The 57,131-nt window shown below is 68.4% G+C and carries 56 protein-coding genes and 1 pseudogene (2 of these 57 cut by a window edge); 40 read left to right on the top strand and 17 right to left on the bottom strand.

Annotated features, from left to right (window positions below; all coding sequences use genetic code 11):
- On the bottom strand, positions 1–206 hold the 5' end (the start) of the coding sequence (locus IC40_RS0119910; RefSeq protein WP_030136442.1) for a bifunctional adenosylcobinamide kinase/adenosylcobinamide-phosphate guanylyltransferase. The gene continues 310 nt to the left of window position 1, outside the view; 206 of the gene's 516 nt are visible here — the first part of the coding sequence; it begins with the start codon at positions 204–206; its stop codon lies beyond the left edge, outside the window.
- A gap of 36 nt (positions 207–242) precedes the next feature.
- On the bottom strand, positions 243–920 hold the full coding sequence (locus tag IC40_RS0119905) for a DUF3043 domain-containing protein (RefSeq protein WP_030136441.1): 678 nt from the start codon (positions 918–920) through the stop codon (positions 243–245).
- 72 nt (positions 921–992) lie between these two features.
- On the opposite strand from IC40_RS0119905, the gene IC40_RS0119900 reads away from it, so the two are divergent.
- Positions 993–2,072: a glycerate kinase family protein gene (locus tag IC40_RS0119900; RefSeq protein ID WP_030136440.1), complete on the top strand. Its 1,080-nt coding sequence runs from the start codon at positions 993–995 to the stop codon at positions 2,070–2,072.
- Positions 2,073–2,111: 39 nt separating this feature from the next.
- Complete coding sequence (locus IC40_RS0119895) at positions 2,112–2,468, top strand: HesB/IscA family protein (RefSeq protein WP_019512416.1); 357 nt, start codon at positions 2,112–2,114, stop codon at positions 2,466–2,468.
- Between the two features lie 101 nt (positions 2,469–2,569).
- Here IC40_RS0119895 and IC40_RS0119890 read toward each other — a convergent pair whose 3' ends face one another.
- Entirely contained in the window at positions 2,570–3,178 is a 609-nt protein-coding gene (locus IC40_RS0119890; RefSeq protein WP_030136439.1) for an Rv0361 family membrane protein, read from the bottom strand.
- A gap of 148 nt (positions 3,179–3,326) precedes the next feature.
- Here IC40_RS0119890 and IC40_RS0119885 point away from each other — a divergent pair, with 148 nt between their 5' ends.
- A complete protein-coding gene (locus IC40_RS0119885) occupies positions 3,327–4,307 on the top strand; it encodes a carbohydrate kinase family protein (protein WP_030136438.1) in 981 nt (326 codons plus the stop codon).
- Here IC40_RS0119885 and asnB read toward each other — a convergent pair.
- Positions 4,304–6,235 (bottom strand): asparagine synthase (glutamine-hydrolyzing), encoded by a 1,932-nt coding sequence (gene asnB, locus IC40_RS0119880; RefSeq protein ID WP_030136437.1) that lies wholly within the window; start codon positions 6,233–6,235, stop codon positions 4,304–4,306. The genes IC40_RS0119885 and asnB overlap by 4 nt on opposite strands.
- A gap of 126 nt (positions 6,236–6,361) precedes the next feature.
- On the opposite strand from asnB, the gene ctaC reads away from it, so the two are divergent.
- The 4 genes from ctaC to IC40_RS0119860 all read left to right on the top strand — a co-directional run bounded on the left by ctaC (position 6,362) and on the right by IC40_RS0119860 (position 9,453).
- Positions 6,362–7,402, top strand: coding sequence for an aa3-type cytochrome oxidase subunit II (ctaC, locus tag IC40_RS0119875; RefSeq protein ID WP_030136436.1), 1,041 nt, complete (start codon positions 6,362–6,364; stop codon positions 7,400–7,402).
- Between the two features lie 12 nt (positions 7,403–7,414).
- A complete protein-coding gene (locus IC40_RS0119870) occupies positions 7,415–7,834 on the top strand; it encodes a cytochrome c oxidase subunit 4 (protein WP_030136435.1) in 420 nt (139 codons plus the stop codon).
- Positions 7,835–7,966: 132 nt separating this feature from the next.
- On the top strand, positions 7,967–8,788 hold the full coding sequence (locus tag IC40_RS0119865; RefSeq protein WP_030136434.1) for an MmpS family transport accessory protein: 822 nt from the start codon (positions 7,967–7,969) through the stop codon (positions 8,786–8,788).
- Positions 8,788–9,453 carry a DUF2561 family protein gene (locus IC40_RS0119860; RefSeq protein WP_030136433.1) on the top strand — a complete coding sequence of 222 codons (666 nt, stop codon included), beginning with the start codon at positions 8,788–8,790 and terminating at the stop codon, positions 9,451–9,453. The genes IC40_RS0119865 and IC40_RS0119860 overlap by 1 nt, the downstream gene beginning before the upstream one ends.
- A 104-nt stretch (positions 9,454–9,557) precedes the next feature.
- Here the strand turns inward: IC40_RS0119860 and IC40_RS26630 are convergent.
- From IC40_RS26630 to ctaE, 5 genes and pseudogenes are all read right to left on the bottom strand, one after another.
- Positions 9,558–10,136 (bottom strand): annotated as a pseudogene (locus IC40_RS26630) (mycothiol transferase).
- A gap of 88 nt (positions 10,137–10,224) precedes the next feature.
- Entirely contained in the window at positions 10,225–11,901 is a 1,677-nt protein-coding gene (gene qcrB / locus IC40_RS0119850) for a cytochrome bc1 complex cytochrome b subunit (RefSeq protein ID WP_030136432.1), read from the bottom strand.
- The gene (gene qcrA, locus IC40_RS0119845) at positions 11,898–13,094 is read right to left on the bottom strand and encodes a cytochrome bc1 complex Rieske iron-sulfur subunit (RefSeq protein ID WP_030136431.1); all 1,197 of its coding nucleotides are present in this window, start codon (positions 13,092–13,094) and stop codon (positions 11,898–11,900) included. The genes qcrB and qcrA overlap by 4 nt, the downstream gene beginning before the upstream one ends.
- Positions 13,091–13,921: a cytochrome bc1 complex diheme cytochrome c subunit gene (gene qcrC / locus IC40_RS0119840; protein WP_081843498.1), complete on the bottom strand. Its 831-nt coding sequence runs from the start codon at positions 13,919–13,921 to the stop codon at positions 13,091–13,093. The genes qcrA and qcrC overlap by 4 nt, the downstream gene beginning before the upstream one ends.
- A gap of 32 nt (positions 13,922–13,953) precedes the next feature.
- Positions 13,954–14,565, bottom strand: a complete 612-nt coding sequence (ctaE, locus tag IC40_RS0119835; RefSeq protein ID WP_081843494.1) for an aa3-type cytochrome oxidase subunit III — start codon at positions 14,563–14,565, stop codon at positions 13,954–13,956.
- A 126-nt stretch (positions 14,566–14,691) separates the two neighbouring features.
- Here ctaE and trpD point away from each other — a divergent pair, with 126 nt between their 5' ends.
- Entirely contained in the window at positions 14,692–15,777 is a 1,086-nt protein-coding gene (gene trpD, locus IC40_RS27625; RefSeq protein WP_030136428.1) for an anthranilate phosphoribosyltransferase, read from the top strand.
- Here trpD and IC40_RS27620 read toward each other — a convergent pair.
- Positions 15,755–17,566 carry a DEDD exonuclease domain-containing protein gene (locus IC40_RS27620; RefSeq protein WP_234411614.1) on the bottom strand — a complete coding sequence of 604 codons (1,812 nt, stop codon included), beginning with the start codon at positions 17,564–17,566 and terminating at the stop codon, positions 15,755–15,757. The genes trpD and IC40_RS27620 overlap by 23 nt on opposite strands.
- A gap of 139 nt (positions 17,567–17,705) precedes the next feature.
- Here IC40_RS27620 and IC40_RS0119820 point away from each other — a divergent pair, with 139 nt between their 5' ends.
- The 4 genes from IC40_RS0119820 to IC40_RS0119805 all read left to right on the top strand — a co-directional run bounded on the left by IC40_RS0119820 (position 17,706) and on the right by IC40_RS0119805 (position 21,245).
- The gene (locus IC40_RS0119820; RefSeq protein WP_036470400.1) at positions 17,706–17,981 is read left to right on the top strand and encodes a hypothetical protein; all 276 of its coding nucleotides are present in this window, start codon (positions 17,706–17,708) and stop codon (positions 17,979–17,981) included.
- 154 nt (positions 17,982–18,135) lie between these two features.
- A complete protein-coding gene (gene ripC / locus IC40_RS0119815; RefSeq protein WP_030136425.1) occupies positions 18,136–19,269 on the top strand; it encodes a peptidoglycan hydrolase RipC in 1,134 nt (377 codons plus the stop codon).
- A gap of 55 nt (positions 19,270–19,324) precedes the next feature.
- Entirely contained in the window at positions 19,325–20,095 is a 771-nt protein-coding gene (locus IC40_RS0119810; protein WP_110783366.1) for a peptidase, read from the top strand.
- Positions 20,096–20,105: 10 nt separating this feature from the next.
- Entirely contained in the window at positions 20,106–21,245 is a 1,140-nt protein-coding gene (locus IC40_RS0119805) for a glycosyltransferase family 4 protein (protein WP_030136423.1), read from the top strand.
- Between the two features lie 6 nt (positions 21,246–21,251).
- Here IC40_RS0119805 and IC40_RS0119800 read toward each other — a convergent pair whose 3' ends face one another.
- Positions 21,252–23,051: an AMP-dependent synthetase/ligase gene (locus IC40_RS0119800; RefSeq protein ID WP_030136422.1), complete on the bottom strand. Its 1,800-nt coding sequence runs from the start codon at positions 23,049–23,051 to the stop codon at positions 21,252–21,254.
- A gap of 100 nt (positions 23,052–23,151) precedes the next feature.
- Here IC40_RS0119800 and IC40_RS0119795 point away from each other — a divergent pair, with 100 nt between their 5' ends.
- The 5 genes from IC40_RS0119795 (at position 23,152) to IC40_RS0119775 (ending at position 26,468) form a co-directional block, all read left to right on the top strand.
- Positions 23,152–23,559: a hypothetical protein gene (locus IC40_RS0119795; protein WP_030136421.1), complete on the top strand. Its 408-nt coding sequence runs from the start codon at positions 23,152–23,154 to the stop codon at positions 23,557–23,559.
- Positions 23,560–23,583: 24 nt separating this feature from the next.
- Entirely contained in the window at positions 23,584–24,027 is a 444-nt protein-coding gene (locus IC40_RS0119790; RefSeq protein WP_030136420.1) for an SRPBCC family protein, read from the top strand.
- Entirely contained in the window at positions 24,024–25,295 is a 1,272-nt protein-coding gene (locus IC40_RS0119785; protein ID WP_030136419.1) for an ArsA family ATPase, read from the top strand. Before IC40_RS0119790 ends, IC40_RS0119785 begins: the two co-directional genes overlap by 4 nt.
- Positions 25,292–25,645 (top strand): hypothetical protein, encoded by a 354-nt coding sequence (locus IC40_RS0119780; protein ID WP_030136418.1) that lies wholly within the window; start codon positions 25,292–25,294, stop codon positions 25,643–25,645. Before IC40_RS0119785 ends, IC40_RS0119780 begins: the two co-directional genes overlap by 4 nt.
- Positions 25,646–25,745: 100 nt before the next feature.
- A complete protein-coding gene (locus tag IC40_RS0119775; protein WP_030136417.1) occupies positions 25,746–26,468 on the top strand; it encodes a lysophospholipid acyltransferase family protein in 723 nt (240 codons plus the stop codon).
- Between the two features lie 6 nt (positions 26,469–26,474).
- Here IC40_RS0119775 and IC40_RS0119770 read toward each other — a convergent pair whose 3' ends face one another.
- On the bottom strand, positions 26,475–27,776 hold the full coding sequence (locus IC40_RS0119770) for a glycosyltransferase 87 family protein (RefSeq protein WP_030136416.1): 1,302 nt from the start codon (positions 27,774–27,776) through the stop codon (positions 26,475–26,477).
- Positions 27,777–27,872: 96 nt separating this feature from the next.
- Here IC40_RS0119770 and IC40_RS0119765 point away from each other — a divergent pair, with 96 nt between their 5' ends.
- The 3 genes from IC40_RS0119765 to IC40_RS0119755 all read left to right on the top strand — a co-directional run bounded on the left by IC40_RS0119765 (position 27,873) and on the right by IC40_RS0119755 (position 30,727).
- Positions 27,873–28,730 (top strand): hypothetical protein, encoded by an 858-nt coding sequence (locus IC40_RS0119765; RefSeq protein WP_030136415.1) that lies wholly within the window; start codon positions 27,873–27,875, stop codon positions 28,728–28,730.
- A gap of 1 nt (position 28,731) precedes the next feature.
- A complete protein-coding gene (locus IC40_RS0119760; RefSeq protein WP_019510966.1) occupies positions 28,732–29,238 on the top strand; it encodes a polyadenylate-specific 3'-exoribonuclease AS in 507 nt (168 codons plus the stop codon).
- A 79-nt stretch (positions 29,239–29,317) separates the two neighbouring features.
- Positions 29,318–30,727, top strand: coding sequence for a class II 3-deoxy-7-phosphoheptulonate synthase (locus tag IC40_RS0119755; protein ID WP_030136414.1), 1,410 nt, complete (start codon positions 29,318–29,320; stop codon positions 30,725–30,727).
- A gap of 4 nt (positions 30,728–30,731) precedes the next feature.
- Here the strand turns inward: IC40_RS0119755 and IC40_RS0119750 are convergent, their stop codons facing one another.
- Positions 30,732–31,988 (bottom strand): protein kinase domain-containing protein, encoded by a 1,257-nt coding sequence (locus IC40_RS0119750; RefSeq protein ID WP_030136413.1) that lies wholly within the window; start codon positions 31,986–31,988, stop codon positions 30,732–30,734.
- Between the two features lie 67 nt (positions 31,989–32,055).
- On the opposite strand from IC40_RS0119750, the gene IC40_RS0119745 reads away from it, so the two are divergent.
- On the top strand, positions 32,056–32,457 hold the full coding sequence (locus tag IC40_RS0119745; protein ID WP_030136412.1) for an Rv2175c family DNA-binding protein: 402 nt from the start codon (positions 32,056–32,058) through the stop codon (positions 32,455–32,457).
- Positions 32,458–32,500: 43 nt separating this feature from the next.
- Here the strand turns inward: IC40_RS0119745 and IC40_RS0119740 are convergent, their stop codons facing one another.
- From IC40_RS0119740 to IC40_RS0119725, 4 genes are all read right to left on the bottom strand, one after another.
- Positions 32,501–34,000, bottom strand: coding sequence for an alpha-(1->6)-mannopyranosyltransferase A (locus IC40_RS0119740; protein ID WP_030136411.1), 1,500 nt, complete (start codon positions 33,998–34,000; stop codon positions 32,501–32,503).
- A 4-nt stretch (positions 34,001–34,004) separates the two neighbouring features.
- On the bottom strand, positions 34,005–35,096 hold the full coding sequence (gene idsA2 / locus IC40_RS0119735; RefSeq protein ID WP_030136410.1) for a bifunctional (2E,6E)-farnesyl/geranyl diphosphate synthase: 1,092 nt from the start codon (positions 35,094–35,096) through the stop codon (positions 34,005–34,007).
- 168 nt (positions 35,097–35,264) lie between these two features.
- The gene (locus IC40_RS0119730; RefSeq protein WP_030136409.1) at positions 35,265–35,957 is read right to left on the bottom strand and encodes an LppM family (lipo)protein; all 693 of its coding nucleotides are present in this window, start codon (positions 35,955–35,957) and stop codon (positions 35,265–35,267) included.
- A 26-nt stretch (positions 35,958–35,983) separates the two neighbouring features.
- The gene (locus IC40_RS0119725) at positions 35,984–36,598 is read right to left on the bottom strand and encodes a GNAT family N-acetyltransferase (protein ID WP_030136408.1); all 615 of its coding nucleotides are present in this window, start codon (positions 36,596–36,598) and stop codon (positions 35,984–35,986) included.
- 250 nt (positions 36,599–36,848) lie between these two features.
- On the opposite strand from IC40_RS0119725, the gene IC40_RS0119720 reads away from it, so the two are divergent.
- The 19 genes from IC40_RS0119720 to IC40_RS26625 form a co-directional block, all read left to right on the top strand.
- On the top strand, positions 36,849–37,259 hold the full coding sequence (locus IC40_RS0119720; protein ID WP_030136407.1) for an SCO2097 family morphological protein: 411 nt from the start codon (positions 36,849–36,851) through the stop codon (positions 37,257–37,259).
- A gap of 419 nt (positions 37,260–37,678) precedes the next feature.
- The gene (gene mraZ, locus IC40_RS0119715; protein WP_019512748.1) at positions 37,679–38,110 is read left to right on the top strand and encodes a division/cell wall cluster transcriptional repressor MraZ; all 432 of its coding nucleotides are present in this window, start codon (positions 37,679–37,681) and stop codon (positions 38,108–38,110) included.
- Entirely contained in the window at positions 38,085–39,260 is a 1,176-nt protein-coding gene (gene rsmH, locus IC40_RS0119710) for a 16S rRNA (cytosine(1402)-N(4))-methyltransferase RsmH (RefSeq protein WP_036470395.1), read from the top strand. Before mraZ ends, rsmH begins: the two co-directional genes overlap by 26 nt.
- A complete protein-coding gene (gene ftsL / locus IC40_RS0119705) occupies positions 39,257–40,369 on the top strand; it encodes a cell division protein FtsL (RefSeq protein WP_036470393.1) in 1,113 nt (370 codons plus the stop codon). The genes rsmH and ftsL overlap by 4 nt, the downstream gene beginning before the upstream one ends.
- Positions 40,366–42,255, top strand: coding sequence for a peptidoglycan D,D-transpeptidase FtsI family protein (locus IC40_RS0119700; protein WP_030136404.1), 1,890 nt, complete (start codon positions 40,366–40,368; stop codon positions 42,253–42,255). The genes ftsL and IC40_RS0119700 overlap by 4 nt, the downstream gene beginning before the upstream one ends.
- Positions 42,256–42,286: 31 nt before the next feature.
- On the top strand, positions 42,287–43,801 hold the full coding sequence (locus tag IC40_RS0119695) for a UDP-N-acetylmuramoyl-L-alanyl-D-glutamate--2,6-diaminopimelate ligase (protein WP_030136403.1): 1,515 nt from the start codon (positions 42,287–42,289) through the stop codon (positions 43,799–43,801).
- A complete protein-coding gene (locus tag IC40_RS0119690) occupies positions 43,798–45,297 on the top strand; it encodes a UDP-N-acetylmuramoyl-tripeptide--D-alanyl-D-alanine ligase (protein ID WP_030136402.1) in 1,500 nt (499 codons plus the stop codon). The genes IC40_RS0119695 and IC40_RS0119690 overlap by 4 nt, the downstream gene beginning before the upstream one ends.
- On the top strand, positions 45,294–46,373 hold the full coding sequence (gene mraY / locus IC40_RS0119685) for a phospho-N-acetylmuramoyl-pentapeptide-transferase (protein WP_030136401.1): 1,080 nt from the start codon (positions 45,294–45,296) through the stop codon (positions 46,371–46,373). Before IC40_RS0119690 ends, mraY begins: the two co-directional genes overlap by 4 nt.
- Positions 46,374–46,609: 236 nt before the next feature.
- Positions 46,610–48,238, top strand: coding sequence for a putative lipid II flippase FtsW (gene ftsW, locus IC40_RS0119680; RefSeq protein ID WP_030136400.1), 1,629 nt, complete (start codon positions 46,610–46,612; stop codon positions 48,236–48,238).
- Positions 48,239–48,294: 56 nt separating this feature from the next.
- Positions 48,295–49,359 (top strand): undecaprenyldiphospho-muramoylpentapeptide beta-N-acetylglucosaminyltransferase, encoded by a 1,065-nt coding sequence (murG, locus tag IC40_RS0119675; protein ID WP_234411631.1) that lies wholly within the window; start codon positions 48,295–48,297, stop codon positions 49,357–49,359.
- Positions 49,360–49,391: 32 nt separating this feature from the next.
- Positions 49,392–50,786, top strand: a complete 1,395-nt coding sequence (murC, locus tag IC40_RS0119670) for a UDP-N-acetylmuramate--L-alanine ligase (RefSeq protein ID WP_042509845.1) — start codon at positions 49,392–49,394, stop codon at positions 50,784–50,786.
- Positions 50,783–51,733: a cell division protein FtsQ/DivIB gene (locus IC40_RS0119665; protein WP_030136397.1), complete on the top strand. Its 951-nt coding sequence runs from the start codon at positions 50,783–50,785 to the stop codon at positions 51,731–51,733. The genes murC and IC40_RS0119665 overlap by 4 nt, the downstream gene beginning before the upstream one ends.
- Positions 51,734–51,927: 194 nt before the next feature.
- Entirely contained in the window at positions 51,928–53,079 is a 1,152-nt protein-coding gene (gene ftsZ, locus IC40_RS0119660) for a cell division protein FtsZ (protein ID WP_023985968.1), read from the top strand.
- A complete protein-coding gene (pgeF, locus tag IC40_RS0119655; RefSeq protein ID WP_051644393.1) occupies positions 53,042–53,794 on the top strand; it encodes a peptidoglycan editing factor PgeF in 753 nt (250 codons plus the stop codon). Before ftsZ ends, pgeF begins: the two co-directional genes overlap by 38 nt.
- The gene (locus IC40_RS0119650) at positions 53,791–54,531 is read left to right on the top strand and encodes a YggS family pyridoxal phosphate-dependent enzyme (RefSeq protein ID WP_030136395.1); all 741 of its coding nucleotides are present in this window, start codon (positions 53,791–53,793) and stop codon (positions 54,529–54,531) included. The genes pgeF and IC40_RS0119650 overlap by 4 nt, the downstream gene beginning before the upstream one ends.
- 64 nt (positions 54,532–54,595) lie before the next feature.
- Positions 54,596–55,267, top strand: coding sequence for a cell division protein SepF (locus tag IC40_RS0119645; RefSeq protein WP_030136394.1), 672 nt, complete (start codon positions 54,596–54,598; stop codon positions 55,265–55,267).
- A gap of 142 nt (positions 55,268–55,409) precedes the next feature.
- On the top strand, positions 55,410–55,709 hold the full coding sequence (locus IC40_RS0119640; RefSeq protein WP_023985967.1) for a YggT family protein: 300 nt from the start codon (positions 55,410–55,412) through the stop codon (positions 55,707–55,709).
- Between the two features lie 167 nt (positions 55,710–55,876).
- Positions 55,877–56,698 (top strand): DivIVA-like cell division protein Wag31, encoded by an 822-nt coding sequence (gene wag31 / locus IC40_RS0119635; RefSeq protein ID WP_030136393.1) that lies wholly within the window; start codon positions 55,877–55,879, stop codon positions 56,696–56,698.
- 28 nt (positions 56,699–56,726) lie between these two features.
- A protein-coding gene (locus IC40_RS26625) for a hypothetical protein (protein WP_042509766.1) crosses the window boundary here: on the top strand, positions 56,727–57,131 show its 5' portion. The gene runs 39 nt beyond the window's last position; 405 of the gene's 444 nt are visible here — the first part of the coding sequence; its start codon is at positions 56,727–56,729; its stop codon lies beyond the right edge, outside the window.

Below are 57,131 nucleotides of genomic sequence, written 5' to 3'. Positions count from 1 at the left end.
AGATGCGTTGCCACATCGGCAGATTCGACGGTGTGCCAATGTGGCGGCCGTCGGTCGCGGTGGGCGGCGACCCGTACCGACCAACTGTCCGCACCGACGGGCGCCGGTCCGGTGGCCAGATAACGAACGGTCGGCGACGCGGCGAGCAGACCCTCGGCGTGACGTGATTTACCCGAACGGATGCCGCCGAGGACGAGCGCACGCACCCCGGAACGGGCCGGGAGAGTGGGCACCGGCCCGGCTCAGACGTCGTCGCCGCGATTGACCTGCGGGCGCGGCGCGCGCATCCGGCGCAGCTGCGAGGCCCGGCTGGCGGCGTAGAAGCCCAGCTTGAACCCGGTCTCGGTGTTGTCGGGGAACTTCTCGTCGACCTTGCGGTTGACGTAGCGACCCACGATCACCCCGTCGATGACCATCACGACAAGCAGCACCGGCATCGCGAACGACAACGGCTGCTGCACGGCGGGAGACGGGACCGACAGGGTCACCAGGATCAGGCCGAGGGCGATCGGCATGAACAACCCGAGCAGATTGCGGCGGGCGTCGACCAGGTCGCGCACATAGCGGCGCACCGGACCCTTGTCGCGCGGCAGCAGGTAGGCGTCCTCGCCGGCCATCATGCGTTCCCGGCGGTCGGCCATATCGGCACGCCGGGTCAGCTTCTGGGCCTTGCGCTCCTCCTTGGACAATTTCGGGCCGGCAACGGCCTTGCGGCGCTTGCGGGCCTCGGCCGTCGTCATGGGCGCCGGCGCCACCGGACCGCGCTTACGGGCCGCCTCGCTGCGTTTGGGGGTCGGTCGGCCCTTGGGTGCGGTCCCCGTGCTCTTGGCCTCGGCAACCTCGGCCGCCGAGCCCGACGCTCCGGCGGATTCCGCGTCCTCCGGTTCGGGATTGTCCTTGTTTCGGCCGAGCAGCTTCACGCCCGCAAGGTTACTTGGCTGGGCCTCGCGGCCCGGCATGCACCTGCCAATGCCACCCTCTACGCTGCTGGCATGACGGGGCTGGCGGTACTGATCGCACCGGACTGCTTCGGCGACACCCTCACCGCGGTGCAGGCCGCACAGGCGATCGCCGCGGGATGGGCCGCGGCCCGCCCGACCGACACCCTGACCCTGGCCCCGCAATCGGACGGCGGCCCGGGTTTCGTCGAGGTGCTGGCCAGCCGGCTCGGCGGGTTACAGGCGGCCACCGTGCACGGGCCGCTGGGTGGTTGGGTGGATGCGCACTGGGTGCGTCACGGTGAGACCGCGTACATCGAATGTGCGCAGGCGTGTGGTCTGACGCTGCTGGGTCGGCGCCCCGACCCGGGCACGGCCGTCGCCGCCGACACCCGCGGGGTCGGGGAACTCGTCGGGGCGGCCGTCGGGGCCGGCGCACGGCGGATCGTCGTCGGTCTCGGGGGCAGCGCGACCACCGACGGCGGACGGGGCCTGGTCGAGGCACTGGGCGGCCTGCCCGCGGCCCGGCAACGGCTGGCCGGAATCGAATTGATCGCGGCCAGTGATGTCGAACACCCCCTGCTGGGACCGATGGGCGCAGCGGCGGTGTTCGGGCCGCAGAAGGGCGCCGACGCCGCGACCGTCGCGCTGTTGGAACAGCGCCTGAGCGACTGGGCGGGCCACCTCGGCCCGGGTATCGCCGAACAGGCAGGGGCCGGTGCGGCAGGTGGGCTCGGCGCTGCGCTGCTGGCCCTCGGTGGGCGCCGTGAACCAGGAGCCGCCGTCATCGCCGAGCACACGCGCCTGGCCGACGATCTGGCCGCCGCCGACCTCATCATCACCGGTGAAGGCCGTTTCGACGACCAGTCGCTGCACGGCAAGGTGGTCAGCGCCCTTGCCGGCGGCGCGCGCGAGCGCGATGTACCGGTGCTGGTGCTGGCAGGCCAGGTCACCCTGGAGCCGGAGACGCTGGCCGACGCGGGGATCGCGGCGGCCCACTCGGTGACCGATTTCGCGGGTTCGGTGCAGCTGGCCATGGACGATGCGCAGGCCCAGCTGACCGGACTGGCCCGGCGCACCGCGGCCGACTGGCCCACACGGCTCGGGAATAGCGACCGAGCAAGGTACCGTTGAAGACATCGCGATTGCACCAGCACTTCTTCAGGAGATGCAATGACTGTTCAGGACGACACCACCACCGAAACCCATGGTGCGGTGCTGACCGACGCCGCGGCGGCCAAGGCCAAGGCGCTGCTCGACCAGGAGGGCCGCGACGACCTGGCGCTGCGCATCGCCGTGCAGCCGGGCGGATGCGCCGGACTGCGCTACAACCTATTCTTCGATGACCGCACCCTCGACGGCGACCTGACCACCGAGTTCGGTGGGGTGGCGCTGACCGTGGACCGGATGAGCGCACCGTATATCCAGGGCGCCACCATCGACTTCGTCGACACCATCGAGAAGCAGGGCTTCACGATCGACAACCCCAACGCCACCGGGTCCTGCGCCTGCGGCGACTCGTTCAACTGATCTGCGGCCGGCGCGCGCCGGCGATCACGCTCATACGGACCGGCTGAGTAATTCGGCCGGTCCGTTGCGTTTTGTCATCGCAGCTTTGTCATCGCACCGGGTCAGCCCGTGCGCTGCACGTATGAACACACCAGGATCTCGTCGTCGAACTGCAATAGCTGGCCGACGGCCTGCATAGCGGTGCCGACCGGCACCGCGCCGCGACCCCGTCCGGACTCGGTGACCCGCATGGTGAACAGCGCCTGGGCCTGATTGGTCGACCACGGCACCAGCTTGTCGATCGAGGTGACCTCGACGCGACCGTACTGCTTCTCGAAACCGTCGGCGTTCAGCTCGGCCAGCGCCAGATCGGACTTGCGGTCGGCGACCTCGTCGTACAACCCGCACAGCGTGTGCCGCGCGATCGCCTCGAGATCCCCGTCGGCCAGGGCGTCCAGGAAACCCTGGATGGCCGGTTGCACGGTCTGGGCCGTCATCGGCTGCTGGCCGGCATCGCTGCCGCGCAGTACCACCGCGGCACCGGCGACGACTGCGACCGCCGCGACGGCAACCGCACCGATGACCAGGTTTCGCCGCCGATCGTTCCTCGGATAGGGCACCGGTGGGGGCAGGGCGCCCGGGTAGCCGAACTGCCCGGGTCCCGGCGGTCCGCTCGGCGGCGGAAACCCTTGTGGGGGAGGAGAATCGGGATAGGGCGCGGGGCCGGACATGTGGTGCTTTCCGCAGTCTGGGGTGGAGATCGGACTCCCAAGCAGGCTAGCGCACCCCGGACCTACGTCCTCGGCGCCGAAGCGCCGGTGTCCATGCGTCTGTAAGGTGCGCCTAGCTAACTTGATGACTTTCGAAGGGCGTTTTTTCGTGACCATTGCGGTGACCGGATCCATTGCGACCGACCATCTGATGAAGTTTCCCGGCAAGTTCTCCGAGCAGCTCCTGCCGGATCACCTGCAGAAGGTGTCGCTGAGTTTCCTGGTCGACGACCTGGTCATGCACCGCGGCGGCGTCGCGGGCAACATGGCCTTCGCGATCGGCGTGCTCGGCGGCGATGTCGCCCTCGTCGGCGCGGCGGGCCAGGATTTCGGTGAGTACCGTCAATGGCTCGACGACCACGGCGTCAACACCGAGAACGTGCTGATCTCCGAGAACGCGTACACCGCGCGGTTCGTCTGCACCACCGACGAGGCGATGGCCCAGATCGCGTCGTTCTACCCGGGTGCGATGTCCGAGGCCCGCAATATCGACCTGGCCAAACTCGTCGAGCGCAGCGGTGCGCCGGAACTGGTGATCGTCGGCGCCAACGATCCGGACGCCATGTTCCGCCATACCGACCAGTGCCGCGAACTGGGCCTGCCGTTCGCCGCCGACCCCTCCCAACAGCTCGCCCGCCTGGACGGTGAGCAGATCCGCCGCCTGATCGACGGTGCGACCTACCTGTTCACCAACGATTACGAGTGGGATCTGCTGCTGCAGAAGTCGGGACTGTCCGAGGCCCAGGTCATGGGCCAGATCAAGATGCGCGTCACGACACTGGGGGAGAAGGGCGTCGACATCGTCGGCAGCGACGGCACGTTCGTGCACGTCGGCATCGTCCCGGAAACTCACCAGGCCGACCCGACCGGCATCGGCGACGCGTTCCGTGCCGGGTTCCTGACCGGTCGTTCCGCCGGGCTGAGCCTGGAACGGTCGGCGCAGCTGGCCTCGCTGGTGGCCACGCTGGTGCTGGAAGCCACCGGCCCGCAGGAGTGGACCTGGGACCGCGATTCCGCGGTGGCGCGCATCACCGAGGCCTTCGGCGCCGAGGCAGGCGCCGAGATCGGTGCCGCGATCGGCGTCTCCTAGAGCTGGACCGGATAGGTCGGTTCGCTGATCTGCGGTGACACCGTGCCCTCGACGAAGATGGCGTGCCACAGCATGAAGATCAGCACCGTCCACAACCGGCGGCTGTGATCCCCGGATCCGGCGCGGTGGTCATCGAGCATGGTGCGCACCGCCGCCAGGTCGACCAGATCGCCTGCCTGCGATGTCTCGATGGTGTGCTGTGCCCAGTCCAGCAGCGGCCCGGCCTTGAGCCAGTGCCGGATCGGCACCGGGAAACCCAGTTTGGGCCGGTTGAGCACATGCGCGGGCACGATCGGCTCCAATGCGCGGCGCAACGCGTACTTGGTGGTGGTGCGGGTGATCTTCTGGTCATAGGGCAGCCGGGAGGCCACCTTGAACACCTCGGGGTCCAGGAACGGCACCCGCAGCTCCAATGAGTTGGCCATGGTCATCTTGTCGGCCTTGACCAGGATGTCCCCGCGTAACCAGGTGAACAGGTCGATGTGCTGCATGCGCGCCACCGGATCCCAGCCCGCCGATTCGGCGTACAGCTGCGCGGTCACGTCGGTATGGGTCCAATCGGGCCGGAACCCGGGCAGGGTGGCGCGCAGCTGCTCGTCGGAGAAGCTGCGGGCGTTGCCGTAGTAGCGCTGCTCCAGCGTCATCGAACCGCGGTGCAGCAGGCTCTTGCCCCGCATGCCCTCCGGCAGCGGCCGGGACGCCTTGCCCAGCGACCGCCGCAAGGGCCGCGGGATGTAGTCGAACGCCTTGAGCGACAACGGCTCCCGATAGATCGTGTAGCCGCCGAAGAGCTCGTCGGCGCCCTCGCCGGAGAGCACCACCTTCACGTGCTTGCGCGCCTCGCGCGCGATGAAGAACAGCGGTATCAGCGCGGGATCGGCCACCGGCTCGTCCAGGTACCAGACGATCTCGGGTAATGCGGCGACGAACTCCTCGGCGCTGACCACCTTCGTCACATGGCGTGCCCCGATGGCCTTCGCCGACTCGACGGCGACGTCGACCTCGGAGAACCCCTCCCGCTCGAAACCGGTGGTGAAGGTGATCAGCCGCGGGTTGTGCCGCATCGCCAGCGCCGCGATGGCCGTCGAATCGATACCGCCGGACAGGAATGCGCCGACCGTCACATCGGCGCGCATGTGCTTGGCGACGGAGTCCTCGAGCACCGCGGTGATCTCGTCGTAGCGGGCCTGCTCGGCACCGTCGACGAAGGGCACCGCGGCGAACCGCGGACGGAAGTAGCGGCTGACCACCGGCGCCCGGCCGGGCCGGATGACGGCGTAGCTACCCGATTCCAGCCGGCGGATCCCGCGATGCAGCGTCTCGGGCTCGGGGACGTACTGCAGCACCGTGTAGTGCTGCACGGCCCGCTCGTCGATATCGAGATCCAGCCCGGCCGTCGGGGCGAGATCGATCAGGCACTTCTTCTCGCTGCCGACGACGGTCCCGCCCGGCCCGGTGGCCATGTAGAGGGGTTTGATGCCGAACGGATCGCGGGCGCACAGCAGCTCGGCGGTCTGGGTGTCCCAGAGCGCGAAGGCGAACATGCCGCGCAGCCGATTCAGGACGTCGGTGCCCCAGTGATGGAAGCCCGCGACGATCGCCTCGCCGTCACCGTCGGTGTGGAAAACCGCACCGAACTCCTCGCGCAGCGCCTCCCGCAACTCGAGGTAGTTGTAGATCTCGCCGTTGAACACCAGCGCGTAGCGGTCCGGGGCCTCGGCCGGTCCCCAGCGCAGCGGCTGATGACTGTGCGCGATATCGATGATCGACAGTCGGTTGAAACCCAACACGACATCCTCGTCGGACCATGTTCCCGGTTCGTCGGGGCCACGGTGACGCATCAGATGCGAGGCCCCAGAAACCGCTTCGACCAGCATCGGAGTGGTCTGAACGGTCGGGTCGGTCAGATACGCCAGCAGTCCGCACACCGCGCCAGTATGCCGAATCGTGCGGTCGCTTCGCTCGACCCGGCGGGCGTGGTCTACGCTGCGTAGTATTCGCCAAGTTTGACCGACCGCACTGCGGTTCACCGACTTCATCTAGGAGGCGCCAACGTGACCGCTCGCGGGGCCCGTTTGGTGGCGTTGTCATTGGTTTTGGGTGGCATGGCCATCCTGCTGAGCGGCTGCAGCTACCAGGAGATCTTCGGACTCGGCTGGCCGCAGGGCATCACCCCGGAGGCGCGGTTGAACCGCGACCTGTGGGTGTGGTCGGTCATCGCCTCGTTCGTCGTCGGCGGCATCGTGTGGGCGCTGATCTTCTGGACCAGCGTCTTCCACCGGAAGAAGGCGACCGATACCGAGCTGCCCCGTCAGTTCGGTTACAACATGCCGCTTGAGCTCGTGCTCACCGTCGTGCCGTTCCTGATCATCTCGGTGCTCTTCTACTTCACCGTGGTGGTGCAGGAGCGGATGCTGCACAAGGATCCCAATCCCGAGGTGGTCGTCGACGTCACCGCCTTCCAGTGGAACTGGAAGTTCGGCTACCAGAAGGTCGATTTCGCCGACGGCACCATGGATTACGACGGCGTCGACAATGCGCGCAAGGAAGCCATGCGCTCGGTGCCCGAGGGTGTCGATGAGCACGGTATCGAGCGTGTCGGTCCGTTGGCCGGCAAGAACAGCGAAGACCGCAGCTACCTGAACTTCAACAAGATCGAGACCATCGGTACCAGCACCGAGATCCCGGTCCTGGTGTTGCCCAAGGGTAAGCGCATCGAGTTCATCATCTCCTCGGCCGACGTGATCCACGGCTTCTGGGTGCCCGAGTTCCTGTTCAAGCGGGACGTGCTGCCCAACCCCAAGGAGAACAACTCCGACAACGTGTTCCAGGTCAGCGAGATTGAGCAGACCGGCGCCTTCGTCGGGCGCTGCACCGAAATGTGCGGCACCTACCACGCGATGATGAACTTCGAGGTTCGTGTCGTCGAACCCAACGACTTCAAGGCCTACCTGGAGTATCGGGAGGCCAATCCGGAGGCCACCAACGCCCAGGCGTTGCAGGCCATCGGTCAGGATCCGCTGGCCACCACCACCTTCCCGTTCGACACCCGCCGCGGTGAGCAGGTCGGTGCACCCGCGCAGGCGAGCAAGTAAGGACGACGACGCATGCATATCGAAGCCCGGCTGTTCGAATTCCTGACCGGATTCTTCGTGTTGGCCTCCGTGGTGTACGCAGTGCTGACCGCGCTGTTCGCCACCGGCGGCATCGAGTGGGCCGGGACCACCGCGCTGGTGCTGTCCACCGGTCTGACACTCATCACGGGAACGTTCTTCCGCTTCGTGGCACGTCGCCTGGACACCCGGCCCGAGGATTACGAGGATGCCGAAATCAGTGACGGCGCAGGCGAGTTGGGCTTCTACAGCCCGCATAGCTGGTGGCCGATCCTGATCGCGCTGTCCTTCTCGACCGCCGCCGTCGGTGCCGCACTGTGGCTGCCCTGGCTGATCGTCGCGGGCATCTGCTTCGTGCTGGCTTCGGCCGCCGGCCTGGTCTTCGAGTACTACACCGGCCCCGAGAAGCACTGACCCACCTTCGGCCAGGTCACAACCGTGCGTCAGTTCGTCGGCGTACCGTGTCGGCCCGGTCCGCACGGCCGCGGTGTTGGGTAATCTTGCCGAGGCAGCAGTCGAGAAGGATAGGCCGAGGTTTAGTTGCAGATGAGCGGGCCGTCAGGACCGGAGTCTTCGGGTGGGGACAGGGATAAGACGTCCCGGTCCGACGAGACCGATATCCATTCGCGGGCGTACTCCGCCCCCGAATCCGAGCAGTTCGTAAGCGCTCCGTACGTGCCGCCGGATCCGGCGCTCTATGACTATGACAACTATGCGCCGCTGGATCCCGAGGATGACCGGCCGCCGCGGTGGCCGTGGGTGGTCGGCGTCGTCGCCATCGTCGCCGCCATCTCCCTCGTCGCATCCGTCGCTCTGTTGGTGACCCGTACCGACAGCGACAACATGGCCAACCCGACGACGTCCACCACGACGGCGCCGCCGGTGCAGGACGCGATCACCACGACCACGCCACCGCCGCCACCCCCGCCGCCGCCGACCACCGAGGCGCCGCCGCCCCCGCCACCGGAGACGGTGACGGTGACCCAGGAGCCGCCGCCCCCGCCCCCTCCGCCGCCGGCCGAAGAACCCGCGCCGCCGCCGGCCACCAGCGAGGCCCCGCCACCGCCGCCACCTCCGACGACGACGCGACCCGCGGGACCGCGGCAGGTCACCTACACGGTGACCGGAACGAAGGCCCCCGGTGACATCATCACCGTCACCTATATCGACGCGTCGGGGCGCAGCCGCACCCAGCGCAACGTCTACATTCCCTGGTCACTGACGGTGACCCCGATATCGCAGTCGGAGGTGGGCTCGGTGCAAGCGTCCAGTCTGTTCCTGGTGAGCCGGCTGAATTGCTCCATCACCACCAGCGACGGGACGGTCCTGTCGTCCAATACCGGCAACGCCGCCCAGACGAGCTGCTGATGCCGGATATCACGACACCAAGGACATCGCGGACACTGTCGGGCCCACCCGATCTGGACCGCATCCTGCTCGGCGTGTGCGCCGCGGTGTGGCTGGCCGCGCTCGGCGTCTCCGTCGCGGCGGTGGTGCGCCTCGTCGACCTCGGCAGTGGGCGCGGCACCGTGCGCGCCGAACTCGCCGAGGCCTCCGGTTCGGAGACACCGTGGGTGCTCTACACCGTCATCGGGGTGTCCGCCGTTGTCATCGCGGTGGCGATCCCGCTGCTGATCCGGGCCCGTAAGCAGAGCAGCGAGCGACCGGTGCGCAGCTTCACCCCCGCCGGGGGTTCGGTGTCCGAGGACATCGCCGCGATCACGCCCCGGCCGGGCCGACGCCGCGCCGCCGAGACGCCGATCGGCGGCGCCGAGACCACCGTGCGTGCCGGCGCGTTGCCCGCGGTCGTGGAACAGGTGTACCTGCGCTGCACGGCGGGCGTGCTCGCCGCGGTGGGCGCCGGCACCCTGGCGGTGGCTGTCGCGACCTACCTGCTGGCCGGTGACAACGAGACAGGGGCGATCGCGCTCTTCATCATCGCCGGGCTGGTCACCCTGGCCATGCCGGTGCTGCCGTGGTTCTTCCTGCGTGAGTTGCGCGCGGTGCTGGGGCTGGGCACACCCGCCGCCTGAGGGTTGCTCGGGGCGACGGGCGTCTCCCTGGCTTCGGTCGTGACGGCGGGTTGGCCGCCGACACTGAGCTGGGTAGGAGATTCGGCCCCCGGACCTACATGACTTCAGTGTCGACGCGGGCGCCAATCCTGCGGCAGATCCTCGCCCACCAGTCCGTCGACGGCCTCCCGCAGCAGATCGGCATGCCCGGTATGCCTGCCGTACTCCTCGATCAGATCGCACACGCTGCGCCGCAGGCTCGCCCGGCGACCGTCGGCCCAGACGATGCTCACCGGTTAGTCAAGGCCACCGTCGGCCAGCGCCGCCGCGAGCCTGGTCCGCGACCGCGCGACGGTGTCATCCCAGAGCGCGTACAGCTGGGCGGGGGAGTCCTGCGCCGCTGAGGTGAAATCCCAATCCGGGTCGGCATCCCAGTCGGCTTCGTCCTGATAAACGCTGTCCCAGGGCTCACCCATGGCCGAATCGTCCAGGCCCGGACCGAAGCGCTGGGCCTCGGCGCGGGCCAGGTGCTTGAGCAACCCGCCGAGGGTCAGTGTGGACGCCCCGATTCGGGTGCCCAGCCCGGCGGCATCCAGGCCGTCGGCCTTCCACCGGAACGTGTACCGCAGCCGGTCCAGTGCGCCCAGCAGATGTTGTTCCTCAGAGCCGGACAGGGGTGGCTCCCACGGCGGGTCGACGGCCATGAGCCTCAGACTAGCCACCGGGGTAGGGGAGTGGGGACACGAAAAAGGCCCGCGCAGTCAGACTGCGCGGGCCTCTTTCGATCAACTTCTAGTGGTGCCCGTTGGAGCCGTTTCCGTTCGAGCCATGGCCGTTCGAGCCATGGCCGTTCGAGCCGTTGGTGCCCTGGCTCTTGCTGAGCACGGCGAGCGCCCGGTGCTCGGCGGCGTGGGCCGCCTCGGTCAGCGCCTCGTGCTCCTCGATCGGATCGGCCTTGAGGAAGCTGCCGGTACCCGGCGACCCTGCGGACCCGAGCTTGTTCATCCGCTTCGGCAGCGCGGCACCCTGGTACTCCAGCGGAATCGGGTGTCCGTGCTCGTCGACCGGGCCGAGCGGCTGGTGCAGCTCGATGTAGGCGCCGTGCGGGAGGCGGGTGATGATGCCCGTCTCGATACCGTGCTCAAGCACCGCACGGTCACTGCGCTGCAGGCTGATCGCCCACCTATAGGTGATGTAGTAGACGATCATCGGAAGCACGACCATGCCGATACGGCCGATCCACGTGGTCGCGTTCAGCGAGATGTGGAACTTCAGCGCGATGATGTCGTTCATGCACATGAAGGTCAGCAGGATGTAGAACGAGATCGCCGCGGCACCCACAGCGGTCCGTGTCGGAGCGTCACGGGGACGCTGCAACAGGTTGTGGTGGGCATCGTCGCCGGTGAGCTTCTTCTCGATGAAGGGGTAGGCCATCAGCAGCACGAAGACCAGGCCCATGCCCATGGCGACCCACACCGACTGCGGGATGGTGTAGTTGCCGATGTAGAACTCCCAGGCCGGCCAGGTTCGGGCCAGGCCGTCGGTCCACATCATGTAGAAGTCCGGCTGGCTACCCGCCGAGATCTGCGAGGGCTTGTACGGGCCGAGCACCCAGATCGGGTTGATCTGCAGCAGACCGCCCATCAGGCCCAGCAGACCGGTGATCATGGCGAAGAAGGCGCCCGACTTGACCGCGAACACCGGCATGACGCGCACGCCGACGACGTTCTTCTCGGTGCGGCCGGGGCCGGGGAACTGGGTGTGCTTCTGGAACCACACCAGCGCCATGTGCACGCCGATGAGCGCGAGCATGATGCCCGGGATCAGCAGGATGTGCAGGGCATACAGGCGCGGGATGATGATCTCGCCGGGGAAGTCGCCGCCGAACAGCGCCCAGTGCAACCAGGTTCCGATGACCGGCATACCCAGGGTGATCGAGGAGAACGCGGCGCGCAGGCCGGTGCCGGAAAGCAGGTCGTCGGGCAGCGAGTAGCCGAAGTAACCCTCGAACATCGCCAGGATCAGCAGCAGCGAGCCGATCACCCAGTTGGCCTCGCGTGGTCTGCGGAACGCACCGGTGAAGAAGATGCGCGCGAGGTGGACCATGATCGACGCCGCGAACAGCAGTGCCGCCCAGTGGTGGACCTGCCGCACGAACAGGCCGCCGCGGACCTCGAAGCTGATCTCCAGCGCCGATTCGTAGGCCCGTGACATCTGGATGCCGCGCAGCGGCTGGTAGACGCCGTCGTAGGTGACGTGTGCCATCGACGGATCGAAGAACAGCGTCAACCACACACCGGTGATCAGCAGGATGATGAAGCTGTACAGCGCGATCTCGCCCAGCAGGAAGGACCAGTGGGTGGGGAAGACCTTGTTCAGGACTCCGCGCCGCACCGCCTCCGAGGGGTGATAGCGGGAATCGATCGCATCACCTTGTGCGGCTGCGATATCAGCGAGCTTGGGACTCATGATTTCCGCTCCCAGAATGCCGGTCCGACGGGTTCGATGAAGTCGCCGTTGGCGACCAGATAGCCGTCCTTGTCGATGGTAATGGGCAGCTGCGCCAAGGCTCGGGCAGCGGGGCCGAAGATCGGGCGTGCGAAGTGCAACGCGTCGAACTGCGACTGGTGGCACGGGCACAGGATCCGGTAGGTCTGCTGCTCGTACAGCGACGACGGGCAGCCCAGGTGTGAGCAGACCTTCGTGTAGGCGAACAGCTCACCGAAGTTGAAGCTCTCCTGGCCCTGACGCTTGACCACGCGCGGCATGTCCTGCGGCTTGATGCGGATGAGCATCACCGGGTTGCGCACCCCCATGGCGATCTCGAACAGGTGGTGCGACGACTCGACGGTGGTGCCGTCGCCGTCGGACTCACGCCACGGGAACACGGTCTCCATGCCGCCAGCGTCGATGTCCTCGGGACGCATCTTGACGAATGCCGACTCGCCGGGCAGACCGGTCGCGCGGGCCACGTAGATGGTCTCGCCCTCGTAGCGGGGGGTCCAGCCGGAGGTCCACAGCACGGCCTTCTTGCCCTCGGCGGTCGGGACGACCGGCTTCCACGGGTTCTTGATCAGACCGCCCAGGAAGGCCACCAGCGTGCCAAGACCGAACGCGCCGAGGCCGATACCCATCGACAGGCCGATCAGCTTGCGCCGCTTGATCGTCGAACCCTCGAGCGCATCGGTCAGGTTCGCGACGACGGTCTTGCGGTGGATCTCCGCCGAGGCGCCGTCGTGACGGTCCTGGATGGTGATCTCTTCGGGGATGAACTTCTTCTGGAAGAGCACCGCGCCGACACCGATGGCCAGGATCGACAGACCGAAGGTCAGGCCGTAGAGCGGGGTGGCCAGCGTGTAGAGGCGTTCGCCCTCACCGCCGTAGGGGACGTACTCCCACGGCCAGAACAGGAAGACCAGCAGCAGGGCCAAGCCGGAGAAACCGCCGAGCAACAACCAGTAGGCGACGGTGCGCGAGGCGCGCTTCTCGGCCTTGGTTCCCTCGACCGGCCAGCGCGGCTCCTTGTAGACGATCTCGACACCGTCGAGTTTGCCGCCCAGTTCGAGCAGTTCCTCGCGGGACATCTTCGCGAGTTCTTCGTCGCTCGGCTGGCCGGGAACCGGCCCGCCGGAGGTGTCACTACCCTTGATGTTCGCGCTCATGCACGAGCTCCGATCCACATCGTGATGCCGACTGCGGCCACGATCCCGATGATCCAGATGGCCATGCCTTCAGTGGTGGGGCCGAAGCCGCCGAGACCGTAGCCGCCGGGATCCGGGGTGTTGGCCGCCTCGACCACATAGGTGACGATGTCGGCCTTTTCCTCGGGGGTGAGCTGACGATCCGAGAACTTCGGCATGTTCTGGGGTCCGGTGAGCATCGCGGTGTACACCTGCGCGGGGACCTTCGCGGCCTCACCGAGGTCGGGGGCGTACTTACCGGAGGACAGGGCTCCGCCCTTGCCGGTGAAGTTGTGGCAGGACGCGCAGTTCAACCGGAACAGGTCGCCACCGCGGGCGACATCGCCGGCCAGCAGGGACTCATCGGCGATCTGGCCGTTGGCCTCGCGCGGGACGATGGGGCCGCCACCGTTGGCCTGGACGTAGGCGCCCAGTGCGTCGATCTGATGCTCGTCGAAGACCGGCGCCTTGCGCGGGGCCTGCGCCTCGCCACGCATCGCGGGCATGCGGCCGGTGGAGACCTGGAAGTACACGGCCGCCTCACCGGTGCCGATCAGGCTGGGCCCGCGGTCGGTCACACCCTGCAGGTTCGCGCCGTGGCAGCTGATGCACGACGTGTCGAACAGCTGCTTACCGGTGCGCAGCAGCGCCGACTGCGATTCGTCGGCCACCGCCACCTGAGGTGTCGGCGTCAGCGTTGCGGCGACTACACCGGCTGCCGACAACCCGAGCAGCAGCAGCAACGCTGCCGACACACGGCGTCGAAACCGACGGCGGGACTTGGTGGACGACATCGATCCCCTTCTCATCTTTGAGGTCAACGGACGCATCGGCGAGCCGGTCACCGTACGAAGTAGATGACTGCGAACAGCGCGATCCACACGATGTCGACGAAGTGCCAGTAGTACGACACGACGATCGCGGCGGTGGCCTGTGCGGGTGTGAACTTGCTCATCCGGGTACGGATCAGCAGGAAGACGAAGGCGACCAGACCGCCGATGACGTGCAGGCCGTGGAAGCCGGTGGCCAGATAGAACACCGACCCGTAGGCACTGCCCGGGATCGTGGTGCCGTGCTCCACCAGGTGGATGTACTCGTAGCCCTGGCCGAGCACGAAGAACAGGCCCATCAGGAAGGTGATGACATACCAGCGGCGCAGGCCGAAGACGTCACCGCGCTCGGCGGCGAACACACCCATCTGGCAGGTGAAGGAGGAGGCGACCAGCACCGCGGTGACCGGTACGGCCAACCACAGATTCAGCTCGGTCGGCTCGGGCGGCCATGCACCCTGTGCCTGAGCCCGCGCGGTGAAATACATCGCGAACAGCCCAGCAAAGAACATCAGCTCACTGGAAAGCCACACGATGGTGCCGACACTGACCATATTCGGCCTGTTCAGCGAATGTACGCGGGAGGTAATCGCGGTCCCCGAGGTCCCAACAGCGCTCGTCACAGGTGCAAGTATGACGCTTTGTAGTTGACGAACACCAGCCGGGTTCACAATTGGCCCCAAACCCGGGGCGGTGCACCACTGGTGACGGCCGGATAACGGTGCGTGCACGGGCGATAACATCACGGCGTGTCATCCGCTGAGAACGTCTCCGAGAACTTCACCTGGCCCCTGATCCTGGGTCGGCTCACCACCCATCAGGATCTGTTGCGCGGCCAGTCGGCGTGGGCGATGGACCAGATCATGACGGGCTCGGCCACCCCGGCGCAGATCTCCGGGTTCGCGGTCGCGATGCGGATGAAGCGACCGACGTCGGCGGAGGTGACCGAACTGGCCGACACGATGCTCAAGCATGCCCGCCGAATCCCGGCCGCACTGATCGGTGACCGGGCGGCCGAGGCCGTGGATATCGTCGGCACCGGCGGCGACGGCGCCAACACCGTGAACCTGTCGACCATGGCCTCCATCGTGACCGCGGCCTCCGGCATCCCGGTGGTCAAACACGGCAACCGCGCCGCCTCGTCGCTGTCCGGTGGCGCCGACACCCTCGAAGCGCTGGGCGTACGCATCGACCTGGGACCCGACGAGGTCGCCCGCAGCGTCGCCGAGGTCGGTATCGCCTTCGCCTTCGCGCCGCAGTTCCATCCGTCCTACCGGCATGCCTCGGTGGTCCGCCGCGAGATCGGCGTGCCGACGGTCTTCAATCTGCTCGGCCCGCTGACCAACCCGGCCGCGCCGCGCGCCGGACTGTTCGGCTGCGCCTGGGGTGATCTGGCGGAGGTGATGGCCGGCGTCTTCGCCGCCCGTGGCGCCAGCGCACTTGTGGTGCACGGCGATGACGGTCTCGACGAACTGACCACGACGACCACCAGCACCATCTGGCGGGTGCAGGCGGGCACGGTGGACCGGCTGACGCTGGACCCCGCCGCATTCGGTTTCCAGCGGGCCGATCTCAGCGAGCTCGTCGGCGGCGATGCCGAGGCCAACGCCGCCTCGGTGCGCGCGGTACTCGGCGGGGCTCAGGGCCCGGTGCGCGATGCGGTGATCCTCAACGCCGCCGGCGCCATGGTCGCCCATGCCGGACTGACCAGCGACGCGCAGTGGACGCCGTCCTGGGAGTCCGCGCTGGCCCGGGCCGCCGAGTCCATCGACTCCGGCGCGGCCGAGCGGCTGCTGGCCAACTGGGTGCGGTTTACCCAGAAGGCCGCAGGCTGACCCGGTCCGTACGGCGCGGCGGATGCACGCCGTAGCGATCGTCGAGCAGATCGGTGTCGGGGCGGCTCGCCGCCAGCTGCGCGGTGCGCGCGCGGGCCGCCCAGCGCGCCCAGTGCGCCGTGGATCCGATCGGTGACGCATAGCCGGGTTCGGCGGTCACGATGCGCACACCCGGAGCGGCCAGCCAGCGGGCGATCAACCCCGTCTCTTCGACCAACGCCCCGCCCAGCGGAGCGTCCTCGGGCAGGATCGTCTGGGCGGCAGCGGTGATGGCCTCGACCACCGGCATCGGCGGAACACCGCGGCGGGCGCACCCGGCCGAGGCGAGCTGGCCGTGCCGGATCACCGCGAGATGCCAGCCGCCCTGGCCGTCCGGCTGTGCGGCCACGATCTGATCGACGTCGGCAAGAGCGCGCAGTTGTTGTCCGCGGGCGATCTTCTCGACCGCGGTCGCGGTGTGATCGCGTAATCGGGCCGCGGTCTCATAGCGGTGTTGCCCGGCCAGCTCCTCGATCAGGCCGACGACATGGGCGATGACGCCGTGGTCGGCGCCGTCGATCAGGTCCGCCGCCCGGCGCGCGGCGGGGGCGTACCCGGCCATATCCGCACCGGGCACGGCGGGGCAGGGGGAGAGCTCGCGTTCGGCGCAGCGGTGCAGCGCGCTGCGGGACAGCCGGGCGGTGCAGGTGCGCAGCCCGGCGCCGCGGGCCAGCACCTCGGCGCTGTCGACCGCGTCGGCCCGTGCGGTGAACGGCCCCAGCGCGCGGGGGCCGCGCGGGCGGCGGACCACGGACAACCGGGGGAATGCCTCGTCGGTCAGGGTGATCCACCACCACTTTCGCGGGAATTTCGACCGCCGGTTATAGGGCGGGGCGTGGGCCGCCAGCAGCCGCAGCTCGCGCACGCCTGCCTCCAGCTGATGCGCGCACTCCACATGGTCGACGCGGGTGGCCAGCGCCACCATCTCCTTCATCCGGGTGCGTGGATCGGCGCCGGTGAAGTACTGGCCGACGCGACGGCGGAGGTTGACCGCGGTGCCCACATAGAGCACCTCATCGGCGGGCCCGCGGAACAGGTAGACCCCCGGACTGCTCGGAACCCCTTGGGCCAGATGGCGTTTGCGGCGTTGCGGTGCGCTCTTGTCGGGTAGGTAGCCGCGCAGTTCGGCGTAGGTGTGCACGCCCTGGTTGCCGACGCGCTCGATCAGGCCGTGCAGCACGTCGACGGTGGCCCGGGCATCGTCGAGGGCCCGGTGCGTCGGGGTGGTCGAGGCACCGAACAGCCGGGCCAGTGCGGAGAGCTTCACGCTGGGCGCCTCGTCGCGGGTCAGTACCCGACGGGCGAGTTTGACCGTGCACAGCACCTGCGGTCGGGGCCAGGTCAGCCCCTGGCGTTGTGCGGCGGCCCGCAGGAAACCGATATCGAAACCGGCGTTGTGGGCGACCAGGACCGCGCCGCGGGAGAACTCCAGGAATGCCGGGAGAACCGTGTGGATCTTCGGGGCATCGCGCACCATTGCGGTGGTGATTCCGGTCAGCTCGACGATCTGCGGCGGGATCGCCCGGCCGGGGTCGACGAGCGTGGCCAGTTCCCCGAGCACGGCACCGCCGCGAATCTTGACAGCACCGATCTCGGTGATGGCGTCGTTGTCGCGACTACCGCCGGTGGTCTCCAGGTCGACCACCACGAAGGTCGTGTCGGCCAGCGCGATACCGGCTTCCGGATCGGCGAGCGGGTCGGCCCAACCGTCGGCTGAACCGTCGAGGTCGGCGAAGCTCAGCTGCGGCACACCGGTGACGGTAACCGTGGGCGGTGACAGCCGAACCGTGTCCGGACCCGCGGACGCTCGAAGGCGTGGCGTGTCGGTACCCGTCGTTACGGTGCGGGGGAATCGCCGGACGACCCGGCGCAGGGAAGGACGGACGGCCATGACACACCCGATGGGTGAGGATTTCGAGGAATTCACCGGTGCGGCACGGGTGCCCGGGGAGGGCTCGGTGACCATCGACTGCGATGACTGCGCCGTGCGCGGTCCGGGGTGCCAGGACTGCGTGGTCAGCGTGTTGCTCGGAGTTCCGGAAACTTTGCTGGACGACGAGCGTCAGGCGCTGGAGGTGCTGGCCGATGTCGGTTTGGCGCCGCGGCTGAGGCTGGTTCCGATCCGTCGAAACGGTGCCACGGATGGTAGAACTGGTGTGGCGTGATGACACGTGATGAACCACGGGAAGCAAAAATTTAATCCCGTGAGCCTGTTGAATTCACGCCCTCCGTTGGACAAGCCCGATGCCGTTTCGTAACCTGTTCGAGACCTAACAGTAGTTCGTCGCGGCTGACTCGCAGTTGTAAGGACGCAATACCTTGAGGCCTGATTTCTCGGACCGGCGTAAGCGTGGCGTTAAGCGAGCCCTCATCGGTGCGTTGGCCGGCCTGACCATCCTCGGTGGATCGCTGGCGACCGGCGTGCATGCCGACCCCGCCGAGGACGCCCTGGCAAAGCTCAACGAGCTGTCTCATCAGGCCGAGATCGCCACCGAGAACATGCATGCCGCGCAGCTCGATCTCGACGAGAAGCTGGCCGCGCAGGCCGCAGCCGAGGAAAAGCACAATGCCGACCTCGCAGCCGCCGACGCCGCGAAGGCCGACCTGGCAAAGTTCCAGACCTCGGTCAACAACATCGCAGCCGCGCAGTACATGGGTGGCCGAACCGACGGGTTGGACGCCATGCTGACGGCGAGCTCCCCGCAGGTGCTCATCGACCAGCTGGCCGTGCAGCGGGTGATGGCCACCGAGATGTCGGCCCAGATGCAGAACTTCAAGCAGACCAGCGCGCTGGCCGCGCAGGCGGAATCCGCCTCGGCGCGCTCGGCAGCAGATGCCAAGACCGCCGCCGAGCAGGCCGCTGCGGTGCGCGCCGATCTGCAATCCAAGCAAAGCAAGCTGCAGGTCGAGATCGCCGTCGTCAAGTCTCAGTACGAGCGGCTCACCCCGGCCCAGCGCGAGACCCTGGCCGCGATCCCGCCGGTGCCCGAGGGTGTCGTCCCGCCCGCGCCGGCACCGTTGCCCGCAGACGATCCCAGTGTGCTGGCAGCCCCGCCCGCGGGCATCCCGCCAGGTGATATCGCCCCGCCGGCCGCCGCGCCGGGGTCCGGTGGTGGCTCGGTCGCCGTGCAGGCCGCATTGACGCGGATCGGTTCGCCGTACTCGTGGGGTGCCGAGGGCCCCGGAGCCTTCGATTGCTCCGGTCTGGTCAAGTGGGCCTTCGGTCAGGCCGGGATCTCGCTGCCGCACTCCAGCTACGCCCTGGCCGCCGGTGGCCAACCGGTATCGACCGATCAGATGCAACCCGGTGACGTCGTCTCCTACTACTCCGACGCCTCGCATGTCGGGATCTACATCGGCAACGGCATGATGGTGCATGCCTCCACCTTCGGTCAGCCCGTCGTGGTTGCCCCGGTCAACAACGCACCCATCTACAACGTGCGCCGGTACTGACCAGCTGAAGGTCGCCCGTCGCGGCACACCCGCCGCCATCGTCGCCCTGGTCGCCATGGCCACCGCGGTGCTGCTCACTGCGTGCCACACCGCGTCGCCGCCGCCATCGGACGGTTCTGATGCCGGTGTCTCGACCACGTCGGCAGCGACAGCCACCACCACGTCGATCGCGTTGCCCGGCGACCGCACCGGCGCGCTACGGGGGCTCGGCGGTACGCGCAGTCGGCCGCTGATCGACCGGATCGCCGCGGAGCTGCCCGGCGCGGTGGATGCCGTCACCGCATTCTGGGGGCCGGACTGGCCCCGCGAGATCGTGGTCGTGGTGACCGAATCGGACGAGCAGTTCCGGGTGCTGGCCCACGGGAGCCCCGATATCGCGGCCGCCACCACCGCCGAGGGCATGGTGTTCGCTCCCGGCGCCGCCACTATGGGTGCCACCGCGCTGCGCATCGTGGTCCGCCACGAGCTGTTCCATTACGCGGCGCGTGCGCAGACGGTCGCCAGCGCTCCGCTGTGGTTGACCGAAGGGGTGGCCGACTACGTCGGTCGCCCGGCTCAACCGCCACCGCCGGATGGCGCGCAACTGGCACAGCTGCCCACGGATGCCGACCTGCAGACCGCCGGACCGGCGCGCTCGGACGCCTATGACCGGGCCTGGTGGTTCAGCCGGTTCGTCGCTGAGCGGTACGGCATCTCGGCGCTCAAAGCGCTCTACCTGCGGGCCTGCGGGGCCGGGCATCCCGACGCAGCGACCGCCGTGCGGGAGACCCTGGGCGCCGGTCTGGACGAGGTGGTGGCGCAATGGCGTGCCTGGATGACCCGATAGCGTGGGCCGAATGACCCGGGTCCTGTTGCTGACCAACGACTTTCCGCCGCGCCGCGGCGGTATCCAGTCCTACCTGGAGGCGTTCGTCGGCGAACTGCTCCACGCGGGGACACATGACCTCACGGTGTATGCGCCGACATGGAAGGACTGCGCCGACTACGACCGGCGGGCGGCCGACGCCGGATACCGCATCGTGCGCCACCCTACGACCCTGATGCTGCCCGAGCCGACGGTGGCCGGTCGGATGCGCGATCTGATCGACGAACATGGCATCGACACGGTGTGGTTCGGTGCTGCGGCCCCGCTGGCACTGCTGGGACCGTTGGCCCGCCGGGCCGGCGCCGGGCGCATCGTCGCCAGCACCCACGGTCACGAGGTGGGGTGGTCGATGCTCCCGGTGGCGCGTTCGGCGCTGCGCCGCATCGGGGAGGACGCCGATGTGATCACCTACGTCAGCGATTACACCCGCGGCCGATTCGCGGCCGCGTTCGGTCGACGCGCGTGTCTGGAGCGGTTGTCCCCGGGGGTGGACATCGAGCGGTTCGCCCCCGACAGCGTCGCACGCGCCGAGCTGCGGGTCCGGTACGGGTTGGGCGATCGGCCCGTGGTGCTGTGCCTGTCCAGGCTGGTGCCGCGCAAGGGTCAGGACATGCTGATCCGAGCATTCGACCAGATCCGCCGCCGGGTTCCTGGCGCGGCACTGGTGATCGTCGGCGGTGGGCCGTATCGCGCGGATCTGGAGAAGTTGGCGCGTCGTGCCGGTGTGACCGAGGACGTCGTGTTCACCGGCGGGGTGCCGGCCGGCGAACTGGCGGCTCATCATGCGATGGCCGATGTCTTCGCCATGCCGTGCCGTACCCGCGGCGCCGGTCTGGATGTCGAGGGGTTGGGCATCGTCTACCTCGAGGCTTCCGCCAGCGGGGTGCCGGTGGTGGCCGGGCGGTCCGGGGGCGCGCCCGAGACGGTGCGCGACGGCGAGACCGGCTGGGTCGTCGACGGCACCGATGTGGATGCCATCGCCACGGCGGTCGGCGATCTGCTGGCCGACCCGCGGACCGCGGCCCGGATGGGTGCGGCCGGGCGCGAGTGGGTGGTGGCCAACTGGCAGTGGCACACCCAGGGCGCCCGGCTCACCCGGTTCCTCGGCTGACGCCGACTAGCTGTAGATCGCCGCGATCTGTGCGGCGAACTTCTCGACGACCACCTTGCGCTTGACCTTCAGCGTGGGCGTCAGCTCGCCGGTGTCCTCGGTGAAATCGACCGGCAGGATGCGGAAGGTCCGGATGGCCTCCGCCTTGGAGACCACCTGGTTGGCGTCCTTGACGGCCAACTCCACCTCGGCGACCAGGTCCGGGTCCTCGGTCAGGTCGGCGACGGTGGCCGATGCGCCCTTGCCATTGCGATCCTTCCACCCCTCGAAGGCCTCGGGATCGATGGTGATCAGCGCGGCGATGAACGGCTGGGCATCGCCGACCGCCATGGCCTGGCTGATCAGCGGGTGGGCCCGCAGCCGGTCCTCCAGCACCGCGGGTGCGACGTTCTTGCCGCCCGCGGTGACGATGATCTCCTTCTTGCGGCCGATGATCGTCAGGAATCCGTTGGCGTCGATGGCGCCCAGGTCACCGGTGTGGAACCAACCGTCGGTGAACGCGTCCGCGGTGGCCTGCTCGTTGTTCCAGTATCCGCTGAAGACCACGCCGCCCTTGAGCAGCAGCTCGTCATCGTCGGCAAGGCGCATGCTGTTGCCGGGCAACAGCTTTCCGACCGAGCCGACCAACATGTCGCCCACCTGGTTGGCGGTGACGGCGGCGCTGCTCTCGGTGAGGCCGTAACCCTCGTAGATGGTCAATCCGACGCCGCGGTAGAAGTGTCCGAGCCGGGCGCCCAGCGGTGCCCCGCCGGAGATGGCGGCATGACAGTTGCCGCCGAGCGCGGCGCGCAGCTTGCCGTAGACCAGCTTGTCGAACACGGCGTGCTTGAGCCGCAGCAGCAATCCGGGGCCGCCGCTGCTGTCCTGGGCCTTGCTGTATTCGATGGCGGTATCGGCGGCGATCTCGAAGATGCGGCCCTTGCCGTCGTTGCGCGCGTTCTGCTCGGCGGTGTTGTAGACCTTCTCGAACACCCGCGGGACCGACACCACCAGCGTCGGCTTGAACACCCCGAACATCGGCACCAGATTCTTGATATCGCTGGTGAAGCCGAGGGTCACCTTGTTGGCGAACGCGCCGATGGTGATGGCGCGGGCCAGCACGTGCGCCAGCGGTAGGAACACCAACAGGCGCTCGCCCTTGCGCAGCAGCGTCGGGAAGGCGGCCTTGGCGCCGCGAATCTCGTAGAGCAGGTTGGAATGCGTCAGCTGGCAACCCTTGGGCAGACCGGTGGTGCCCGAGGTGTAGATCAGGGTGGCGGGATCGCTGGATTTGATGGCGGCGACGCGGGCGTCGAGCAGACCGGGGTCGACATCCTTGCCGGCCTCGGCGAGCACCTGCAGGGCAGGGGCATCGGGATTGTCGATGCGCAGCACCGCGCGTACCCCGGGAAGCTCGTCGGCCTGGTGCTCCACGCGCTCGGCGTGTGCCGCCGTCTCGGCGACCACCAGCACCGCACCCGAATCCTTCAGCACGTGCTTGATCTGCTCGGGAGAGGAGGTCTCATAGATCGGGACGGTGACCGCGCCGATGGACAGGATCGCGAAGTCGATGATCGCCCACTCGTAACGGGTGGCAGACAGGATGGCCACCCGGTCACCCGGGGCGACATCGTGGGCCAGCAGACCGAGCGCTACCGACCGGATCTGCTGCGCGGCCTGGGCACAGGTGACGTCGGTCCAGGCGCCGTCGACCTGTCGTTGCAGGATGACGTGGTCTGGGTCGTCGCGTTCATGGGTGTAGACCGAGCTGACGACGCTGTCGTATTCGGCGATCTCGAACGAAGCCGGAACGGAGAACTCACGCACGATTCTGGGCACCTCGGGTCCTGGGATGGGTGGTTACTAGCCGGTAAGCCTAGTCGCCTGTGTCACACCTGCGGCAGGGCGTATGTGAAGCTAGGTGGCCATGAACAGCGTCCAGATCGCCGATGAGACCTTTGTGTGTGCCGATCCCGCCGAGGTCGGCCGCGCCGTCGCCGATGCGTCCAGCTGGCGGCGGTGGTGGCCGGATCTCGCACTCACCGTGGTCGAGGACCGCGGCCCCGCAGGTCAGCGCTGGACGGTCGCCGGCGCGCTGACCGGCACCATGGAGGTGTGGTTGGAGCCCATGATGGACGGCGTTCTGCTGCACTACTTCCTGCATGCCGAGCCCACCGGTGTCACCGGCCACGACCTGGCCCGGATGAATCTCGCTGCGCTCAACCATGCTCGCCGGGTGGCGGGCAAGAAGATGTCCTTCGAGGTCAAGGCTCGGCTGGAGGCTGACCGGCCGGTGGGAGTGTCCCGGCTGGCCTCAGGAGTGAGCCACCCCTGACCGGGTGAGGGTAGATTTCTGGTCGTGGCGGAGAAGACGGCGCAGACCATCCATATCGCGGCCGATCCCTCGACGGTGATGGACGTCATCGCAGATATCGGCTCCTACCCGGAGTGGGTGGCCGAGTACAAGGAAGCCGAGGTGCTCGAGCGCGACGACGCCGGCAATCCGAAGACGGCCCGGCTGGTGCTCGACGCCGCGGTGCTCAAGGACACCATGGTGCTGACCTACCAGTGGCCCGCCGATCGCAAATCCGTCACCTGGACGCTGGTGTCGAGTTCGTTGTTACGTGCGCTGGAGGGTGCATACCGATTGGCGCCCAAGGGTTCTGGCACCGATGTGACCTATGAGCTCTCCGTGGACCTGATGATCCCCATGATCGGTCTGCTCAAACGCAAGGCCGAGCGGCGGCTCACCGACACCGCGCTCAAAGACCTCAAGAAGCGAGTCGAGGTGGCAGTGAGCTGAGTGCAGACGGCACCGCCGAACCCGCCCGGATCTGCCTGTTCGTCGGCAAGGGAGGGGTAGGCAAATCGACGTTGGCCACGGCCACCGCGGTGCGCGCTGCCCGAAGCGGGGCACGGGTGTTGATCGTGTCCACCGATCAGGCGCACTCCACCGGTGATGTGCTCGGAGTTCCCGTCGAGCCGACCGGCTCACGCACACCCACCCGCGTCCTGACCGATCTGGATGCCGGGCCAACGGATGTGGGCGGATCCCTCGACGCGCTGGCATTGGACACCCTGTCGTTGCTCGAGACGCGTTGGCGGGAGATCGCCGGTGTGCTGGCCGGTAGGTTCCCGCACTCGGATCTGGGAAGCCTTGCCCCGGAAGAACTTTCCGCGCTCCCGGGGATCCAGGAGGTGCTCGGTCTGCACGAGGTCGCCGAGCTAGCCGACTCCGGACTCTGGGACGAGGTGGTGGTCGACTGCGCCTCCACCGCTGACGCGTTGCGGATGCTGACCCTGCCCGCGACGTTCAACCTCTATCTGGAACGCAGCTGGCCGCGGCACCGCAGGCTGTCGCTGTCGCCGGCGGACCTGGGCTCGGCGGCGATGCTGATGCTGGTGGAGCGGATCGCCGAGGGGACCGAACGGCTCTCGACGCTGCTCGCCGACAATGCCCGCGTGGGCGCACACCTGGTGCTGACCGCCGAGCGGGTGGTCGCCGCCGAGGCGGCCCGAACGCTGGGCTCGCTGGCGTTGATGGGTGTCAAGGTCACCGAACTGCTGGTGAATCAGGTTCTGCTGCAAGATGATTCCTACGAGTATCAAAACCTGCCCGCGCACCCGGCCTTCGATTGGTACACCGAGCGCATCGCCGAGCAACGCGGTGTGCTCGACGACCTGGAACGCTCGATCGGCGATGTGGCACTGGTGCTGGTGCCGCATCTGGCCGGTGAGCCGATCGGTCCCAAGGCGCTCGGCGAGCTGCTCGACGCGGCACGTCGACGTGATGGCTCCGCGCCGCCGGGACCGCTACGACCGGTCGTCGATCGCGAGTCGGGGTCCGGCCTGGAGGCCGTCTATCGGATGCGGTTAGAGTTGCCGCAGGTCGATCCCGGCGCGCTGCGGCTGGGCCGGGTCGACGACGACCTTGTGATCGGCTCCGGGGGTATGCGGCGTCGGGTGCGGCTGGCATCGGTGTTGCGGCGCTGCATCGTGATCGATGCGAATCTGCGGGCCGGCGTGCTGACCGTGCGTTTTCGACCCAATCCGGAGGTGTGGCCGACATGAGCCCCACCCATTCGGATATCCCGCCCGAACTGCGCCAGTTGGCCCAGGCCATCCTGGACAAACTCGATCCCGCGGTGCGGATCTTGGCCGCCAGGGCCGCCGCCGAGGGCGCCGGTGCCGGGGCGTGTCAGCAGGTGTGGTGCCCGGTGTGCGCGCTGGCCGCGCTGATCAACGGTGAGCAGCACCCGCTGCTGTCGGTGATCGCCGATCACAGCGTGGCCCTGCTGGCGGTGATCCGTGCGATGGTCGCCGAAACCGGGCCACCCACCGATATGCCCCCACCGCCGCCGGGGCCGGCAGACGGGTCGGCCGGACGTTATGAGCAGATCCCGGTGACGCTGGAGGACTGAGCGGGCTGCGCAGCGACTCTGTGTGGTCGCACTCACTTCCGCTGGGTAGAGTTGGTCCGGTCCGGCCCCGTCCTGGTGGGGCGCCGTTGCAGGAGGGCTCATGTGGTTCTGGTTCTACAAGTACATCTTGATGGGCCCGTTGCTGTCCTTTTTGGGGCGTCCCAAAGTGCAAGGGCTGGAGTACGTTCCGGACTCCGGTGCGGTGATCCTGGCCAGTAACCACCTGGCCGTCGCCGACAGCTTCTACCTGCCGCTGGTGGTCAAGCGGCGCATCACCTTCCTGGCAAAGGCCGAGTACTTCACCGGTACCGGGCTCAAGGGCAAGCTGACCAAGTTCTTCTACTCCTCGACCAACCAGGTCCCCATCGACCGCACCGATGCCGACTCCGCGCAGGCCGCGCTGACGACGGCCCAGCGAATCCTCGGTGAGGGCAAGCTGCTGGGCATGTATCCCGAGGGCACCCGCTCCCCGGACGGTCGGCTCTACAAGGGCAAGACCGGGCTGGCCAGGGTCGCGCTGGAAAGCGGCATCCCCGTCATCCCGGTGGCGATGGTCGGCACCAACGTCGTCAACCCGCCCGGATCCAAGATGTGGCATTTCGGCCGCGTCGAGGTCCGGTTCGGCAAGCCGATGGACTTCAGCCGCTTCGAGGGACTGGCCGGTAACCGCTTCATCGAGCGGGCCGTCATCGACGAGGTGATGTACGAGCTCATGCGGCTCGGTGGCCAAGAGTACGTCGACCTGTACGCCGCTGATGTCAAAGAGCAGGCAGAGTCGCTCGACGCGCAGCGCAAGCCCGAGGTGACCGCGAAGGCCGGATAGCGGTCGCTAGGTCGCAGCGGCGATCTCGGCGTCGGCGGGTGCGGCGGCCGAATCGCTGCGCCGGGCCAGCCGCGGGGTCACGGCACCGATCACCACGATCACCGCCAGTGCCCACCACAGGTAGGACCCCCCAACGACCCGCAACCACGGCGACACCGACGTCTCGTTGTGTGCAGGCATCAGCGTGATCGGGGTCCACACCGTCAAGGCGACACCGATCGCCGAGATGACGAGCAGCGCGACGGTGCGGGTGCGGTAGCCGACGACGGCAGTCACCAGCACCGTGGGCAACACCCACACCCAGTGGTGAGACCAGGACACCGGCGAGACCGCCAGGCCGAACATCGCCACGCAGAGGAGTCCCAGCACCGCGCTGTCACCGTGCGGATCGGCCCGTACCGCGCGGTGGGTCGCCCAGACCGTCAGGCCCAGCACCACGAAGCACAATCCGACCCACAGCAGGAACCGGGTGTCCTCGCCGACGCCGAACCGGGCCAGCATCCCGGAGATGTTCTGGTTGGTGTTCAGCGTCGCCGAGCCGATGCGGTCGGTGTCGCGCAGCGTCTCGAACCAGTACACCCAGGAATCCCGCCAGGCCAGCGCGAATCCCAGCAGCGTCGCGCCGACGGCCGAGGCCGTCGTCACCAGCACCGCGCGGGTATCGCGGCGCAGCAGGAAGTACAGCAGGAAAACCGCGGGCGTGAGCTTCACCGCGATGGCCAGCCCGAGCAGCAGTCCGCGCGGCCACGGGGTGCGGCGCGGTACGCAATCGGCGATCACCAGCGTCATGAGCACCACGTTGATCTGGCCGAATTCCAGATTTGCCCGTAACGGTTCGGCGAACACCACCGCGGGCGCCACCAGAGCACCGGCCAGCCAGGCCCGGCGATGCCAGCTGTCACCGACGCGCAACCGGGTGAGCACGATCGTCGTGGAGACCACCAGCAGCACCATGGTGGTCACCGTGATGGCGGCGCTCGCCGCCGGCAGGGACAACCAGGCGAACGGGGCGAACGCGACGGCCGACAGCGGTGGGTAGGTGAACGGCAGGTCGATCCCGGCCTGGGTCTGGAATTCGGTGCTGTCGGCATAGAGCGGCACACCGTCCAACCAGGCCCGCCCGCCGAGGCGGTAGACGTCGATATCGATGCGGTAGCTGGATTCGCCGAGCAGGCGCCAGCCCACCCAGCCCAGCGCGGCCAGCGTCACCAGCTGGAAGAGCCGCCACGCCCACACGCTCCCGAGGGCCCGACCGACCCCGGTCCGCCCGAGCACACTGCCCCCATCGGGCGACCGCTGAATCCTCATGTCGCCGCCAAGCCTATCGGTGCGCGGCGACGCGCTGGACGTGACAGGTCCGCCGATACCCCGCGAATTCGCTGGACCGGCGTAAATTCGAACGCCGTGCCCCCGAATCTGCAGCTGGACTTCGTCCCGGCTGACCGTCTTCCGCTGCTGTGCTGCCTGATCGCCTTCATCCTGACGTTCGTGCTGACCCGTCTGGTGGTGCGCTACATCAGGAGTCATCCGAGCACCGACGGGCCGCGCAAGTGGTGGCAACCGCGCAATCTCTCCGTCGGCGGGGGTGTGCATCTGCATCACGTGGTGATCGGCATCATCCTGGTGATGGTCTCCGGGGTGGCCATGGTGACCCTGGCCGTCAACGGGGGAGTGGCGGAGTTCACCGTCGCGGCAGTCTTTTTCGGTATCGGCGCAGCCCTGGTGCTCGACGAGTTCGCACTGATCCTGCACCTGCAGGACGTGTATTGGTCCGAGGACGGCCGGACCTCGGTGGACGCGGTGTTCGTGGCCATCGCGGTGGCCGGACTGCTGGTCCTCGGGTTCAGCCCGCTGTCCTTCTTCGATATCGACATCTGGCAGTCCGATGATTCCATCGAGGCACGGATCGCGGTGATCGTCGCGGCCGTGCTCACGCTCGCGCTGGCGGTGGTGGTGCTGCTCAAGGGCAAGGTGTGGACCGGTCTGGTCGGCATGTTCATCACCCCACTGCTGTTCGTCGGGGCGATCCGGCTGTCGCGACCGCATGCGCCGTGGGCGCGGTGGCGCTACACGAGCAGGCCGCGCAAGATGCACAAGGCGCTGGAACGGGAGCGGCGTCTGCGCAGGCCCGTGGTGCAGGCCAAGCTGTGGGTCCAGCACGTGGTGGCCGGCGAGCCGCATTTCCCCGACGACGCGTTGGTCAACGAGGAACTGGACCGCGAGATCCACGCCGCACCGGCGCCCAGCCAGGGAGCGGCCTGAGATGCGCTATTTCTACGACACCGAATTCATCGACGACGGCCGCACCATCGAACTGATCTCGATCGGGGTCGCCGCCGAGGACGGTCGTGAGTATTACGCGATATCAACAGAATTCGATCCCGACCGGGCCGGCAGCTGGGTGCGCAAGAACGTGCTGCCCAAGCTGCCGTCACCGTCGTCGAAGCTGTGGCGCTCGCGCCGCCAGATCCGCAGCGAGCTGGAAGACTTCTTCGATATCGACGGTGACGAACCCATCGAGCTGTGGGCGTGGGTGGGTGCCTACGACCATGTGGTGCTGTGCCAGCTGTGGGGCCCGATGACCGACCTGCCGCCGGCGATCCCGCGCTTCACCAGGGAGTTGCGCCAGTTCTGGGAGGAGCGGGGCTCCCCTCGGATGCCACCGCGACCGCGCGATGCCCACGATGCGCTGGTCGATGCGCGGCACAACCTGCGGCGCTACGAGCTGATGACCGACGACGGCGCCTGGGCGGCGCGCTCGGGCGGCTGATCGCGCCTGCCGGTGGGAGCCGCCTGAGCTGCAGGTATGGCCGGTCCGAACGGATTTCGGTCACCGCTACCATGGAGCGGTGAACTGGACCGTCGACGTGCCCATCGATCAGCTGCCGGACCTCCCACCGCTGCCAGGGGACCTGCGGCAGCGGCTCGACGCCGCGCTGGCCAAGCCGGCACTGCAGCAGCCGAGCTGGGATGCCGGTCAGGCCAAGGCCATGCGCACCGTGCTGGAGAGCGTGCCGCCGATCACGGTGCCTACCGAGGTCGAGAAGCTCAAGACCCAGCTTGCCGCGGTCGCCCGTGGTGAGGCCTTCCTGCTGCAGGGCGGGGACTGCGCCGAGACCTTCGTCGACAACACCGAACCGCATATCCGGGCCAACATCCGCACGCTGTTGCAGATGGCCGTGGTGCTGACCTACGGCGCCAGCATGCCGGTGGTGAAGGTCGCCCGTATCGCCGGGCAGTACGCCAAACCGCGGTCCTCGGACACCGACGCGCTGGGCCTGAAGTCCTACCGCGGGGACATGATCAACGGATTCGCCCCCGACGACGCGATACGCCAGCACGACGCCTCCCGGCTGGTCCGCGCCTACGCCAACGCCAGTGCCGCGATGAACCTGGTGCGCGCGCTGACCTCCTCGGGGATGGCGTCGTTGCAGGCCGTCCACGACTGGAATCGCGAGTTCGTGCGCACCTCGCCGGCGGGAGCCCGCTATGAGGCGCTGGCCGGGGAGATCGACCGCGGTCTGCGGTTCATGAGCGCCTGCGGAGTCAACGACCGCAACCTGGACACCGCCGAGATCTACGCCAGCCATGAGGCGCTGGTGCTGGACTACGAACGGGCCATGCTGCGGATGGACACCGCCGATCCGGCCGAGCCGGTGGCCGAGCCCTCGGCGCCCAAGCTCTACGACCTGTCCGCCCACTACCTGTGGATCGGGGAGCGCACCCGCCAGATCGACGGCGCACACGTCGCACTGGCCGAGGTGATCGCCAACCCGATCGGCATCAAGATCGGACCGACCACCTCCCCGGAGCTGGCTGTCGAGTACGTCGAACGCCTCGACCCGCGCAACGAGGCCGGCCGGCTGACCCTGATCAGCCGGATGGGTAACCAGAAGGTCCGCGATGTGCTGCCCGCCATCATCGAGAAGGTGCAGGCCGCCGGCCATCAGGTGATCTGGCAGTGCGATCCGATGCACGGCAACACCCATGAATCCTCCACCGGATACAAGACCCGCCATTTCGATCGCATCGTCGACGAGGTGCAGGGCTTCTTCGAGGTGCACCGGGCATTGGGCACCCACCCCGGCGGTATCCACGTCGAGATCACCGGCGAGAACGTCACCGAATGTCTGGGTGGGGCGCAGGACATCTCCGACCATGATCTGGCGGGCCGGTACGAGACCGCGTGCGATCCGCGGCTGAACACCCAGCAGAGCCTCGAGCTGGCCTTCCTGGTCGCGGAGATGTTGCGCGACTAGGGATTCAGATCAGGTTGGCCAGGTTGTTGCCCAGCGTCCACGCGCCGGCGGCGAGCAGCCCGGTCAGCGTCAGGATCACCAGGACCCAGGCCAGCAGCACACGTTTGGCGCGCTGCCGCGCCCAGTGGAACTCCTCGAGTTCGACACCGGCGAATTGTCCTGTGACCGGCTGGTATTGGGCATCGTCGTAGCGATCGGCGTCCTGCTGATCGGCGTCGGGACGGTGGGCGTCGGTCGGGTCATCGGCTCCGACGGCGGGTAGCTGACGGGTCGGCCGGTACGGGGCCGGCGGTCGGGCAGCGGCGCGGTTCTCGTCGCCGCCGGGGCGCTGCGCCGCGGTGGCGGCCCGGTGCTGGGCCGACTGGCGCGGGGCCGGAACCCGGAACGGCGGCAGCCCCAGCTCATCGACCACATCGGCCAGTGCCTCACCGAGTTCACCGGCATCTTCGAAACGGGCGTGCGGGTCGCGAGCGGTCGCCCGTGCCACCAACGCGTCGAACTGCGCGGGTACCCCGGCGATCGCCGCACTCGGCGGCGGAACGTCGTTGTCCATCCGCTGGTAGGCCACCGACAGCGCGGTATCGCCGGTGAAAGGGGTTCGGCCCGTAAGCAATTCGTAGGCGAGTACGCCGACTGCATACACATCGCTGCTCGGCGCGCTGTCGCCGGTGGCGACCTGCTCGGGCGACAGGTAGGCCGCGGTGCCGAGGATGACGCTGGTGGAGGTGACGCCCGCCTCGGCCACCGCCCGAACCAGACCGAAGTCCGCGATCTTGACCTCGCCGTCATCGGAGATCAGCACGTTCTCGGGTTTGACATCGCGGTGCACCAACCCCGCCGCGTGCGCCACCGCCAGCCCGCGACAGATCGGGCCGAGCACGGCGGCCGCGGCATGCGGCGGCATCGGCCCCCGCTCACGCAACAGCTCACGTAGCGTGCCGCCGTCGACCAGTTCCATCACCAGGTACGGAGCAGGCCCGTCCGGTCCGCCGCCGCCCTGGTCGTAGACGGCGACCAGGCCGTCACCCTTGAGCCTTGCCACGGTGCGGGCCTCGCGCTGGAACCGGACCAGGAACGCCTCGTCGCGGGAGTAGCGGGAATCCATCACCTTCACCGCGACGGGACGGTCCAACCGGGTGTCCACACCGCGGTACACGGTCGACATCCCGCCGGCGGCGATGGTGGTCTCGATCAGATAGCGCCCCTCCAGCAGGCTTCCGACGAGGGGGTCGGTGCGCTGGTAGGTGTCCACCGCAGACATGGTACGGATCCGGTCCGCATCGACCTTCCACCTCCGGGCGAGGGCCGGGGCCCTTAGACTCTGTCCGGTGAGCATCCCGGCGTCCGCTGACATCCTCGATCCCGACGAAGCCGTACTCGACCTGTCCCAGGTGTCGAAATTGCTCGGCGTCTCGGTCAGCAAGGTCAACCAGCACCTGCGCGACGGTCACCTCGTCGGCGTGCGCCGCGACGGTGCCGTGGTCGTGCCCAAGGTGTTCTTCGACGAGAACGGGCGGGTCGTCAAACCACTGCCGGGCCTGTTGGTGGTGCTGCGTGACGGTGGATTCGACGTCACCGAATCGATGCGATGGTTGTTCACCCCGGACCCCTCGCTGACCCTGAGCCGTGACGGCAGCACCGAGAAGCAGGCCAATGCGCGGCCGGTCGACGCCCTGCGCTCACATCAGGCGCGTGAGGTCATCCGCCGCGCACAGGCGATGGCTTATTAGACGGCTCGCCGTCGTGGCTAATTAGACGGCTCGCCGTCTTGGCCTACTGACGAGCCGGTTCCTCCGGGGCCCGCGACAGCAGATACCAGGCGAGAACCGCACATCCGGTCGCCAGCGCGACCTGCAGCAGCGAGTACATGCCGTGCGAACCGTCGGGCTTGAAGATCACCATGATCCAGGTGGAGAAACCGGCGATCAGTGCGACCGCGGTCCGGCTCTGCCACAGCGTCGACAGCGTCGCCAGCGGCCAGGTGTAGTACCAGGGCAACGCGGCCGGGACGAACAACACCACGACGCCCATCGCCAGCGTGGTGCCCACCAGCGCTTCGCGGTCGGTGTGCCGGAACCGCCACCACAACAGCGGAAGCGAGATCGCGATGATCGCGATGCCGATGATCCTGGTGATCTCGAGGACCGCGTAGAAGTTCACCGGCATGACCATGCCGACGAGGGCGTTGATCATGTTCGCGAACGCCGTCGGCAGGGTCAGCCAGTTGATGATCTTCACCGAACCGGCCAGCGCGGTCAGCCAGCCGAGGCCGACCCCGGCCAGTAGCGACAGCACCGCGAACACGGCGCCGAAGATCACCACCGACGCGGCGGTGGCGAAGGCGAAGGCAGGCACCGGGCGGTAGCCCCTGGTGTCGCGCAGCCTCCTCATCCACACCCAGACCATGAACGGCAACGCGATACCCGCCGTCGCCTTCACGGCGACCGCGGTGGCGATGAAACCGACCCCGAGGATCGGCCGGCCGCCGAAGGTCAGCGCGATCGCCGCCATCATCAGGCCGACCATCAGCATCTCGTTGTGCACCCCGCCCATGAGGTGGATGATCACCAACGGATTCAGTACGCAGATCCACAGTGCGGCAGCAGGGTTGGCGCCCAGATGGCGGGCCACCCGCGGGGTGGCCCAGATCAGCAGTGCCAGTCCGGGCAGCATGCACAGGCGCAGCAGCATGGTGCCGCCGACGACGTTGTTGCCGACGATCATGGTGACGAACTTGGCCACCAGGATGAATGCGGGACCGTACGGTGCCGTGGTCGTCGTCCAGATCGGACTGACGTTGTCCAACAACGAGTTCACGTTCTCGACGGGTCCGACCACATAGGGGTCGAACCCGTCGCGCAGCAACGCGCCCTGGGCGAGGTAGGAGTAGGTGTCACGGCTGAACACCGGCGCGCTCAGCAGCAGCGGCACCAACCAGAACCCGGTGGTGGCCAGCATCGTGTACTGCGTCGCGGTGCGATCGACCACGCGTCGACCCAGCCACAGCCAGGCCAGCAACATGACGGCCACTCCGCCCCACAGCAGGATCGAAGAGAGCACCAGTCCATGCCCGAACCGCAGCCAGGACATGTGCAGCGATTCCAGCAGCGGATCGTGCAGTCGGGTGCTGCCCGCGCCGAGCCCACCGGCGGCGATCAGTATCGCGCCGAGAAACCCCAATCGGGCCGGCCGCGCCTCGACCGAGATGGCGAACGCCCACAGCCGAGCGAGGTGTCCGCGCGTCTCCGGCGCGTCCGATACCGATGCGGTCATGTCCTCAGGCGGACCGGTTCGACGCCAGGCCGGCCAACTCGGCGAGGCCGATCTTGGCCTGCGGATCGATATCGGCGGCGTTCAATGCGTCGAGGGCCCGTCGGTGCAGTTGCTCGATACGGTCCTCGACGGCCGCCAGCGCGCCGACCGACTCGATGGCCGAACACACCTCCTTGACCGCGACATCGGTCAGTTCGGTCCCGATCGACTCGCCGATCAGCTTGGCCGCGGCGGGATCGGTGCGTCGGGCCAGTTCGACCGCCTCGGCGAGCAGCACGGTCCGCTTACCCGAGCGCAGATCGTCACCGGAGGGCTTACCGGTGATCGCCGGATCGCCGAACACGCCGAGCACATCGTCGCGCAGCTGGAAGGCCACCCCGAGATCGTTGCCGACCTGATGGAAGATCTGCTGGATCTCCGGCCGGTCTGCGGCGGCGGCAGCACCGAGCTGCAGCGGGCGCGACACCGTGTAGGAGGCGGTCTTGTAGGTGTTGACGTTCATCGCCGATGCCACCGTGTCGGCGCCGCTGGCCTCGGCGACGATGTCGAGGTATTGGCCGCCGAGCACCTCGGTGCGGATATCGCCCCATACCTTGTGCACCCGCAGGTGGGCGTCGGCGGGCAGATCGGCGGTCGCCACGATGTCATCGGCCCACACCAGCGACAGATCGCCGAGCAGGATGGCGGCCGACAGGCCGAACTGCTCGGGCGAACCGTGCCAGTTGTTGGCGCGATGCCGGTCGGCGAAGTGTCGGTGCACGGTGGGCAGCCCGCGACGGGTGGCCGATGCGTCGATCACGTCATCGTGGGCGAGCGCGCACGCGTGCAGCAGCTCCAGCGCGGAGAACAACCGCAGGGCCTGGGTGTCGGAGGACCGGTTCGTCCCGGCGACCGCGCGCCAGCCCCAGTAGGCGAACGCGGGGCGCAGGCGTTTGCCCCCGCGCAACACGAACTCCTCGAGTGCGGCGGTCAGCTCGGCGTACTCGGGACCGATATACGCGGACTCGCGACGGCGTTCGTCGAGGTACTGTCGCAGTTCCTCGACGACGGCATTGACCAGTTCGACGGCTGTCGGTGCCGCTGTATCGACGCTCAGCGGACGCCCCTTTCTGATGTCGGTTTCTCGACCCCCGACTCCTCAAGCCTAGAGCGTCCCGCCCGGTGATCGGTGGACAGGCGCGCTCGCGACCACGTCATTATGCTTTCGGCGGCGCGGGATCGCGCGCGATGACGACCCGGCACGGTCTCGGCCACGACGGCCATCTCACGACGGCTGGGCCCCTTCGCCGACCTTCGGTGACCGGTCCCGACTCGCCCAGGCCAGCCAGCCGAGCAGGCCGGCGACCACGAAGGAGCCCACGGTGAGCCAGATCGCCGCGGTGGTGAACGATCGAGCGCTGGGGTCGGTGTAGCGTGCCTGGGCGTTCATGGTGGTGACGATGCCGGGCTTGAGCTTCCATTCGACGACCTCGCCCGATACCTGGTCACCGTTGGTGGAGGTGACCTCGCCGGGGAACGCGACGCTGAGCGTGACGTCGGCTTCGGGATCGTTGAGGGTGGTCAGATCGACCCGGCCCTCCAGGATGACCAGGTCACCGGCGCGGCGCAGCGAGATGTCCACGCCGGCGGCATCGCTGTTCATGTTCGCCAGCTGCGGGAGTTCGGCGAAGGTCAGGTCGGAGAACACCGCCTGCGATCCGACGTAGTCGCCGCGTTCGTAGCGCGAGACGGCAACCTTGTTGCTGAACGGCAGCGAGTTCAACAGCTGCGGTCCCTTGTCCTCGCCGTCACGCGCCTTGCTGGCCGCGACGATCTGGCCGGAGACGCGATCGTCGGGGGAGACCGTGAGCGACGCGCGGACCCGCACGCAGCCCACGGCGAACGGAACCAGGATCAGCAGCAGCAGGACCAACGCGGCGAGCCGGCGGCGCCGTGGACGGTGTGAGCGGACGAACACCCGCTAATCGTGCCAGACCCGCGTGCTCAATCGGTGCCGGGCGCCTGGTCAAGGGGTAATCGTCGGCCCAGGATGGCGAAGGGGCGTGGGTCGCCGGCGAAATGGTAGTCCCGGATGACATCGCCGAACCCGAGCCTGCGGTACAGCCGCCAGGCGCGGTTCGCCTCTTCGTTGATCTCGGGGGTGGAGAGCAACACGTGGGCCTCGCTGCGTCCGGCCAGCAGTCGGCGGGCCAGTGCCTCGCCGAGTCCGTGGCCCTGGGCGTGAGGGTGGATGTGCAGTTCGGTCAGCTCGAAATAGTCCGCGAGCAGCGGTTCGACCGAGGCCGCTTCGGCACCCCGCCGACGCAACCCGTGCACCACCTGTTGCTGCCACCACTGATCGGGGGCCCCGCGGTACCCGTAGGCGATACCCAGCATCTGCGCGGAATCGAGGACGGCGGGGGAGTCCACGTCGGTGGCGTCGGTGCGCAGTGCGGCGACGGCCTTCCAGCCGAGGCGACGGGTGTGCTCCAGCCACATCGAGGCGCGCTGTTCCTCGGTGCCGCGCGGATAGTTCATCGCCTGGACGTACACCGTCAGCGCTTCACGGAGCCGTTGGCGCATGAGCTCCGCCGACAGGTCCACCAGGAATGTCGCCAACGGGTGTCCTTCGGGTCGGTCGCTGCGGACGGGTCATCCTCATTATCGGTGTCGACTCGCCCGGCAGCCGCGCCAGGTATTGCCGGGGCGGACCGCTCCTGGTGGCAGACGTCATACAATCGTGTGTGAAGTAGGTGGTACGGCTCAGAATGACCTCGTATCATGGGAACAGTCACCCGTAAAACGCGGGCGGCGGCCCTATTTGAGAATTCGGCTCTCCGGAGCCCACGGCGCGGACCAGGAGGGACGGATGCCACTCTCCGATCACGAGCAGCGCATGCTCGACCAGATCGAAAGCGCGCTGTACGCGGAAGACCCCAAGTTCGCTTCGAGCGTGCGCGGTGGCAATCTGCGTGCCCCGTCTGCGCGGCGCCGCTTGCAGGGCATCGCGCTCTTCGTGGCGGGCCTGGCGATGCTGGTGTGTGGCGTCGCCATCAAGGCCACCATGATCGGTAGCTTCCCGATTCTCTCGGTGATCGGCTTCATCGTGATGTTCGGTGGCGTGGTCTTCGCGATCACCGGCCCGCGGGTGGCGGGCCCGGTCGACAAGAGTGTTTCCGGTTCCGGCCCCGCCCGCCCCGGTAAGCGCGGTAAGCCCGCGAGCGGCGGCTCCTTCACGAGTCGGATGGAGGACCGGTTCCGCCGTCGTTTCGACGAGTGATCCGTACCGGCTGATTCCCCACCGATCCCCACCCCAGGGGCGGCTCCGTAGCGGAGCCGCCCTTTTTCTTGTGGTTTTGCGGCCGTAGAGCGCGGTTCGACCCCGCAAACGCCTCGGCGTGTCGGGTGCCGCAGGGCGGCCGCCCCACATTTCCCCCACCGTCACCCACCTGGGTTCACACGGCGAGGTATGGGGTCTCTAGCTGCGGTTTTCGTTCGCAGGTGCCCGGCGGTCGGGCTGCTGCGTGGACGCGCGGACGCGACGAATCGCAGGGTGGTGGAGCGTGGGTGCAACTCGGTGGCAGCAAATGGAGCTAAGTGGGGGATTGTGGGGTAAAGTGGCGGACAGCGGAGGAACCGGAACTCCGCACAGCGGGTAGAAGCGACTCGGAATCCAACCGAGTGGTGGGAGGTGGCGGGATGTTTCTCGGCACCTACACGCCCAAGCTCGACGACAAAGGGCGGCTGACACTGCCCGCCAAGTTCCGCGATGCACTGGCAGGAGGGTTGATGGTCACCAAAAGTCAAGATCACAGCCTGGCCGTGTACCCGCGGGCAGAGTTCGAGAAGCTGGCGGAGAAGGCGATGCAGGCCTCGCGCAGCGATCCGCAGGCCCGTGCCTACGTCCGCAACCTTGCCGCCGGCGCCGACGAACAGCATCCCGACGCGCAGGGCCGGATCACCTTGTCCGCCGAACACCGCCGCTACGCCAACCTCTCCAAGGAATGCGTGGTGACCGGTTCGCTGGGGCACCTGGAGATCTGGGACGCCCAAGCGTGGCAGCAATACCAGGAGACACACGAAGAGACCTTCTCCGCGGCCAGCGATGACACTCTTCGCGACATCATCTGACCAACAAGCCCGTGCAACGAGGCCTCTGTCCGAACCGGCCCTGACGTACTTCCCCGACGCCAGGTCCGCCTCGGACAGGGACCTCGTTGCAGGGGCGCCCCTTCTCGACAGGGGAGTCTCTGTGCCTCATCCCGACGATTCGTCTCACTCCGTGAATCCATCTGAGTCCCGCCCCGCGCCCAAGTCCGGCGAGCACGGCCACGTCCCCGTTCTGCTCGACCGGTGTGTCGAACTCCTGACCCCGGCGCTCACCCGCCACCACGCCGACGGCTCCGGTGCCGTCCTCGTCGATGCCACCCTCGGCGCCGGTGGTCACACCGAGCGGTTCCTGACCGATCTGCCGGGACTGCGTGTCGTCGGCCTGGACCGCGACCCGAACGCGCTGCGCATCGCCGGCGACCGGCTGTCCCGGTTCGGTGACCGCGTCCGGTTCGAACGCACCCGCTACGACGGCTACTGGGACGACCGGCAGGAGCCCGTCGTCGACGGTGTGCTCTTCGACCTCGGAGTGTCCTCGATGCAGCTGGATCTGGTCGACCGCGGCTTCTCCTACGCCCACGACGCGCCGCTGGACATGCGGATGGATCCCGATGCGCCGCTCACCGCCGCGGAGATCCTCAACACCTACGACGAGCGCACGCTGACGCGGCTGCTGCGCGAGTACGGCGACGAGCGATTCGCCAACCGGATCGCCGCGCGGGTGGTCCGGCGGCGGGCGACCAAGCCGTTCGTGAGCACCGGCGAACTCGTCGAGGTGCTCTACGAGGCCATCCCGGCCGCAACCCGGCGCACCGGCGGCCATCCGGCCAAGCGCACCTTCCAGGCGTTGCGCATCGCGGTCAACGGGGAGCTCGACTCACTGCGCGAAGCCCTGCCCGCGGCGCTCGGCGCGCTCGCCGGCGGCGGGCGCATCGTGGTGATGGCGTATCAGTCGCTGGAAGACAAGATCGTCAAGAGCCTGTTCGCCTCGGCCACGGCGTCGCGCACCCCGCCCGGCCTACCCGTCGAATTGCCCGGCTACGAGGCCGAATTCGCAGCACTGACCCGTGGCGCCGAACAGGCCGACGCCGCGGAGATCGAACGGAACCCGCGCAGCGCCCCGGTGCGACTGCGGGCGTTGGAGAAAATCGCCGGAAAGGAAGACTCATGAAGGGAAAGCGGTCCGCACCGGAGCGCAGCACCGACGAGCGCCGGCGCAAGACTCCGCCCAAGGGCAGGCCGACGGCACGTCGTCAGTCCGAGGCGCCCGCGCGCAAACGCCGCAGCGCGCCCGAACAACGTCCGTCCCGTTCGGCACCGCAGACCTCACCGGTGCGCAGGCCCGTCGACACACCGGCACGGCCCAAGAACGCCAGCCAGGCCAAGGCGCGCGCCAAGGCGCGCAAGGCCAAGGCACCCAAGATCGTCAAACCACCGCTGCGGGAACGGCTGCTGATCCGGCTCGCAACCATCGATTTCAATCCGCGGACGCTGGCCGCGAGGGTGCCGTTCGTGGTCCTCGTCATCGCCGCACTCGGTGTCGGTCTGGGCGTCACCCTGTGGTTGTCCACCGATGCCGCCAGCCGCTCCTATCAGCTGGGCCACGCTCGTCAGCTGAATCAGGCTCTGCTGCAACAAAAAGAGGCATTGGAGCGTGATGTGCTTGAGGCGCAGGCCCCGCCTGCGCTTGCCGAGGCAGCCCGCGGCCTCGGCATGATCCCGTCGAGGGACACCGCACACCTGGTGCAGGACGCGACCGGGGCCTGGGTCGTGGTCGGCACCCCGAAGCCGGCCGAGGGCGCGCCCCCGCCACCGCTGAACACACCGCTGCCCGACGAGCGGCCTGCCGCGCCCGCGCCGACGCGTCCGGCCGCCGGTGGACCGCCGGCCCCGCGGGTCGTCGACCCGCGTGAGGTCGTGGTCCGGGTTCCGCCGCGCGCCACCGCCACCCCGGCGGCGCCCCTGGCAGTACCGCAGGCCGGGCAGGCACCGCTGACCGCACCGCTGCCTGCCGCTCCCGTGGACCCCGCCCAGCTGCCTGCCGCCGCGCCGGCGGACCAGATCCCGCCCGCTGCGGCGCCGCTGGTCGTCCCGCTTCCCGGCGTGCCCGCACCGGTGCCCGCCGAGGGACTGCCGCATCTGGGATCCCCGGAGCTGCCCGTTCAGCCCGGTCCGGTGGTCAACCCTGAGCACCTTCCCGCGCCCCCGGCTGCCGGCCCCAATCCCGATGTGCCGGCTGAAATCCCGGTCGAGGTTCCCGCCCCGGGTGTGCCGGCATGAGCCGCGGCCAACGCGGGCAGGAGCATTCGGCCACCGATCGGCGGATCCGGCGCCCCGCCCAGGCCCCGGCGGCCGGGCTGCGCAGCTCATCGTTCGTCTTCCGGCACCGTGCCGGTAACGTCGTCATCTTCCTGGTGCTGGTGGTCGCCGCTGCGCAGCTTTTCAACCTGCAGATCTCCAATGCCGCCGGGTTGCGGGCCGAAGCCGCAGGCCAACTCAAGGTGACCGACGTCCAGCAGGCGGTGCGCGGCAGCATCGTCGACCGCAACAACGACAAGCTCGCATTCACCATCGAAGCCAGGGCGCTCACCTTCCAGCCGGTGCGCATCCGCAAGCAGTTGGAGGAGGAGCGCGCCAAGAATCCCGACTACGCGCCTGACCCCGACGCGCGGTTGCGGGAGATCGCCAAGGACATCGCCACCCGGCTCAACAACAAGCCCGACGCGAAGACCTTGCTGGCCAAGCTCACCAGCAAGGACACCTTCGCCTACCTGGCCAGGGCGGTGGACCCGGCGATCGCCGACGCGATCACCACGAAGTTCCCCGAGGTCGGTTCCGAGCGTCAGGACATCCGCCAGTACCCCGGCGGCTCGTTGGCGGCCAATATCGTCGGCGGTATCGACTGGGACGGCCACGGACTGCTGGGCCTCGAGGATTCCCTCGACGCGAAACTCGCCGGAACGGACGGATCGGTCACCTACGACCGTGGGTCCGACGGCGTGATGATCCCCGGCAGCATGCGCAACCGGCACGAGGCCGTCGACGGCCAGACCGTACAGCTGACCCTGGACGACGATATCCAGTTCTATGTGCAGCAGCAGGTCCAGCAGGCCAAGGACAAATCCGGTGCGGCCAATGTGTCCGCCGTCGTACTGGACGCCAAAACCGGTGAGGTGCTGGCGATGTCCAATGACAACACGTTCGACCCCTCGCAGGACATCGGCAGGCAGGGCAGCAGGCAGATGGGCAACCCGGCGGTGTCGTCACCGTTCGAGCCGGGGTCGGTGAACAAGATCGTGACCGCCGCCACCGCCATCGAGCTGGGTCTGACCAACCCCGACGAGGTGCTCTCGGTGCCCGGTTCCATCGATATGGGCGGGGTCACCGTCAAGGACGCGTGGAACCACGGTGTCGACCGGTACACCAGCACCGGCGTCTTCGGGAAGTCCTCCAACGTCGGCACCCTGATGCTGGCCCAGCGCTTCGGTCCGGAGAAGTTCGCCGAGATGCTGACCAAGTTCGGTCTCGGTGAGCGCACCGGGATCGAATTGCCGGGCGAGAGCGCCGGCCTGGTCCCGCCCATGGACCAGTGGTCGGGCAGCTCCTTTGCCAACCTGCCCATCGGACAGGGTCTTTCGATGACGCTGCTGCAGATGACGGGGATGTACCAGACCATCGCCAACGACGGTGTCCGGATCCCGCCCCGCATCATCAAGTCGATCATCGAGGCCGATGGCAAGGAGAACGTCGAGCCCGCGGCGGAGGGCGTCCGGGTCGTCTCACCGGAAACCGCTGCCACCGTGCGCAACATGCTGCGCGCGACCATCCAGCGCGACCCGCGCGGTGTGCAGCAGGGGACCGGTTGGCAGGCCGCGGTCGAGGGCTATCAGATCGCCGGCAAGACCGGTACGGCCCAGCAGATCAACCCGAACTGCGGCTGCTACTACGACGATCACTACTGGATCACCTTCGCCGGGATCGCACCTGCGGACAATCCGCGCTACGTCGTCGGCATCATGGCCGACAACCCCGCCCGTACCGCCGACGGAGCGCCGGGCACCACGATGGCGCCGCTGTTCCATCACATCGCCTCGTGGTTGCTGCAGCGGGAGAATGTGCCGTTGTCCGCCGACCCGGGACCGCCGCTGACGCTGCAGGCGGAGTGATCCGGAGCCACCCCGGTACTGTGGCAAGGCCATGACACTGCGTCCCTCCGATCCCGCCGGTACCCACCTGGGTCTGTTGGCGCAGCGCATCGGTGCGGCCGCGGTGTCCGATCCGGACGTCCGGGTCACCGGGGTGACGCTGCGCAGTCAGGACGTGCGCCGGGGTGACCTGTTCGCGGCCCTGCCGGGACAACGCGCGCACGGTGCCCGATTCGCCGCCGATGCCGTCGCTGCCGGCGCTGTCGCGGTGCTCACCGACCCGGCCGGTATTGCCGAGTTCGGACCGATCCCGGTGCCGGTGCTGGTCCATCCCGACCCGCGCACCGTGCTGGGCGGGGTGGCCGCCGAGGTATACGGAAACCCGTCCACGGCGTTGCGTGTCATCGGTGTCACGGGCACGTCGGGCAAGACGACGACCACCTACCTGATCGAGGCGGGCCTGCGGGCGGCCGGTCGTGTCGCCGGACTGATCGGCACCGTCGGCATCCGCATCGACGGCCGCGACGAACCCAGCTCGCTGACCACCCCCGAGGCGCCGGACCTGCAGGCCCTGCTGGCGGTCATGGTGGAGCGCGGTGTCGACACCGTCGTGATGGAGGTGTCCAGCCACGCGCTGACGCTGGGCCGGGTGGACGGCACAGCTTTCGCGGCCGGCGGTTTCACCAACCTGTCCCGCGATCACCTCGATTTCCATCCCACCATGGCCGACTACCTGAACGCCAAGGCCCGTCTGTTCGAACCGGATTCGCCCAACTGCGCCGAGCGGGCCGTGGTGTGTGTCGATGACGAGGCCGGTCGCGAGATCGCATCGCGTGCCGTCGGGGCGGTGCGCGTCGCGACCACCGGTGTCGACGCCGACTGGCGCATCGAATCGGTGTCCACCCTCGCCCGCGGCAGCCAGGAGTTCGTCGCCGTCGATCCGGCCGGGGTGCATCACCGCCTGCGGATAGGCCTGCCGGGCCGGTACAACATCGCCAACGCGCTGCTGGCCATTGCGCTGCTGGATACCGTCGACGTCTCGCCAGAACAGGCCGCGCCGGGGCTGGGTTCGGCCGCGGTGCCGGGCCGGCTGGAGACGATCGACGCCGGGCAGGACTTCCTGGCCCTGGTGGACTATGCACACAAACCGGGCGCGCTGCAGGCGGTGCTGACCACCCTGCGCGAGCAGAACTCCGACGGTCGGCTCGCGGTGGTGTTCGGCGCCGGTGGTAACCGCGATGCCGGCAAGCGCGAGCCCATGGGACGGATCGCCGCCGAACTGGCGGACCTGGTCGTCATCACCGACGACAATCCCCGCAACGAGGACCCGCAGCTGATCCGGTCGACGATCCGGGCCGGTGCCGTGGGGTCGGCCGCCGAGGTGGTCGAGATCGGTGATCGACGCGCGGCCATCGATCACGCGGTCGGCTGGGCGCGTCCGGGCGACGTGGTGCTCATCGCGGGCAAGGGCCACGAGTCCGGGCAGACCGCCGACGGGTCCACCCGCCCCTTCGACGACCGGGTCGAACTGACCGCCGCGCTGAATGCATTGAGGCAGAACCGATGATCGAGATGACCGTGGCCCAGGTGGCCGACATCGTAGGTGGCGAACTGGCCGATATCAGCGCCGCCGAGGCCGCGACCACCCGTATCACCGGAACTGTCGAATTCGACTCGCGCGCGGTCACTTCCGGCGGACTGTTCCTGGCGCTGCCGGGAGCGCGTTCGGATGGTCACGACTTCGCCGCCCGGGCCGTCGAGGCCGGAGCGGCGGCGGTGCTGGCTGCCCGCCCGGTCGGGGTGCCCGCCATCGTGGTGCCCCCCGCGGTGGCAGGCGATGCCGGTTCCGGTGCGGTGGAGCATGACGATGCCGCAGGCTCTGGTGCCGCGGTGCTGGCCGCGCTGGCCAAGCTGGCCGCGGCCGTCGCCACCGAACTGAGCGCGGGCGGCCTGCGGATCATCGGCGTCACCGGATCCTCGGGTAAGACGTCGACCAAGGATCTGCTGGCCGCGGTGCTCGCACCGCTGGGCCAGGTGGTGGCTCCGCCCGGGTCGTTCAACAACGAACTGGGACACCCGTGGACGGTGCTGCGCGCCACCACCGACACCGACTTCCTGATCTTGGAGATGTCGGCGCGGCATCCGGGCAACATCGCCGCACTGGCGGCGATCGCGACGCCGTCGGTGGGTGTCGTGCTCAACGTCGGTACGGCGCATCTGGGCGAATTCGGTTCACGCGAGGCGATTGCGGCCACCAAATCCGAACTGCCGCAGTCGGTCCCCGCATCCGGTGTGGTGATCCTCAACGCCGACGACTCGGCGGTGGCGGCCATGGCCGCCAAGACCGCGGCACGGGTGGTGCGGGTGTCGCGCGCACCGGGGGCCGATATCTGGTCGGCCGACGAGCACCTCGACGAGCTGGCCCGTCCGCGATTCACCCTGCACACCGCGGACGGTGCGGTGGATATCGCGCTGGCCGTACACGGGGAGCATCAGGTGTCCAATGCGCTGGCCGCGGCGGCGGTCGCGGTGGAGTGCGGTGCGAGCCTGGAGCAGGTGGCGACGGCACTGGCCGGCGCAGGCCCGGTCTCGGCGCGCCGGATGGACGTCAGTACCCGCGCCGACGGCGTCACCATCGTCAACGATGCCTACAACGCCAACCCGGATTCGATGGCGGCGGGGTTGAAGGCGCTGGCCTGGATGGCGCGCTCCGGCGGGCAGGGGGGCAGGCGACGCAGCTGGGCGGTGCTCGGCGAGATGGCCGAGCTCGGCGAGGACGCGATAGCCGAACACGATCGCATCGGCCGGTTGGCCGTGCGCTTAGATGTCTCTCGATTGATAGTCGTCGGAACCGGGAGATCGATGAGCGCCATGCATCAGGGGGCGGTGATGGAAGGGTCGTGGGGCAGTGAATCCGTCCTGGTGCCCGACGCCGACGCCGCGCTCGCGTTGCTGGCGGCCGAACTGAGTCCCGGTGACGTGGTACTGGTGAAGGCGTCCAACGCCGCCGGGCTGGGTACGCTTGCCGATCGTCTCGCCGAGCAGGGGAACGAGCAGGGATGAAGCAGATCCTGGTAGCGGTCGCGATCGCGCTTGCGGTGTCGATCGTGCTGACGCCCGTGCTCATCCGGCTGTTCACCAAGCAGGGGTTCGGGCAGGAGATCCGCGAGGACGGCCCGGCCAGCCATCAGAAGAAGCGCGGCACACCGTCGATGGGCGGGGTGGCCATCATGGCCGGCATCTGGGCCGGCTACCTGGGCACGCATCTGTTCGGCTTGCCGTTCGGCGGTGAGGGCCCCTCGGCATCGGGTCTGCTGGTGTTGGGACTGGCGACCGCATTGGCGATCGTCGGGTTCATCGACGATCTGATCAAGATCAGGCGGTCCCGCAATCTCGGCCTGAACAAGCGGGCCAAGACCATCGGACAGTTGACGGCCGCGGTGCTCTTCGGGGTGCTGGTGCTGCAGTTCAGCAATGCCGAGGGTCTCACCCCGGGCAGTGCGCAGCTGTCCTATGTGCGCGAGATCGCCACCGTCACGCTGGCACCGCTGGTGTTCGTCGTGTTCGTGGTGGTGCTGGTCAGTGCCTGGTCGAATGCGGTCAACCTGACCGACGGACTTGACGGGCTCGCCGCGGGCGCGATGGCCATGGTCAGCGCCGCCTACGTGTTGATCACGTTCTGGCAGTACCGCAACGACTGTGCGGCCAGCCCGAGCCTGGGCTGCTACAACGTCCGTGACCCGCTGGACCTCGCGCTGGTGGCCGCGGCGACGGCGGGGGCCTGTATCGGTTTCCTGTGGTGGAACGCCGCCCCGGCGAAGATCTTCATGGGCGATACGGGTTCGCTGGCGCTCGGCGGCATCATCGCCGGGCTGTCGGTGACCAGCCGCACCGAGATCCTGGCCGTTGTGCTCGGCGCGCTCTTCGTGGCCGAGGTGACCTCGGTGGTGGTGCAGATCCTGGCCTTCCGCACCACGGGTCGCCGGGTGTTCCGGATGGCGCCGTTCCATCATCACTTCGAGCTGGTCGGATGGGCCGAGACGACGGTGATCATCCGGTTCTGGCTGCTGACGGCGATCGCCTGTGGCCTGGGGGTGGCGCTGTTCTACGGCGAATGGCTGTCGATCGTCGGCGCGTAGGCGCCGCGCGCGGGCTCGGTCGGCGCGTAGGCCGAGAGTGACGCTACGGCTCCTCGACGGCCCCGGATGACGACCTTTTCGTCACTCTCGACGCGCCGGGTCGATTAGCTGGAATCGGCGGCTGCCGCGACACACCCGCCGGATATCCGCGACGTCCGGTGCGCGGCGGGGGAGGATTCTGGGGTGCAAGAGACTAATGGGGCTGGCGTTACGCCTGTGACTCTTGCGGGTGCCAGGTGAGGAATCCGCTCGCCGGGGTGCGGGCGAGGTTGACGGGTGATCGGTCCGCCGACGGCACGCCCGGGCAGACCGTCGGGAAGAGCCTGGCCACCAGCCCGGCGGCCAAGGCAGCGACTCCGATGCCACGGACCCGGTTCGGACAGTGGCTCGGCCGGCCGATGACCTCGTTCCACCTGATCATCGCGGTGGCGGCCATCCTGGTGACGCTCGGCCTGATCATGGTGCTCTCGGCATCCGGGGTGTACTCCTATGACTCCGGTGGGTCGCCGTGGACGGTCTTCGCCAAACAGTCGCTGTGGACCGGCGTCGGGCTGATCGCCTTCTATCTGGCGCTGCGTATGCCCGTCGCACTCATGCGCCGGTTGGCTTTCCCTGCCTTCATCTTCACCATCGTGCTGCTGGTCCTGGTGCTCATCCCCGGTATCGGCAAGGTGGCCAACGGTTCTCGCGGCTGGTTCGTCATCGGCGGCTTCAGCATGCAGCCCTCCGAACTGGCGAAGATCGCGTTCGCCATCTGGGGAGCACATTTGCTCGCGGCGCGGCGCCTGGAACAGGCGACGCTGCGCGAGATGCTCATCCCGCTGGTGCCAGCCGCCGGTCTGGCGCTGACACTCATCGTCCTGCAGCCCGACCTCGGCCAGACCGTGACATTGAGCATCATCCTGCTCGGCCTGCTCTGGTACGCAGGTCTGCCGCTGCGGGTGTTCGCCAGCTCGCTCGGGGCGATGGTGGTCGCGGCCGGCGTGCTCGCGGTGTCGGCGGGTTACCGTTCCGATCGCGTGCAGTCCTGGCTCAACCCGGGGGCCGACCCCGGTGGTGCGGGATACCAGGCCAGACAGGCCCGCTTCGCGCTGGCCAATGGTGGCGTGTTCGGCAACGGACTCGGCCAGGGCACGGCCAAGTACAACTATCTGCCCAACGCGCACAACGACTTCATCTTCGCCATCATCGGCGAGGAACTCGGCTATATCGGCGCCGCCGGTCTGCTGTGCCTGTTCGGTCTGTTCGCCTACACCGGAATGCGCATCGCGCGCCGCTCGGCCGACCCGTTCCTGCGCCTGCTGACGGCCACCGTCACGCTGTGGGTGATCGGGCAGGCGTTCATCAACGTCGGATACGTCGTCGGGTTGCTCCCGGTCACCGGTCTGCAGCTGCCGCTGATCTCCGCGGGTGGCACATCGACGGCCACGACGATGCTGATCCTCGGCGTCATCACCAACGCCGCCCGACACGAACCCGAGGCCGTCGCGGCCTTGCGTGCCGGCCGCGACGACCGGGTCACCCGATTGCTGCGGCTCCCGCTGCCCGAACCGTATGTGCCCAGCCGCCTCGAGGTCGCCCGCGACCGGCTGCGCACCAGGGGCAAACCGGGCAAGGCCCCGGCCAAGCAGAAGCCGCCCGCCAAGAGCAAGAGCAAGGCGGTGGCCAGGAAGCCGCGCCAGACATCCGCGGCCGACGCCCGGCGTGCGAGCCGCCGCGAGGGCCATCCGGCCGATCGAGCGGCACGGAGCACAGGGCATCATGGAGACGGCCGGCGCGCCTCCCAACGGGGCCGCGCGGAGCCGCGGCAGGGGCGAGGTCAACAGGGCCGAGCCCGCTCATTGGAAGGTCAGCGTTACGGGTGAGCACGTTATCGGTCGTCCTGGCCGGCGGGGGAACGGCAGGTCATGTGGAACCTGCGATGGCCGTGGCCGATGCGTTGACCGAGCTGGACCCGGAGATCCGGATCACCGCGCTGGGCACCCAGCGTGGCCTGGAGACCCGGTTGGTCCCCGAGCGGGGGTATGACCTCGAGCTCATCACCCCGGTGCCGCTGCCGCGTAAACCCTCCGCCGACCTGCTGCGGCTCCCGTTGCGGGTGCGCACCGCGGTCCGGCAGACCCGCAGCGTGTTCGACGCCGTCGGGGTGGACGTGGTGATCGGTTTCGGCGGGTATGTCTCGGTGCCCGCGTATCTGGCGGCGCGGCGCGGTCTGCGCAGGCCGTCGGTCCCGGTGGTGATCCACGAGGCCAACGCCAGCGCCGGCTGGGCCAACAAGCTGGGGGCTCGGTCGGCCAAACGAGTGCTCTCGGCCGTGCCCGACCCGGGTCTCGGCCCGGTCGAGGTGGTGGGTGTCCCGGTACGGGCCAGCATCACCGCGCTGGATCGCGCGGCATTGCGGGCCCAGGCACGAGCCGCCTTCGGTTTCGCCGACGATGCCAGGGTGCTGTTGGTGTTCGGCGGCTCCCAAGGTGCACAGTCCATCAACCGCGCCGTCTCCGGTGCCGCTAGCGAGCTTGCGGCCAAGGGCATTTCGGTGCTGCACGCGCATGGTCCGAAGAACACCCTCGACCTGCCCGCGCCGTCCGGGCCGCCCTATGTGGCGGTGCCCTACCTCGATCGCATGGACCTGGCCTATGCCGCAGCTGATCTGGCGATCTGCCGGTCCGGGGCGATGACGGTCGCCGAGGTCAGCGCCGTCGGGTTGCCCGCGGTGTACGTACCGTTGCCGATCGGCAACGGTGAGCAGCGGCTCAACGCCCTGCCGGTGGTGCAGGCCGGCGGTGGGTTGCTCATCGACGATGCCGACCTGTCCCCGCAACTGGTCGCCGAGACCGTCATCGGTGTGCTCGACGACGCGCCGCGCCTGCAGCAGATGACCGCCGCCGCCGCGCTGGCCGGCCATCGCGATGCCGCACGCCGGGTGGCCGAGGTCGCGATCGAGGTGGCCCGAGCCCACCGCGCAGACCGAAAGTCGTTGCGGTGAAGGGCCTGCCACAGGAGCTGGCCCGCGTGCACATGGTGGGCATCGGCGGTGCCGGCATGTCGGGAATCGCGCGCATCCTGCTGGACCGAGGGGGACAGGTCAGCGGTTCCGATGCCAAGGAATCTCGCGGGGTCGCGGCATTGCGGGCCAGGGGAGCGCAGATCCAGATCGGTCACGACGCTGCGGCGCTGGACATGTTGCCCGGCGGGCCCACCGCGGTCGTCACCACCCATGCGGCCATTCCGAAGACCAACCCGGAACTCGTGGCGGCGCGGCAACGGGGCATCCCCGTCATCCTGCGGCCGGTGGTGCTTGCCAAGTTGATGGCCGGTGACCGGACGTTGATGGTCACCGGGACGGCGGGTAAGACCACCACGACCTCGATGCTCATCGTCGCGTTGCAGCACAGCGGTTTCGATCCGTCATTCGCCGTCGGCGGCGATCTCGGCGCTGCGGGCACCAATGCCCACCACGGCAGTGGCCCGTATTTCGTGGCCGAGGCCGACGAGAGCGACGGCTCATTGGTGCAGTACCGGCCCGATATCGCGGTGGTCACCAATATCGAGGCCGACCACCTGGATTTCTTCGGCACCGAGCAGGCCTATGTCGACGTGTTCGACGCGTTCGTCGAGCGGCTCCAGCCGGGCGGGGCGCTGGTGGTCTGTGTCGACGATCCCGGTGCGGCGGCGCTGGCCGAACGCACCGAAGCACTGGGAATCCGGGTGCTGCGGTACGGCAGCACCGGCGCGGACCTGGCGGGTGCACTGCTCGACTGGGAGCAACACGGCACCCGGGCGGTGGCCACGGTGCAGCTGAGGGGGGAAACGGCCCCGCGCACGATGCGGCTGGCCGTGCCCGGCAGGCATATGGCGCTCAATGCTCTGGCGGCTCTGCTGGCCGCCGTCGAGGCGGGGGCGCCGCCGGATGCGGTGTTGGAGGCATTGGCCGACTTCGAGGGGGTGCGCCGCCGCTTCGAGCTGGTCGGAGTGATGGCGGGCGTCCGGGTTTTCGACGATTATGCCCACCACCCGACGAAGGTGACCGCCGCGCTGACGGCGGTGCGCATGTTGGCCGCCGAATCGCAGGGCCGCGCGATCGTCGTCTTCCAACCCCATCTGTATTCGCGCACACAGACATTCGCCAAGGAGTTCGGTGCTGCCCTGAGTCTGGCCGACGAGGCGTTCGTGCTCGACGTCTATGCCGCCCGCGAGCAGCCGATACCCGGGATCAGCGGGCGCAGCATCGTCGAGCACGTCACGGTTCCGGTGCACTACGTGCCCGATTTCTCCGCGGTGGCCCGTCGGGTCGCCGAGATCGCCCGGCCCGGAGACGTGGTGGTGACCATGGGCGCCGGTGATGTCACCCTGCTGGGCCGCGAGATCCTCGATGCGGTGGGTGGGCGCGCCGATCGGGCGGCGGATCGATGACGGTCCCACCCGAGCCGGGTTCGTCCGGAGCGGATCCCGATCCCGATCTCGTGGCCGACCCGGCCACCGAGCCGAGCGCGGCGGAGGCCCCCACCGCCGGCGAACCCGCTGCCGATCCGGCCGAGCCGGATCTGGAGGGACCGCGTCGACGTGCCCGGCGGGAACGCGAGGAACGGCGCGCGGCGCAGGCCAGGGCGATGGCCATCGAGCAGGCCCGCCGGGAGGCCAAACGTCGTGCCCAGGGCCGGACCGAGGAGCAACCGAAGCAGGCGCCGCGCGGGGTGATCCGCGGTCTGAAGGTGTTGATGTGGACGGCCGTGCTGGCGGTGCTGGTGGTCGGCGTGGGCTTACTGCTGTACTTCACGCCGATCATGTCCGCGCGCGAGACGGTGGTGACCGGGTTGACTGCGCTCAGCGAGGACGAGGTTCGGCAGGTGGCCGCGGTTGCGGAGGGCACGCCCCTGCTGCAGATCGACACCGACGCGGTGGCCGAACGGGTTGCCTCCATCCGGCGGGTGGCCAGCGCCCGGGTCCAGCGCGAGTACCCGTCCACGCTGCGGATCACCGTGGAGGAGCGCGTGCCGCTGGTCGTCAAGGACTATCCGGACGGCCCACACCTGTTCGACCGCGACGGTGTGGATTTCGTGACCGCGCCGCCGCCACTGGGGCTGCCCTATATCGACACCGAGACCCCTGGTCCGCGCGATCCGGCCACCCTGGCCGGCCTCGAGGTGCTGACCTCACTGCCTCCGGAGGTGTCCGGGCAGGTCAGCCGGGTGGAGGCGCCGTCGGTGGCGGCCATCACCCTGGTTTTGTTCGACGGCCGAAAGGTGGTGTGGGGCACCACCGATCGCACCCAGGAGAAGGCGCTCAAGCTGGCGGCGCTGCTGACCCAGCCGGGCCAGACCTATGACGTGTCGAGCCCCGACCTGCCGACCGTCAAGTAGTTCTGCGCCAAATTCGATCATGTCGCTTCGGCGCGCCTGCGGCCCTACGGTGCCGCGTGACCCTACCGTTCTGTTTGCACGGAACTACTTGACATAACTATAAACCTATGGTTGAGGTTTAGGGTTTCGGGCAGAGCGGCAACACCGAAGACATACTCCAACGGGCAGGCTCCAATGGGCAGGAAAGGCGACCGATGACCCCCCCGCATAACTACCTCGCCGTTATCAAGGTGGTCGGCATCGGCGGCGGCGGCGTCAACGCCGTCAACCGGATGATCGAGCACGGACTCAAGGGCGTTGAGTTCATCGCCATCAACACCGATGCGCAGGCATTGTTGATGAGCGATGCCGACGTCAAACTCGATGTCGGTCGCGACTCCACCCGTGGTCTCGGCGCCGGCGCCGACCCCGAGGTGGGCCGCAAGGCCGCCGAGGACGCCAAGGACGATATCGAGGAACTGCTGCGCGGCGCCGACATGGTGTTCGTGACCGCGGGCGAGGGCGGCGGTACCGGTACCGGTGGCGCTCCCGTCGTGGCGACCATCGCGCGCAAGCTCGGTGCGTTGACCGTCGGCGTGGTGACCCGCCCGTTCTCCTTCGAGGGCAAGCGCCGGTCCAACCAGGCCGAGAACGGCATCAACGCGCTGCGCGAGAGCTGCGACACGCTCATCGTCATCCCGAACGACCGGCTGCTACAGATGGGTGATGCCGCCGTCTCGTTGATGGATGCCTTCCGCAGCGCCGACGAGGTGCTGCTCAACGGTGTTCAGGGCATCACCGATCTGATCACCACCCCCGGCCTGATCAACGTCGACTTCGCCGACGTGAAGGGCGTGATGAGCGGTGCGGGCACCGCTTTGATGGGCATCGGCTCGGCGCGCGGTGACGGCCGCGCGCTCAAGGCCGCCGAAATCGCCATCAACTCGCCGCTGTTGGAAGCCTCCATGGAGGGCGCCCAGGGTGTGCTGCTGTCGGTGGCGGGCGGTAGTGATCTGGGCCTGTTCGAGATCAACGAGGCCGCCTCGCTGGTGCAGGAGGCCGCGCATGCCGAGGCCAACATCATCTTCGGCACCGTCATCGACGATTCGCTCGGTGACGAGGTGCGCGTGACGGTCATCGCGGCCGGTTTCGACAGCACCGGTCCGAGCCGGAAACCCGTTGTCGGCGAGGGCACGTCGGGCGTGGCATCCGGCACGGCCGGCAAGGTCCGCTCCAGCATCTTCGAGCCGGCCGACGCGATGTCGGTGCCGGCGCACACCAACGGCGCGACGGTGAAGATCGGTGGCCCCGATGACGGTGGCATCTCCGATGACGACGTCGACGTGCCGCCGTTCATGCGCCACTGACGCCGACGTGCCCGCCCGGGTCCGGCGCGTTACCACCACCCGCGCGGGTGGGGTGTCGAAGCCGCCGTTCGACACGTTCAATCTCGGCGACCATGTCGGCGATGACCCGGCCGCGGTGGCGGCCAACCGACGCAGGCTTGCCGACGCTCTCGGTCTCGCCGCGGATGCGCTGGTGTGGATGAACCAGGTCCACTCCGATCACGTCGCCGTGGTGGACGGTCCGCGGGGTGCGGCGCTGCCCGACACCGACGCGGTGGTGACGACAACCCGGGGCCTGGCACTGGCGGTGATCAGTGCCGACTGCGTGCCGGTGCTGCTGGCCGACGCGCGCGCCGGGGTGATCGGCGCGGCCCATGCCGGCCGGGTCGGTGCCCAGCTCGGCATCGTCGAGCGCACCGTGGAGAAGATGGTCGAGGTGGGCGCACAGGTCGCCGATATGTCCGTGCTGTTGGGACCGGCGGTCAGCGGCCGCCGATACGAGGTACCCGAGCAGATGGCGGCCGAGGTGGAAAAGACGCTGCCGGGCAGCCGGTGCCGGACCGCACGCGGCACGCCGGGGCTCGACATCCGGGCCGGCCTGGTGGGTCAGCTCCAGCGCCTCGGCGTGACATCAATCGACGTGGATCCCCGCTGCACGGTGGAGGACCGGGCGTTGTTCAGCCATCGCCGTGGCGCCCCGACCGGTCGACTGGCCTCACTGGTGTGGATGGAATGAGCGAGCACCGCGATTCGGAGTTGGCCGGCTCGCTGGCGGCGGTGCGGGCGCGGTTGGCCCGGGCGGCCGAGGCGGCCGGCCGGGGAGTACACGACATCGAACTGCTTCCGGTCACCAAGTTCTTCCCGGCTTCCGATGTGGCCATACTGCATCGTTTGGGGTGTGCCGATTTCGGCGAGTCCCGCGAGCAGGAGGCCGCGCGCAAGGTCGCCGATGTGGCGGCACAGTTCCCCGGTGACCAGATCCGTTGGCACATGATCGGTCATATCCAGCGCAACAAGGCCCGCTCCATCGCCCGGTGGGCGCACACCGTGCACTCGGTGGACAGTGCGCGGGTGATCGCGGCGCTGGGTGGGGGTGCCGAACAGGCGTTGGCCGACGGTCACCGCGCCGCACCGCTGCGGGTCTATCTGCAGGTGAGTCTGGACGGTGATCCCGATCGCGGTGGCGTGGACATCGGCAACTCCGATCTGGTCGACGAGCTCTGTGCCGCAATACATGCCATCGATGCCCTCGAGTTCGCCGGGTTGATGGGGATTCCGCCGCTGAACTGGGATGCCGAGGACGCCTTCGTGAGATTGGCCGCCGAACACGACCGTGTGCAGCGGTCCTATCGGCACACGTTGGGTCTTTCGGCCGGGATGTCCGGCGATATGGAGATTGCTGTGCGACACGGATCCACGTGTGTGCGTGTCGGAACCGCGTTGATGGGGCAACGTCCTCTAACGTCACCCTGAGTAGTCACTCCAGTCACATCTTCATCACAGACAACACAGACACAAGTCGTTAAAGGGGCAGGCGATGAGCACTCTGCACAAGGTCAAGGCCTACTTCGGTATGGCGCCGATGGACGATTATGACGACGAGTACTACGACGACGAGCGCCCCGCCCGCGGCGGGTACCCGCGCCGCGGCGCCGAGGATCGTTTCGACGAGGACGGCTACGGCCGGGAGGGCCGCGACCCGCGTGACGCCCGCGGCTTCGAGGACCGCGTCCCGGCGCGCGAATACGACGACATCCCGGGCGCCTATCGCGGCGGCTACGGTGACGCGCCGCGCTTCGAGGGCCGTCTGCGCGCCCCGCGCCCCGAATTCGACCGTCCCGCACCGCGGTTCGCCGCACCGACCCGGGGCGCGAGCGCCCTCGCCATGGAGCCGCGCCGGATGGCCGCGCTCTTCGAGGAGGGCAGTCCGCTGGCCAAGATCACCACGCTGCGTCCGAAGGACTACAGCGAGGCCCGCACCATCGGTGAGCGCTTCCGCGACGGCACCCCGGTCATCATGGACCTGGTGTCGATGGACAACGCCGATGCCAAGCGCCTGGTCGACTTCGCCGCCGGGCTCGCCTTCGCGCTGCGCGGCTCCTTCGACAAGGTTGCCACGAAGGTCTTCCTGCTCTCGCCGGCCGATATCGACGTCAGCGCCGAAGAGCGTCGGCGGATCGCCGAGGCGGGCTTCTACGCCTACCAGTAGGGCGGGTACGAGCCCGTCCGCTGGGGGCCAGAACCCCAGCCGGAGCGGCAGGTAGGCTGACGTCGAGGGCATGGAGTCCGCTTCTTTGCCCGAATGTCGCTCTACCTGCCCTGCTCATCCGCCGTAGTGAGGTTCGGCTCCCTTGTCGATGGTCTTTCAAATCCTTGGTTTTGCCCTGTTCGTCTTCTGGCTGTTGCTGATCGCGCGGGTCGTGGTGGAGTTCATCCGGTCCTTCAGCCGTGATTGGCATCCGCGCGGCGCGACGGTGGTGATCCTGGAACTCATCCTGACCGTGACCGATCCGCCGGTGAAACTACTGCGCCGGCTCATCCCGCAGCTGACGATCGGCGCCGTGCGATTCGATCTCTCGATCATGGTGTTGCTGCTGGTCGCGTTCATCGGGATGCAGCTGGCCTTCGGGGCAGCAGCCGGCACCGCCTGACCTGTACGGCGGCCATCGGCTGCGGCGTGGGAGATTGAAATTCGCTCTTAATTATGAGGCTCCTGTGCAACCGCCGGGTCAGCTGTGACAGGATGGACGCCAGTTACTTCTACCGACGCTTTACACTTTGAAACCGGTTGACGGTCCAGACTTCAAGGGGGCAGAGAATGCCGCTCACTCCAGCCGACGTTCACAACGTCGCGTTCAGTAAGCCGCCCATCGGCAAACGTGGTTACAACGAGGACGAGGTAGACGCCTTCCTCGACCTGGTCGAGAACGAGCTGACCAGGCTCATCGAGGAGAACGCCGATCTGCGTCAGCGTGTCTCCGAGCTCGACTCCGAGCTGGCCGGCGCGCGCGCCGGCGGGGGCGTGGCCGCCACTCAGACGCTGCCGCCCTACCAGGCGCCGCAGCCCGAGCCCGAGCCCGAGCCGGTCTACGAGGCGCCCGCCGCGCCGCAGCCCGTGGCGCAGGCCGCCCCGGTGTCGGAGGACCACCACGTCCGCGCGGCCAAGGTGCTCAGCCTGGCCCAGGACACCGCCGATCGCCTCACCAGCACCGCGAAGGCCGAGTCGGACAAGTTGCTCGCCGATGCGCGGGCCCAGGCCGACGCACTGGTCAGCGAGGCACGCCAGACCGCGGAGACCACGGTCGCCGACGCGCGCGCCAAGGCCGACGCGTTGCTGTCCGATGCGCAGAACCGGTCCGAGACGCAGCTGCGTCAGGCCCAGGAGAAGGCCGACGCCCTGCAGGCCGATGCCGAGCGCAAACACTCCGAGATCATGGGCACCATCAACCAGCAGCGCACCGTGCTGGAAGGCCGCCTCGAGCAACTGCGCACCTTCGAACGCGAGTACCGGACCCGGCTCAAGACCTACCTGGAATCGCAGCTCGAAGAGCTCGGCCAGCGCGGTTCGGCCGCCCCTGTCGATTCCGCGGCCGGCAACGAGGGTGGCGGTTTCAACCAGTTCAACCGCGGCGCGAACTGACCGGGTCGGCACCCACTAGGCTTCGTCGATGCTGATCATTGCGCTGGTTCTGGCTCTCATCGGCCTCGCGGCTCTGGTGGCCGCGGTCGCCACGAGCAACGAGCTGATCGCCTGGGTGTGTATCGGCGCCAGCGTCATCGGTGTGTTGCTGCTGATCGCCGACGCGCTGCGCGCGCGGCGCGGCGGTGCCGATGACGGCGCCGAACACACCGACGGCACCGATGAGCAGGACACCATCGTGGCCGGCGAGCCGGTGCCCGATCATGTCGAGGACTACCCGGAAGACGAGGCCACCGTGTCCGAACCAGAGTCCGATCCCGCAGGCGAGTCCGATCCCGAGATCGCCGGTGTCACCGACACCGACTCCACGGCCGAGACCGATTCGAAGACCGACACCGACACCGACACCGACGGCGGCGCCGGTGGCGCGGTC

The sequence above is a fragment of the Mycolicibacterium neoaurum ATCC 25795 genome, assembly GCF_000691525.1.
GTDB lineage: Bacteria > Actinomycetota > Actinomycetes > Mycobacteriales > Mycobacteriaceae > Mycobacterium > Mycobacterium neoaurum.
The sequence above is the reverse complement of the archived record's forward strand: the minus strand, read 5'-3'. Positions and strand labels throughout refer to the sequence as shown.

Coding starts and splice junctions, on each gene's coding strand:
- IC40_RS0119900 (WP_030136440.1), top strand. CDS start 993: ATGACGGGGCTGGCGGTACTGATCGCACCGGACTGCTTCGGCGACACC.
- IC40_RS0119895 (WP_019512416.1), top strand. CDS start 2,112: ATGACTGTTCAGGACGACACCACCACCGAAACCCATGGTGCGGTGCTG.
- IC40_RS0119890 (WP_030136439.1), bottom strand. CDS start 3,178: ATGTCCGGCCCCGCGCCCTATCCCGATTCTCCTCCCCCACAAGGGTTT.
- IC40_RS0119870 (WP_030136435.1), top strand. CDS start 7,415: ATGCATATCGAAGCCCGGCTGTTCGAATTCCTGACCGGATTCTTCGTG.
- IC40_RS0119865 (WP_030136434.1), top strand. CDS start 7,967: ATGAGCGGGCCGTCAGGACCGGAGTCTTCGGGTGGGGACAGGGATAAG.
- IC40_RS0119860 (WP_030136433.1), top strand. CDS start 8,788: ATGCCGGATATCACGACACCAAGGACATCGCGGACACTGTCGGGCCCA.
- qcrB (WP_030136432.1), bottom strand. CDS start 11,901: ATGAGTCCCAAGCTCGCTGATATCGCAGCCGCACAAGGTGATGCGATC.
- qcrA (WP_030136431.1), bottom strand. CDS start 13,094: ATGAGCGCGAACATCAAGGGTAGTGACACCTCCGGCGGGCCGGTTCCC.
- qcrC (WP_081843498.1), bottom strand. CDS start 13,921: ATGAGAAGGGGATCGATGTCGTCCACCAAGTCCCGCCGTCGGTTTCGA.
- IC40_RS0119820 (WP_036470400.1), top strand. CDS start 17,706: ATGACACACCCGATGGGTGAGGATTTCGAGGAATTCACCGGTGCGGCA.
- IC40_RS0119810 (WP_110783366.1), top strand. CDS start 19,325: ATGGCCACCGCGGTGCTGCTCACTGCGTGCCACACCGCGTCGCCGCCG.
- IC40_RS0119805 (WP_030136423.1), top strand. CDS start 20,106: ATGACCCGGGTCCTGTTGCTGACCAACGACTTTCCGCCGCGCCGCGGC.
- IC40_RS0119795 (WP_030136421.1), top strand. CDS start 23,152: ATGAACAGCGTCCAGATCGCCGATGAGACCTTTGTGTGTGCCGATCCC.
- IC40_RS0119780 (WP_030136418.1), top strand. CDS start 25,292: ATGAGCCCCACCCATTCGGATATCCCGCCCGAACTGCGCCAGTTGGCC.
- IC40_RS0119775 (WP_030136417.1), top strand. CDS start 25,746: ATGTGGTTCTGGTTCTACAAGTACATCTTGATGGGCCCGTTGCTGTCC.
- IC40_RS0119770 (WP_030136416.1), bottom strand. CDS start 27,776: ATGAGGATTCAGCGGTCGCCCGATGGGGGCAGTGTGCTCGGGCGGACC.
- IC40_RS0119760 (WP_019510966.1), top strand. CDS start 28,732: ATGCGCTATTTCTACGACACCGAATTCATCGACGACGGCCGCACCATC.
- IC40_RS0119750 (WP_030136413.1), bottom strand. CDS start 31,988: ATGTCTGCGGTGGACACCTACCAGCGCACCGACCCCCTCGTCGGAAGC.
- IC40_RS0119740 (WP_030136411.1), bottom strand. CDS start 34,000: ATGACCGCATCGGTATCGGACGCGCCGGAGACGCGCGGACACCTCGCT.
- IC40_RS0119720 (WP_030136407.1), top strand. CDS start 36,849: ATGCCACTCTCCGATCACGAGCAGCGCATGCTCGACCAGATCGAAAGC.
- mraZ (WP_019512748.1), top strand. CDS start 37,679: ATGTTTCTCGGCACCTACACGCCCAAGCTCGACGACAAAGGGCGGCTG.
- rsmH (WP_036470395.1), top strand. CDS start 38,085: ATGACACTCTTCGCGACATCATCTGACCAACAAGCCCGTGCAACGAGG.
- ftsL (WP_036470393.1), top strand. CDS start 39,257: ATGAAGGGAAAGCGGTCCGCACCGGAGCGCAGCACCGACGAGCGCCGG.
- IC40_RS0119700 (WP_030136404.1), top strand. CDS start 40,366: ATGAGCCGCGGCCAACGCGGGCAGGAGCATTCGGCCACCGATCGGCGG.
- IC40_RS0119695 (WP_030136403.1), top strand. CDS start 42,287: ATGACACTGCGTCCCTCCGATCCCGCCGGTACCCACCTGGGTCTGTTG.
- IC40_RS0119690 (WP_030136402.1), top strand. CDS start 43,798: ATGATCGAGATGACCGTGGCCCAGGTGGCCGACATCGTAGGTGGCGAA.
- mraY (WP_030136401.1), top strand. CDS start 45,294: ATGAAGCAGATCCTGGTAGCGGTCGCGATCGCGCTTGCGGTGTCGATC.
- murG (WP_234411631.1), top strand. CDS start 48,295: ATGGCCGTGGCCGATGCGTTGACCGAGCTGGACCCGGAGATCCGGATC.
- murC (WP_042509845.1), top strand. CDS start 49,392: ATGGTGGGCATCGGCGGTGCCGGCATGTCGGGAATCGCGCGCATCCTG.
- IC40_RS0119665 (WP_030136397.1), top strand. CDS start 50,783: ATGACGGTCCCACCCGAGCCGGGTTCGTCCGGAGCGGATCCCGATCCC.
- ftsZ (WP_023985968.1), top strand. CDS start 51,928: ATGACCCCCCCGCATAACTACCTCGCCGTTATCAAGGTGGTCGGCATC.
- pgeF (WP_051644393.1), top strand. CDS start 53,042: ATGACGACGTCGACGTGCCGCCGTTCATGCGCCACTGACGCCGACGTG.
- IC40_RS0119650 (WP_030136395.1), top strand. CDS start 53,791: ATGAGCGAGCACCGCGATTCGGAGTTGGCCGGCTCGCTGGCGGCGGTG.
- IC40_RS0119645 (WP_030136394.1), top strand. CDS start 54,596: ATGAGCACTCTGCACAAGGTCAAGGCCTACTTCGGTATGGCGCCGATG.
- wag31 (WP_030136393.1), top strand. CDS start 55,877: ATGCCGCTCACTCCAGCCGACGTTCACAACGTCGCGTTCAGTAAGCCG.